Annotated in this window: 52 protein-coding genes (2 of these 52 cut by a window edge); 30 read left to right on the forward strand and 22 right to left on the reverse strand. The window is 52.1% G+C overall.

Features of this window, described 5'->3' with window-relative positions; translation table 11 throughout:
- A protein-coding gene (locus tag ACFQ1T_RS13060) for a diguanylate cyclase (protein ID WP_379077495.1) crosses the window boundary here: on the reverse strand, positions 1-297 show its 5' end (the start). The gene continues 732 nt to the left of window position 1, outside the view; only the first 297 of its 1,029 coding nucleotides appear in the window; it begins with the start codon at positions 295-297; its stop codon lies off the left edge, out of view.
- A 179-nt stretch (positions 298-476) separates the two neighbouring features.
- On the opposite strand from ACFQ1T_RS13060, the gene ACFQ1T_RS13065 reads away from it, so the two are divergent.
- The 6 genes from ACFQ1T_RS13065 to ACFQ1T_RS13090 all read left to right on the forward strand — a co-directional run bounded on the left by ACFQ1T_RS13065 (position 477) and on the right by ACFQ1T_RS13090 (position 6,097).
- Positions 477-707: a DUF3820 family protein gene (locus ACFQ1T_RS13065; protein WP_194747164.1), complete on the forward strand. Its 231-nt coding sequence runs from the start codon at positions 477-479 to the stop codon at positions 705-707.
- Entirely contained in the window at positions 694-1,470 is a 777-nt protein-coding gene (locus ACFQ1T_RS13070) for a DUF2927 domain-containing protein (RefSeq protein WP_379077499.1), read from the forward strand. Before ACFQ1T_RS13065 ends, ACFQ1T_RS13070 begins: the two co-directional genes overlap by 14 nt.
- Before the next feature lie 97 nt (positions 1,471-1,567).
- On the forward strand, positions 1,568-2,866 hold the full coding sequence (pepP, locus tag ACFQ1T_RS13075) for a Xaa-Pro aminopeptidase (protein ID WP_379077502.1): 1,299 nt from the start codon (positions 1,568-1,570) through the stop codon (positions 2,864-2,866).
- 89 nt (positions 2,867-2,955) lie between these two features.
- Complete coding sequence (locus ACFQ1T_RS13080) at positions 2,956-4,125, forward strand: FAD-dependent monooxygenase (protein ID WP_379077505.1); 1,170 nt, start codon at positions 2,956-2,958, stop codon at positions 4,123-4,125.
- Entirely contained in the window at positions 4,115-5,323 is a 1,209-nt protein-coding gene (locus tag ACFQ1T_RS13085; protein WP_194747160.1) for an FAD-dependent monooxygenase, read from the forward strand. Before ACFQ1T_RS13080 ends, ACFQ1T_RS13085 begins: the two co-directional genes overlap by 11 nt.
- 93 nt (positions 5,324-5,416) lie before the next feature.
- Positions 5,417-6,097 carry a DsbC family protein gene (locus tag ACFQ1T_RS13090; protein WP_379077697.1) on the forward strand — a complete coding sequence of 227 codons (681 nt, stop codon included), beginning with the start codon at positions 5,417-5,419 and terminating at the stop codon, positions 6,095-6,097.
- Positions 6,098-6,193: 96 nt separating this feature from the next.
- Here the strand turns inward: ACFQ1T_RS13090 and ACFQ1T_RS13095 are convergent, their stop codons facing one another.
- Both ACFQ1T_RS13095 and pilB read right to left on the reverse strand, forming a co-directional pair.
- On the reverse strand, positions 6,194-7,417 hold the full coding sequence (locus tag ACFQ1T_RS13095; RefSeq protein WP_194747158.1) for a type II secretion system F family protein: 1,224 nt from the start codon (positions 7,415-7,417) through the stop codon (positions 6,194-6,196).
- Positions 7,418-7,450: 33 nt separating this feature from the next.
- Positions 7,451-9,172: a type IV-A pilus assembly ATPase PilB gene (gene pilB, locus ACFQ1T_RS13100; protein ID WP_313983824.1), complete on the reverse strand. Its 1,722-nt coding sequence runs from the start codon at positions 9,170-9,172 to the stop codon at positions 7,451-7,453.
- Positions 9,173-9,519: 347 nt separating this feature from the next.
- On the opposite strand from pilB, the gene ACFQ1T_RS13105 reads away from it, so the two are divergent.
- A complete protein-coding gene (locus ACFQ1T_RS13105; protein ID WP_013441419.1) occupies positions 9,520-9,723 on the forward strand; it encodes a cold-shock protein in 204 nt (67 codons plus the stop codon).
- 78 nt (positions 9,724-9,801) lie between these two features.
- Here ACFQ1T_RS13105 and icd read toward each other — a convergent pair whose 3' ends face one another.
- A complete protein-coding gene (gene icd, locus ACFQ1T_RS13110) occupies positions 9,802-11,040 on the reverse strand; it encodes an NADP-dependent isocitrate dehydrogenase (protein WP_379077511.1) in 1,239 nt (412 codons plus the stop codon).
- 10 nt (positions 11,041-11,050) lie between these two features.
- On the opposite strand from icd, the gene ACFQ1T_RS13115 reads away from it, so the two are divergent.
- Complete coding sequence (locus tag ACFQ1T_RS13115) at positions 11,051-11,602, forward strand: pseudouridine synthase (RefSeq protein ID WP_194747155.1); 552 nt, start codon at positions 11,051-11,053, stop codon at positions 11,600-11,602.
- Positions 11,599-12,303: a type 1 glutamine amidotransferase gene (locus ACFQ1T_RS13120; RefSeq protein ID WP_194747154.1), complete on the forward strand. Its 705-nt coding sequence runs from the start codon at positions 11,599-11,601 to the stop codon at positions 12,301-12,303. The genes ACFQ1T_RS13115 and ACFQ1T_RS13120 overlap by 4 nt, the downstream gene beginning before the upstream one ends.
- A 21-nt stretch (positions 12,304-12,324) precedes the next feature.
- Here the strand turns inward: ACFQ1T_RS13120 and ACFQ1T_RS13125 are convergent, their stop codons facing one another.
- Complete coding sequence (locus ACFQ1T_RS13125; RefSeq protein WP_379077515.1) at positions 12,325-13,200, reverse strand: lysophospholipid acyltransferase family protein; 876 nt, start codon at positions 13,198-13,200, stop codon at positions 12,325-12,327.
- Between the two features lie 116 nt (positions 13,201-13,316).
- On the opposite strand from ACFQ1T_RS13125, the gene ACFQ1T_RS13130 reads away from it, so the two are divergent.
- The 9 genes from ACFQ1T_RS13130 (at position 13,317) to rfaP (ending at position 24,630) form a co-directional block, all read left to right on the forward strand.
- Positions 13,317-14,102 carry a lipopolysaccharide kinase InaA family protein gene (locus ACFQ1T_RS13130; protein ID WP_379077518.1) on the forward strand — a complete coding sequence of 262 codons (786 nt, stop codon included), beginning with the start codon at positions 13,317-13,319 and terminating at the stop codon, positions 14,100-14,102.
- Between the two features lie 6 nt (positions 14,103-14,108).
- Positions 14,109-15,074, forward strand: coding sequence for a glycosyltransferase family 9 protein (locus ACFQ1T_RS13135; protein WP_379077521.1), 966 nt, complete (start codon positions 14,109-14,111; stop codon positions 15,072-15,074).
- Positions 15,071-16,519, forward strand: coding sequence for a lipopolysaccharide kinase InaA family protein (locus ACFQ1T_RS13140; protein ID WP_379077524.1), 1,449 nt, complete (start codon positions 15,071-15,073; stop codon positions 16,517-16,519). The genes ACFQ1T_RS13135 and ACFQ1T_RS13140 overlap by 4 nt, the downstream gene beginning before the upstream one ends.
- 37 nt (positions 16,520-16,556) lie before the next feature.
- On the forward strand, positions 16,557-18,278 hold the full coding sequence (locus ACFQ1T_RS13145) for a carbamoyltransferase family protein (protein WP_379077527.1): 1,722 nt from the start codon (positions 16,557-16,559) through the stop codon (positions 18,276-18,278).
- 255 nt (positions 18,279-18,533) lie between these two features.
- Entirely contained in the window at positions 18,534-20,348 is a 1,815-nt protein-coding gene (gene edd / locus ACFQ1T_RS13150; RefSeq protein WP_194747148.1) for a phosphogluconate dehydratase, read from the forward strand.
- Positions 20,349-20,503: 155 nt separating this feature from the next.
- Complete coding sequence (gene eda / locus ACFQ1T_RS13155; protein WP_194747147.1) at positions 20,504-21,133, forward strand: bifunctional 4-hydroxy-2-oxoglutarate aldolase/2-dehydro-3-deoxy-phosphogluconate aldolase; 630 nt, start codon at positions 20,504-20,506, stop codon at positions 21,131-21,133.
- A 78-nt stretch (positions 21,134-21,211) separates the two neighbouring features.
- On the forward strand, positions 21,212-21,898 hold the full coding sequence (locus tag ACFQ1T_RS13160) for an HAD family hydrolase (RefSeq protein ID WP_379077531.1): 687 nt from the start codon (positions 21,212-21,214) through the stop codon (positions 21,896-21,898).
- 33 nt (positions 21,899-21,931) lie between these two features.
- Positions 21,932-23,809, forward strand: a complete 1,878-nt coding sequence (locus ACFQ1T_RS13165; RefSeq protein ID WP_379077534.1) for a sulfatase-like hydrolase/transferase — start codon at positions 21,932-21,934, stop codon at positions 23,807-23,809.
- A complete protein-coding gene (gene rfaP, locus ACFQ1T_RS13170; protein ID WP_379077537.1) occupies positions 23,806-24,630 on the forward strand; it encodes a lipopolysaccharide core heptose(I) kinase RfaP in 825 nt (274 codons plus the stop codon). The genes ACFQ1T_RS13165 and rfaP overlap by 4 nt, the downstream gene beginning before the upstream one ends.
- Positions 24,631-24,659: 29 nt before the next feature.
- Here rfaP and ACFQ1T_RS13175 read toward each other — a convergent pair whose 3' ends face one another.
- From ACFQ1T_RS13175 to hrcA, 12 genes are all read right to left on the reverse strand, one after another.
- Positions 24,660-25,322: a CMP-N-acetylneuraminic acid synthetase gene (locus tag ACFQ1T_RS13175; protein WP_194747143.1), complete on the reverse strand. Its 663-nt coding sequence runs from the start codon at positions 25,320-25,322 to the stop codon at positions 24,660-24,662.
- 8 nt (positions 25,323-25,330) lie between these two features.
- A complete protein-coding gene (locus ACFQ1T_RS13180) occupies positions 25,331-26,281 on the reverse strand; it encodes a hypothetical protein (RefSeq protein ID WP_379077541.1) in 951 nt (316 codons plus the stop codon).
- Positions 26,282-26,291: 10 nt separating this feature from the next.
- On the reverse strand, positions 26,292-27,422 hold the full coding sequence (locus ACFQ1T_RS13185; protein WP_275356938.1) for a hypothetical protein: 1,131 nt from the start codon (positions 27,420-27,422) through the stop codon (positions 26,292-26,294).
- 52 nt (positions 27,423-27,474) lie between these two features.
- The gene (locus ACFQ1T_RS13190) at positions 27,475-29,010 is read right to left on the reverse strand and encodes a hypothetical protein (protein WP_379077544.1); all 1,536 of its coding nucleotides are present in this window, start codon (positions 29,008-29,010) and stop codon (positions 27,475-27,477) included.
- Positions 29,007-30,038, reverse strand: a complete 1,032-nt coding sequence (waaF, locus tag ACFQ1T_RS13195; protein ID WP_379077547.1) for a lipopolysaccharide heptosyltransferase II — start codon at positions 30,036-30,038, stop codon at positions 29,007-29,009. The genes ACFQ1T_RS13190 and waaF overlap by 4 nt, the downstream gene beginning before the upstream one ends.
- Entirely contained in the window at positions 30,035-31,492 is a 1,458-nt protein-coding gene (gene hldE, locus ACFQ1T_RS13200; RefSeq protein ID WP_379077550.1) for a bifunctional D-glycero-beta-D-manno-heptose-7-phosphate kinase/D-glycero-beta-D-manno-heptose 1-phosphate adenylyltransferase HldE, read from the reverse strand. Before hldE ends, waaF begins: the two co-directional genes overlap by 4 nt.
- Before the next feature lie 5 nt (positions 31,493-31,497).
- Positions 31,498-32,058, reverse strand: coding sequence for a D-sedoheptulose 7-phosphate isomerase (locus ACFQ1T_RS13205; protein ID WP_313983882.1), 561 nt, complete (start codon positions 32,056-32,058; stop codon positions 31,498-31,500).
- A 35-nt stretch (positions 32,059-32,093) separates the two neighbouring features.
- Complete coding sequence (rfaD, locus tag ACFQ1T_RS13210; RefSeq protein WP_313983884.1) at positions 32,094-33,083, reverse strand: ADP-glyceromanno-heptose 6-epimerase; 990 nt, start codon at positions 33,081-33,083, stop codon at positions 32,094-32,096.
- A gap of 366 nt (positions 33,084-33,449) precedes the next feature.
- Positions 33,450-34,556, reverse strand: a complete 1,107-nt coding sequence (hemH, locus tag ACFQ1T_RS13215) for a ferrochelatase (RefSeq protein ID WP_379077554.1) — start codon at positions 34,554-34,556, stop codon at positions 33,450-33,452.
- A gap of 134 nt (positions 34,557-34,690) precedes the next feature.
- Positions 34,691-34,924 (reverse strand): glycine zipper 2TM domain-containing protein, encoded by a 234-nt coding sequence (locus tag ACFQ1T_RS13220; protein WP_275356932.1) that lies wholly within the window; start codon positions 34,922-34,924, stop codon positions 34,691-34,693.
- Positions 34,925-35,124: 200 nt separating this feature from the next.
- The gene (locus ACFQ1T_RS13225; protein WP_194747133.1) at positions 35,125-35,607 is read right to left on the reverse strand and encodes an FxDxF family PEP-CTERM protein; all 483 of its coding nucleotides are present in this window, start codon (positions 35,605-35,607) and stop codon (positions 35,125-35,127) included.
- Positions 35,608-35,767: 160 nt separating this feature from the next.
- Positions 35,768-36,796 (reverse strand): heat-inducible transcriptional repressor HrcA, encoded by a 1,029-nt coding sequence (hrcA, locus tag ACFQ1T_RS13230; protein ID WP_194747132.1) that lies wholly within the window; start codon positions 36,794-36,796, stop codon positions 35,768-35,770.
- An 87-nt stretch (positions 36,797-36,883) separates the two neighbouring features.
- Between hrcA and ACFQ1T_RS13235 the strand changes: the two genes are divergently transcribed.
- Complete coding sequence (locus ACFQ1T_RS13235) at positions 36,884-37,753, forward strand: NAD(+) kinase (protein ID WP_379077559.1); 870 nt, start codon at positions 36,884-36,886, stop codon at positions 37,751-37,753.
- A gap of 19 nt (positions 37,754-37,772) precedes the next feature.
- Positions 37,773-39,431 (forward strand): DNA repair protein RecN, encoded by a 1,659-nt coding sequence (gene recN, locus ACFQ1T_RS13240; RefSeq protein ID WP_379077562.1) that lies wholly within the window; start codon positions 37,773-37,775, stop codon positions 39,429-39,431.
- On the opposite strand, the gene ACFQ1T_RS13245 is transcribed toward recN, so the two are convergent.
- Together ACFQ1T_RS13245 and fur are read right to left on the reverse strand one after the other, a co-directional pair.
- The gene (locus ACFQ1T_RS13245) at positions 39,379-39,915 is read right to left on the reverse strand and encodes a DNA-deoxyinosine glycosylase (protein WP_379077565.1); all 537 of its coding nucleotides are present in this window, start codon (positions 39,913-39,915) and stop codon (positions 39,379-39,381) included. The genes recN and ACFQ1T_RS13245 overlap by 53 nt on opposite strands.
- A gap of 92 nt (positions 39,916-40,007) precedes the next feature.
- Complete coding sequence (gene fur / locus ACFQ1T_RS13250) at positions 40,008-40,430, reverse strand: ferric iron uptake transcriptional regulator (RefSeq protein WP_194747128.1); 423 nt, start codon at positions 40,428-40,430, stop codon at positions 40,008-40,010.
- A 172-nt stretch (positions 40,431-40,602) separates the two neighbouring features.
- Between fur and ACFQ1T_RS13255 the strand changes: the two genes are divergently transcribed.
- The 6 genes from ACFQ1T_RS13255 (at position 40,603) to ACFQ1T_RS13280 (ending at position 49,463) form a co-directional block, all read left to right on the forward strand.
- The gene (locus ACFQ1T_RS13255) at positions 40,603-42,939 is read left to right on the forward strand and encodes a L,D-transpeptidase Cds6 family protein (protein ID WP_379077570.1); all 2,337 of its coding nucleotides are present in this window, start codon (positions 40,603-40,605) and stop codon (positions 42,937-42,939) included.
- A 45-nt stretch (positions 42,940-42,984) separates the two neighbouring features.
- On the forward strand, positions 42,985-43,791 hold the full coding sequence (dapB, locus tag ACFQ1T_RS13260) for a 4-hydroxy-tetrahydrodipicolinate reductase (protein WP_379077573.1): 807 nt from the start codon (positions 42,985-42,987) through the stop codon (positions 43,789-43,791).
- A gap of 228 nt (positions 43,792-44,019) precedes the next feature.
- Positions 44,020-45,159, forward strand: a complete 1,140-nt coding sequence (carA, locus tag ACFQ1T_RS13265) for a glutamine-hydrolyzing carbamoyl-phosphate synthase small subunit (RefSeq protein WP_194747125.1) — start codon at positions 44,020-44,022, stop codon at positions 45,157-45,159.
- Positions 45,159-48,374, forward strand: a complete 3,216-nt coding sequence (gene carB, locus ACFQ1T_RS13270) for a carbamoyl-phosphate synthase large subunit (protein WP_194747124.1) — start codon at positions 45,159-45,161, stop codon at positions 48,372-48,374. The genes carA and carB overlap by 1 nt, the downstream gene beginning before the upstream one ends.
- Before the next feature lie 92 nt (positions 48,375-48,466).
- Positions 48,467-48,949, forward strand: coding sequence for a transcription elongation factor GreA (greA, locus tag ACFQ1T_RS13275; RefSeq protein WP_194747123.1), 483 nt, complete (start codon positions 48,467-48,469; stop codon positions 48,947-48,949).
- A gap of 58 nt (positions 48,950-49,007) precedes the next feature.
- Positions 49,008-49,463 carry a DUF4149 domain-containing protein gene (locus tag ACFQ1T_RS13280; RefSeq protein ID WP_379077578.1) on the forward strand — a complete coding sequence of 152 codons (456 nt, stop codon included), beginning with the start codon at positions 49,008-49,010 and terminating at the stop codon, positions 49,461-49,463.
- 63 nt (positions 49,464-49,526) lie between these two features.
- Here the strand turns inward: ACFQ1T_RS13280 and yhbY are convergent, their stop codons facing one another.
- Entirely contained in the window at positions 49,527-49,835 is a 309-nt protein-coding gene (gene yhbY / locus ACFQ1T_RS13285; protein ID WP_194747121.1) for a ribosome assembly RNA-binding protein YhbY, read from the reverse strand.
- Positions 49,836-49,890: 55 nt separating this feature from the next.
- Here yhbY and rlmE point away from each other — a divergent pair, with 55 nt between their 5' ends.
- The 4 genes from rlmE to glmM all read left to right on the forward strand — a co-directional run bounded on the left by rlmE (position 49,891) and on the right by glmM (position 54,904).
- Positions 49,891-50,511 carry a 23S rRNA (uridine(2552)-2'-O)-methyltransferase RlmE gene (gene rlmE, locus ACFQ1T_RS13290; protein ID WP_194747120.1) on the forward strand — a complete coding sequence of 207 codons (621 nt, stop codon included), beginning with the start codon at positions 49,891-49,893 and terminating at the stop codon, positions 50,509-50,511.
- Between the two features lie 147 nt (positions 50,512-50,658).
- A complete protein-coding gene (gene ftsH, locus ACFQ1T_RS13295; protein WP_194747119.1) occupies positions 50,659-52,563 on the forward strand; it encodes an ATP-dependent zinc metalloprotease FtsH in 1,905 nt (634 codons plus the stop codon).
- Positions 52,564-52,678: 115 nt separating this feature from the next.
- Positions 52,679-53,503 carry a dihydropteroate synthase gene (gene folP, locus ACFQ1T_RS13300; protein ID WP_379077583.1) on the forward strand — a complete coding sequence of 275 codons (825 nt, stop codon included), beginning with the start codon at positions 52,679-52,681 and terminating at the stop codon, positions 53,501-53,503.
- A gap of 48 nt (positions 53,504-53,551) precedes the next feature.
- Positions 53,552-54,904 carry a phosphoglucosamine mutase gene (gene glmM / locus ACFQ1T_RS13305; protein ID WP_194747117.1) on the forward strand — a complete coding sequence of 451 codons (1,353 nt, stop codon included), beginning with the start codon at positions 53,552-53,554 and terminating at the stop codon, positions 54,902-54,904.
- A 212-nt stretch (positions 54,905-55,116) separates the two neighbouring features.
- Here glmM and ACFQ1T_RS13310 read toward each other — a convergent pair whose 3' ends face one another.
- Both ACFQ1T_RS13310 and ACFQ1T_RS13315 read right to left on the reverse strand, forming a co-directional pair.
- On the reverse strand, positions 55,117-55,980 hold the full coding sequence (locus ACFQ1T_RS13310) for a mechanosensitive ion channel family protein (RefSeq protein WP_379077586.1): 864 nt from the start codon (positions 55,978-55,980) through the stop codon (positions 55,117-55,119).
- A gap of 38 nt (positions 55,981-56,018) precedes the next feature.
- Positions 56,019-57,510, reverse strand: the 3' portion of a protein-coding gene (locus ACFQ1T_RS13315; RefSeq protein ID WP_194747115.1) for an alpha-amylase family protein. It continues 458 nt past the right edge of the window; 1,492 of the gene's 1,950 nt are visible here — the last part of the coding sequence; the start codon falls outside the window, past its right edge; it ends in the stop codon at positions 56,019-56,021.

A 57,510-nucleotide genomic window follows, 5' to 3' on the forward strand; every position in this document is an offset into this window, starting at 1 on the left:
GCTGCGCATTTCGGTGACGACTTGGCTGAAACGTTCTACCAGTTTTTTTGCATGATCGGTATCAATGCCGGCAATATGCTTGTTAAAGACATGGGCCGTGCTTTTTTCATTCAGTTTTTTTTCTTTTTCAATCAGTGCGTTGACCTCATCAATCAGGCGCGCGTGTTCGCCGGACGAGTATTCATACCAGACCGCATAGCTGACTGGATGAAAGGCGGCATCCTGCATCGACATATGGTGGATGGCTTGCCGCAGGTGCTCTGCACTTTTTTCTTTGGTGACTTCGTATTGCATCATGGTTTTCCGCGATGTTCAGTTCAACACTAGGTATTCTTTATTTGTGATTAGGGCATACTGGATAACATATCGGCAGCTGCACAGAATTCTTGAGGCCAGGCCCTTTGCCTGCGAGGGCCGACAGTTTTTTTAGTAGAATAGCCACGATGATTCCAAGTTGATCCCGCATCAAGTAGCCCATGAAAAACGAAGATTTATTACAACTGGTCAGCGTCAAAATGCCTTATGGCAAGTATCAGGGACGCTTGATTGCCGATTTGCCCGGCCACTATTTAAACTGGTTTGCCCGTGAAGGCTTTCCACGCGGTGAGTTGGGGCGGTTGCTGCAATTGATGCAAGAGATCGACCACAATGGTTTGTCGCCATTACTCAACCCCTTACGCGAAACGCACAGGCATGACGATATTTAAAGGGATTGTTTTGCTGATTGCGCTATTGTCTGTGCAGGCCACCAAAGCCGAAGAGGCTTGGCAGTCGCCGGCGTACCTGCAGCTTGCCTTTGCTGAAGTCGCATTACACAACGAATACCGGCCAGGGGAGTTTGGGGTTCGCAAGTGGTTAAAGCCGGTCAAGGTATGGTTGGTTCACCATGCCGACGAACAGGAAAAGCATACAACACTGACGCGCTACCACCTTCAGCATCTGGCGCAAATTACCGGGCATGCTGTGGGTTTTGCCAGCAGTACGGCTGACGCCAATATGATTGTGATTTTTAGCGAGGCGGCACAATGGCAGCAGGATTTGAGAGCGGTGAGTGGCAATCCAAACATGCAGCCGCCTGACGATGCGGTCTGTATGTTTGGGTCTACCACCGATGCCGGGCAGGCGCTCAAGCGAGCCTGGGTGGTGATTCCCGTGGATCATGCGCAAGCGCACCGGTCACTGGTCTCGTGCATCGTCGAAGAAATCACCCAGGCCATGGGCTTGCCCAATGATTCCGAGCGCGTGTTTCCTTCGGTTTTTAACGATAAAACGCCCGAGGCCTTGCTGACGGGTCTAGATGCCTTGTTGCTCAAAATGCTGTATTTACCCGCCATCAAGCCCGGCATGCATGCCGCCCAGGTGCGACCCATCCTGGCACGTCAACTGCAACAATGGCAACAAGATGGCACCATAGAACAAGCTGAGCAATCGGTCAGGCGATCACCACTGTATGAGATGATGGGATTTTGATTGTGGGTGCCTGGCAGGCAGGGGGGAACCAATCCAGCAATCGCCGACCAAATACGCTACAATGCCCAACCATCCAGGATTTGCTTTGAGTGTTTCCATGCAAGAGTTTTCTCGCCGCCGCCAGCAGTTGATCAACCACATGCAGGCCGGTATTGCGATCATTCCTACCGCGCCCGAAGTGACACGCAACCGCGACAGTCACTATCCCTATCGCTTTGACAGCTATTTTTATTACCTGACCGGCTTTAAAGAGCCGGAAGCGGTGTTGGTGCTGATGGCCGGACCTCAGCCCAAAAGTATTTTGTTTTGCCGTGACAAAGACCTGGATCGCGAAATCTGGGATGGTTTTCGCTATGGCCCTGAAGCTGCCAAAACAGTGTTTGGCTTTGATGAGGCTTACTCGATCACGCAGCTGGACACCGAACTACCCAAACTGATGGCGAATCAGCCTGCCTTACATTTCAGCCTGGGCGCAGACAGCGCCTGGGACAGCAAAGTCACTGCTTGGTTGAATGCGGTCAAAGCACAAACCCGCTCTGGCATGCAAGCACCCGCCCAACTGCTTGATGTGCGTCAAGCGCTGGATGCCATGCGTCTGCTTAAATCGCCCGAGGAGATGGACGTCATGCGCCGGTCAGCACAGATTGCTGCCACCGCGCATAACCGTGCCATGCAGCACACCCGTCCCGGGCAATGGGAGTATGAGGTCGAAGCGGAGTTTTTACACACGTTTTATCGCCATGGTGCGCAAGCGCCTGCTTATACCAGCATTGTGGCCGGTGGCGCCAATGCCTGCACCCTGCATTACAACTTTAACAATGCCCAGCTTAAAGACGGGGATTTGCTGTTGATTGATGCTGGCTGTGAACTGGATGGTTATGCCTCGGACATCACGCGCACCTTCCCGGTCAATGGCCGCTTCAGTGGCCCACAAAAGGACTTGTATGAATTAGTGCTGGCAGCCCAGGCAGCCGCCTTGGGTAAAGTGAATACGCAGCAGCACTGGAATGCGCCGCATGAAGCTGCGCTCGAAGTGTTGGTGGATGGCTTCATTCACTATGGCTTGTGTCAGGGCAGCCGCGACGCGGTGCTCGAAACTGGTAGCTACCGCCAGTTTTACATGCACCGCACCGGGCACTGGCTGGGCCTGGATGTGCACGATGCCGGCGAGTACAAAACAGCCGACGGTGCGTGGGTCATGCTACAGCCTGGCCATGTGTTGACCGTAGAGCCAGGGTGCTATGTGCGTCCTGCAGACAATGTGCCGCCACATTTCTGGAATATCGGTATCCGTATCGAGGATGATGTGCTGGTCACCGAGCATGGCCATGAAGTGTTGACGGCCGCTGCGGTCAAAACCGTCGCTGATATCGAAACGCTGATGGCGCAACGCTGATCTTTTGCAACGGACGTCGGCTAGGTCTAAAAGACTGTTCTAAAAAATGTATTTTTTGAGTGTATTTTTGTCATACAAATGGATGCAGCGTGCAATTGATTGAACATCCCGTCGTGATTGGTGGCGGCCCGGTCGGGTTGGTGCTGGCCTTGTCTTTGCAGCAGGCTGGTGTGCCGGTCACCGTGCTTGAAGCGCAGGCGCCAGGCGCCATGTACGGCGATGGCCGCGCCTTGGCCTTGTCTTTTGGCACGCGCCAGGTGCTGGAGCAATTGCAAGTATGGTCCATGTTGGCCGATGCGGTCACTGCCATTGAAACCATTCATGTGTCACAGCAAAAAGGTTTGGGCCGCACCGTGCTCAAAGCACAAGAGCATCAGCTACCGGCGCTGGGCTATGTGGTGTCTTATGGCGTGTTGATGCGGGCGCTGGATGCGCGCCTGGCGCAATTGACCACTGGCATTAAGCTGCATTACGAAGCCCCGGTGACGGACTTGCAGGTGCATGCCAGTGCCGCCGATATTGTATATACGGCAGCGGATGGGCAACGGCACTCACTGTCTACGCCGTTAGCGGTGGTGGCCGATGGCGGCCGGAGTCTGGAGGCTATTCCGGGCTTGCAGCGCGACACCAAGCATTATGGACATGATGCACTGGTAGGCCTGGTGCAAACTGAACTGCCACACCGGCAGGTTGCCTACGAGCGCTTTACGCCACGTGGCCCGATGGCGCTGCTACCGAATGGCGACCAGTTTTCACTGGTGTGGACGGGCGAGCAGGCGTATATAGACGAGATTGCTGCGCTTGATGATGCCGCCTTTTTGCACGCCCTGCATGCTGCCTTTGGTGACCGCGTCGGCCGCTTTCTGCATGCTGGAAAACGCTTCAGGTTCCCGCTTAAATTAAGCAAACTGGAACAAACGTTTGCGGCGCATTGCGTGGTCATCGGCAATGCGGCGCAAACCATGCATCCAGTCGCCGGCCAGGGCTTTAATGTCGGCATCCGTGATGCGGTGGCGCTGGCCGAGAATGTGGCGTCTACGGCATCGCATGAGTGGGGCGCTGACCACCGCTTGCTCGCCTACCAGGCGTCCAGACAGCGTGATACCGGGCGTGGCTTGCAGTTTACCGATTTTCTGGTCAATGTATTTTCAAATGATTTGATCGGGGTGGGCGTGTTGCGTGGCGCGGGGCTGGGGATGCTCAGCATGTTGCCGATGGCCCGGCGTTTTCTGGTGGAAAAAATGAGTTATGGACGCTGAAAAGCACTTGATGCAGACAGACGTAGTGATTGTCGGTGCTGGGTTGGTGGGGCTGACCGCTGCCATCGCCTTGTCCCGTCTGGGCAAGCAGGTGGTCCTGACGGATGCCAAGCCACCGTTTGAGCTGCCAGCAGGCTGGGCCGACGATCAGTTAGACTGGGACAGCCGGATCTATGCGCTGACCAATCAAACCATGGACTGGTTAGCTGAGATTGGCGTCTGGCAGCATGTGCCTGCGCAGCGCGTGAACCCGGTCAACGCCATGCATTTATGGTCACCGACGCAGCATCATGTCCTGCCCAGCCTGAGCCTGACAGCCAAGGAAGCGCATCTGGCCCAAATGGGCTGCATTGTCGAGAGTCAGGCCTTGATGCAGGCGTGCTGGACTGTGTTGGCAGACGCCGACGTAACGGTCATCACCGACGCACCGGCGCAATCCTTGCAACAATTTGGTCATCAAATCCGTGTAGCATTGCCGCAGCAAACGATAGAAGCACAATTATTGATAGGCGCAGACGGCGCGAGTTCATGGGTGCGCTCGCAGTGTGGCGTCGGCGTGGAGCAAGTGGACTTTGCGCAGACGGCGCTGGTCACCAATTATGTTGCCACACAAGCGCATCAACACGTGGCAAGGCAGTGGTTTGGTGCCCATGAAACGCTGGCCTTGCTGCCGATGCCTGAGCAGCAGGTGTCATTGGTCTGGGCCTTACCCCACGCCGAGGCCGCCCGCATGCAGGCGCTGTCTGCCGGTGAGCTGGCAGTCGCAGTTGAACACCGCTGTGGTCAGGTCTTGGGCCCACTGACGCCTAATGGTGCTGTGGTGGCGTTTCCCCTCAGGCAGAATACAGCTGAAACCATGGCGTTGCCCAATATCCTGTTGCTCGGTGATGCCGCACACCAGGTGCATCCTATGGCCGGGCAGGGGGTCAATTTGGGCTTCGAAGATGTGCAAGCCTTATGTGCGGAAGTCGCACGCTTGCCGGGCATTAAGCCCTTGGGGGATGTTAACGTGCTGCGGCATGTCATGCGTGGCCGTCAACGCGATATCCGAAGCATGCATGCCCTGACGCGAGGACTGGATTTTCTGTTTGCGCGTCCACAGGCACTGTGGACGCATGCCGCCTTGCTTGGCTTACGCGGCGTTGAAAACAGTGCTATGCTGAAACGTTTTTTAATTCGCACCGCGACGCAAGCGTAGCGCCCGGTGCACGTTCGAGAAAGAGTTGGTATGAAAAAATACAACGCAACGGCTGTCATCAAGGCCTTGGGGGCCCTCTGTCTGCTGTGGTCTATGGGCAGCGTGGCAGATGAAGCCAGTCTGAAGAAACAGATCGAGAGTGCCTATCCAAAATTCAAGGTGGATAGCGTGACCAAAACCCCTTACGCCGGATTGTACGAAGTGTACATGGGTGGCCAGATCATCTATACCGATGATAAATTCAGTTTTTTGATAGCTGAAGGCCGCCTGGTAGATCCGAAAACCAAAAAAGACCTGACCGGTGAGCGTATGGATGAGCTCACTAAAATTGATTTTAATACGCTGCCTCTGGATCAGGCCATCAAGGTGGTCAAAGGCAATGGCAGTCGCAAGCTGGTGGTGTTCTCGGATGTGGATTGCCCATTCTGCAAGCGTCTTGAGCAAAAAGAGCTCACCAACATTAACGATGTCACCATTTACACCTTTTTGTATCCGATTGAACAGCTGCACCCGGATGCGGCCAACAAATCGCGTAGCATCTGGTGTGCCAGCAACCGTGTAAAAGCCTGGCAAGACTGGATCATGAACAACAAGCTGCCGACCACTACTGCCAAGTGCGATGTGCCGCTGGAAAAAGTCGGCGAACTGGCGCATAAAGTCGGGGTCAACAGCACGCCGACCATGTTCTTTGAAAACGGTAAACGCATGCTGGGTGCGCAGCCTTATGATGAGATTGAAAAGTCCTTGCAGGCTGCTAGCAAAAAAGCCATGTAAGCACGGTGTATATTCATTTGCGTTAAAAACAAACAAGGGGCGTAAAGCCCCTTGTTTTTTACCCGGTTGTTTTATCACGCAGGCGCGTGTATTTGCCTAGCCGCCACCACTGACCACTTTACCCATTTTGAAGATGGGCATGTACATGGCCACCACCAGCCCGCCAATCAGCACGCCGAGCACCACCATGATCACCGGTTCCATCAGACTGGAAATTGCCGCGACCGCATCATCGACTTCGCCCTCATAAAAATCGGCCACTTTGGTCAGCATGCTGTCCAATGAGCCAGACTCTTCACCAATCGCGGTCATCTGGATCACCATATTCGGGAAGACATTGGTGTTTTGCATGGCTACGGTGAGACTGGTCCCGGTACTGACCTCGCTTTGAATTTTTTTGGTGGCATCAAAATACACTTGATTGCCAGAGGCCCCTGCCACAGAGTCCAGCGCTTCTACCAGCGGCACGCCAGCGGCGAACATGGTTGAGAGCGTACGCGCAAAGCGGGCAATGGTAGCTTTGCGGATGAGTTCACCAAAAATAGGCAGGCGTAGCATTAGCCGATCCATGGTCGCCTGTAGTTTTGCCGAGCGTTTCCAGGTATAGAAAAAGAACCACAGGCCGCCACCCAGACTACCAAAAATGGCCCACCACCATTTTACAAAAAAGTCTGACAGGTTAATCACTACCACTGTCGGGCCAGGCAAGTCTGCACCAAAGCTGCTGAACAGCTCTTTGAACGAGGGCACCACAAAAATCATGATGACGGCGGTAATGACAAACGCCACCACGATAATCGAGGTCGGGTATACCAGCGCTGATTTGATCTTGCTTTTGATGGCGAGGATTTTTTCCTTGTAGGTTGCCAGGCGTTCCAATAAGGCATCCAGAATCCCGGCTTGCTCGCCAGCGCCCACCAGATTGCAAAATAACTGGTCAAAATGCAGCGGGTATTTACGGAAGGCCGCGCTCAGGCTGCTGCCTGTTTCAACATCGGCCTTGATGTCGCCCAACAATTTGGAGACCGCAGGGTTGTGGTGGCCCTTGCCGACAATGTCAAACGCCTGCAGCAAAGGCACGCCGGCTTTCATCATGGTCGCCAGCTGGCGGGTGAACAGCGTGACATCTTTTTCTGACACCTTGCCTTTGGTCGCCAGCGAACTTTGCTTTTTCACTTTGCTGACACTGATGCCCTGGCGGCGTAAGGTCGCATTGACGACGGCCTCGCCGTTGGCGCGCATCTCGCCCTTGACCAGCTTGCCTTTGCGGTCTTTACCTTCCCACAAATATACAGATTGTTTGATATTGCCAGTCGCCATAATGTCTTCTTAAAAAGTGAATGCCTACCCGTGTTACTCGTTGGTGACTGCTTCGACTTCCTCAATCGAGGTGAGTCCCTGTTTAACCTTGAGCAAGCCAGACTCGCGCAGATCTTTCACACCTTCGCGTTTGGCCTGCGCGGCAATGTCCATGGCGTTGCCATGAGACATGATGATGCGCGCGATTTCCTCGGTGATCGGCATCACCTGATAAATCCCCACCCGTCCCTTGTAGCCATTGTTACAATGTTCGCAGCCCCCTGGTTTGGCACCGTATAACTGCCAGCTGCCATCCAGATCAGCTTCAGTAAAGCCCACTTTCAATAGTGCTTCCTTGGGGACATTCAGCGGCACTTTGCAATGCTTGCACAACCGTCTTGCCAGGCGCTGTGCAGTAATTAACGTCACGGCAGAGGCAATATTGAAGGGGGCGACTCCCATATTTAATAAACGGGAGAGGGTAGTGGGCGCATCGTTGGTATGCAGGGTGGACAGCACCATATGCCCGGTCGATGCGGCCTTGATGGCCATATCTGCAGTTTCCAGGTCGCGGATCTCACCAATCATGATGATGTCCGGGTCCTGACGCAAAAAGGATTTAAGGGCTGCAGCGAAGGTCAGCCCCTGTTTGTCATTGACGTTGACCTGATTAATGCCCGCCAGCGGAATTTCGGCCGGATCTTCTGCGGTAGAGATATTGACGCCTGGGTCATTGAGCAAATTCAGGCAGGTGTACAGCGAGACGGTTTTACCCGAACCGGTGGGCCCGGTGACCAGTACCAGACCGTATGGGCGGTGAATGGCCTTGAGTAGCGCCTCCTGTTGTGGTGCCTCGTAGCCCAGTGCCTCAATGCCCAGCGTGGCACTGGAGGGATCCAGAATCCGCATGACAATTTTTTCGCCATGGATCAGTGGCAAAGTGCTGACACGGAAATCAATTGCGCGTGTTTTCGACAGGATCAGCTTCATGCGGCCATCCTGCGGAATTCTTTTTTCCGAGATGTCCAGATTAGAAATCACCTTGATGCGTGAAGCCAGCTTTTCCTTGATGGCCAGCGGGGGCTGCGACATATCCCTTAACACGCCATCGACGCGAAAGCGGATACGGTAAAATTTTTCATAAGGCTCAAAGTGCAAGTCAGACGCGCCCATATTAATGGCGTCCATCAAGATTTTTTGCAGGAACTTGACCACAGGGGCATCATCGACTTCCTGCATGATATCCGCTTCTGGCTCTTCGCTGCTTTCCTCCAGGCCAAGATCAAAATCATCCCCGCTGGCATTGAGTGCAGACATGCTGGTGTCTTTGGATTCGACAATTTTATCTATCCATTTGCCCAGTTTGTCATCTTCCACCACAATCGGGAACAAGGTTGCACCCATTTGAAACTGGATGGTGTCCAGCGCATGCAGATTGGTCGGGTCAGACAGGGCAATATAGGCCACATTGCCCTTTTGTTGCAGCAGCAGCACGCGATGCGACTGCATCAGTTTGATATCAATGCCTTTGTCAGGCAGCAGATTCTGTTCAAGCGCATCCAGGTCAAAAAAAGGAAAACCAAACGCTTGTGAGGCAGAGAGCGCGATTTCTTTGGGTGAGATTTTCTTTTGTGCCAGCGTCGCGGCGAGGAAGCTGGCTTTTTGGCTCTGACATTTTTCTTGCAGGGTGGCCGCTTCTTCTTCACTCATCAGCGAAGATTGCACCAGCATGCGGGCCATGCCGCCCAGTTTTTTTGTGCTTTCCAGTGTGGCCATAGCGTTCTGAGTCTGTTTCCAAAATCCTTAAATACGCCGTTTAATCGACTGATATAACAATACTTTCTACCTCAGTATATGGGGTCCAGGCGGGATTCAAATCGCAGAAAAGACGCGTTCTGATGCAGCTTTTGTGCAAATTTTAGGGAGTTTTCTTGACTTAACTCAAAAGATACAAAAATAGTCTTGACTTTTAAATTATGCTCACTTATAAATCCTTAAGGCGTTTGGGTTCAGGTTTTTTGTGGCCGTCTTTAAGTAAAGCAAAGCTTGTTTATTGCGACTGGAGTACTTGAGACAAACTTTTGGGGGCGCCTCCCTGTTAAGTAAAAAAGTAAGGAAGTAAAATGGCAACAGGTACCGTAAAGTGGTTTAACGACTCTAAGGGCTTTGGATTCATTACTCCGGATGATGGTGGTGACGATTTGTTCGCGCACTTCTCCGCAATCGTTGAATCTGGTTACAAAAGCTTGAAAGAAGGTCAGCGCGTATCCTTTGATGTGACTGAAGGTCCAAAAGGGAAGCAGGCCTCCAATATACAAAAAGCATAATTTTTGTTTTAGGGGTAAAAAATACAAAACGGCTCGCCATAGCGAGCCGTTTTTTTATGCTGGGCCTTGCGTGTCTGCTTACGCCATCTGTTTGATAATCTCGTCACCAAACTCAGCGGTGCCCACTTGCGTCGCGCCTTCCATCTGGCTGCTGAAGTCGCCGGTCACGCGTTTGCTGGCGATGGCCTTGGCCACACCGTGCAACACCAGGTCCGCAGCTTCCACCCAGCCCATGTGGCGTAGCATCATTTCGGCTGACAAGATCAGGGAGCTGGGGTTGGCCAGGTTTTTACCGGCGATTTTAGGCGCGGTACCATGTGTAGCTTCAAACATGGCAACGGTGTCGCTCAAGTTCGCGCCTGGGGCAATGCCAATGCCGCCGACTTGTGCTGCCAGCGCATCACTCATGTAGTCACCGTTCAGGTTCAGTGCAGCGACAACATCGTAATCTTCAGGATGCAACAGAATCTCTTGCAGGAAGGCGTCGGCGATACAGTCCTTGATGACGATGCCGTTCGGCAGTTTGCACCATGGGCCACCATCAATCAGTTCTGCGCCAAACTCTTCTTTGGCCAGCTGGTAGCCCCAGTCACGGAAGCCACCTTCGGTGAACTTCATGATGTTGCCCTTGTGGGTGATCGTGACTGATTTGCGGTTGTTATCAATCGCGTATTGAATGGCTTTGCGGATCAGGCGCTTGCTGCCATCGATGGAGACTGGCTTGATGCCGATGGAAGAGGCTTCAGGGAAGCGGATTTTCTTGCGTACACCCATGTCGCTCAGGAAGTTGATGACTTTTTTCACTTCCTCCGTGCCAGCTGCCCATTCGATGCCAGCATAAATGTCTTCAGTGTTTTCACGGAAAATCACCATGTCGGTTTTTTCAGGGTGTTTGACCGGACTAGGCACGCCTGTGAAATACTGGATAGGGCGCAGACACACGTACAAGTCTAGCTCTTGGCGCAAAGTCACATTGAGTGAACGGATGCCGCCACCAACCGGAGTCGTCAGCGGCCCTTTGATTGAAATCACATAGTCTTTGAGTGCGGCCATGGTTTCGTCAGACAACCAGGTGTCTTTGTCATACAGCGTGGTGGATTTTTCACCGGCATAGACTTCCATCCATGAAATTCTGCGTTTGCCGCCATAGGCTTTTTCAACCGCAGTATCCACAACTTTGATCATGGGGGGCGTGATGTCAACGCCGATGCCATCGCCCTCGATAAACGGGATAATAGGTTGGTCAGGAACATTTAGGGTATTATCAGCATTGACGGTGATTTTGCTGCCAGTGGCGGGCACCTTGATTTTAGACATAGCACTTTCCATGTTATTACTGTTTAACAAACCCTTTAACGTCGTATGCCAGTTTACTGCGCATGAAAAACACCCGACGCTCAAGGACTATATTCCGATTCCCAACGTTTATGCCGCCGGGCGGTTAGATACCGATTCTGAGGGATTGCTTATTCTAACCGATGATGGCGCATTACAACATCGTTTGAGCCATCCCAAGCACAAACAGGTCAAAACCTATTGGGCGCAAGTGGAAGGCGCTCCTACACAAGCAGATTTGATGCCATTGCTGCGCGGCGTCGATTTGGGCGATTTTGTCACGCAGCCGGCGCAGGTCAGAATCATCGATGAACCTGACCATTTATGGCAGCGTGACCCGCCTATTCGGGCGCGCAAACAGATCCCGACCACCTGGCTGGAGATTAAAATCAGTGAGGGCAAAAACCGCCAGGTACGGCGGATGACCGCGCACGTCGGCTTTCCGACCCTGCGCCTGATCCGTTATGCGATTGGGCCTTACACATTGGACGGAATCTTGCTTGGGCAATATCAGGAAGTCAGTTATAAGAAGGTAATGTCATGAAACAGGTGGTGGTATTCAGGCACGCTTGCTGCGAGGGTGCTGGTTATTTGGGCACTTTTTTAGCGCAGCATGCCATTCCTTGGTGCGAGGTGCGCATTGATAAAGGCGAGCCCGTGCCTGACTCAGTCGAGGCATATAGTGGCATTGTGTTGATGGGCGGCCCCATGAGTGTCAACGATGACCTGCCCTGGATTCCGCCTTTACTCCAATTGATTCGCCAGGCAGTAGAAAAAGATGTCCCTTTGCTTGGGCACTGCCTGGGAGGGCAGTTAATCAGCAAGGCGTTGGGCGGTGTGGTGAGTAAAAACCCGGTCAAAGAAATAGGCTGGGGACAAGTGCAGGTGGCAGACGATCCTGCCGCACGAGACTGGTTTGGTGACTTGCAAGTGTTTAACAGCTTTCACTGGCATGGCGAAACGTTTTCGGTGCCGCAAGGGGCAACGCATGTGTTATCCAGCCCGTATTGCGTCAACCAGGCTTATGTCATGGGCAAACATATCGGTTTGCAATGCCATATTGAAATGACACCCGACATGGTCAAAATGTGGACGGAGCAATGGAAAAACGATATTGCCACCTCGGCCGCCAGCCCAGCGGTCCAGTCTGCAGAGACCATGCTGGCAAAAGTGAGCGAGGATTGCGACGTCTTGCACGCGGTCGCCGACAAGGTGTATAGCCGCTGGATTCAGGGCCTGGTCTAGCGCCATCTTCGCATGGGCGAGTTAGTGCTTGTCCTCCATTCCGCTCTGTTTAAGCTGCAGTTTTTGCATGGCATAACGCCTTTGTTTGTAACGGTTGTATTGCCACAGGTATTGCACCGGGCATTGGGATACCTGCCGCTCAATCGCCTGGTTCAGCAGTGCGGGCGTCTGTATGTCTTCGACCTTGGACAGATGGATATGAAAGCCTTCGCCAGCAGGCAGGCGTTCACCAAACGCCATAATGACCGTTGCGCCTGATTTCACGGCCAGTTTGCTGGCTAGCCCCATGGTATAAGCCGGTTTGCCAAAAAAATCGGCCCATTCGCCTTCACCATTTCGCGGAATCTGGTCAGGTAAAATGCCAATCGCTTCCCCACGTTTGAGCGCTTGCAGCAGTTTTTTGACCCCCGCGGCGTTGGCTGGCGCCAATGCAACCTGGCCTTTTTGCCTGCCTTCTTGTAGCAGGCCTTCCAGCCAGGTCAGTTTGGGGGGGCGATAGAGCACGGTGATCGGGTGTTGGCTACCATAATAAATAGAAGTGATCTCAAAGCAACCCAGATGTGGTGTGAGAAAAATCAGGCCTTTACCCGCACGTTGTGCTGCTTCAACCAAGTGCCAGCCAGTCGTCGCTTTTACCAGTGGCAGCAAGCCGGATTGTGGGGCGCCCCAGATAAATAGGGATTCCATCAGGGATTTACCGGCTTCTATCCGGCTATCTTTGGCCAGTTGCTGAACTGCTGCCTTGTCTTTGCACAGGCCACTTTGGTGAATATTCTCAATAGCGATGCCGGTACTTTTTTGATCAAGATGCCAGCTTAATCGACCAATCACTGCGCCCAGACGGTGGACGCAGCCTAAGGGTAACTTTGAAAGCCATTTGCAAAAAAACACCAACATCAAAAAATCTGCCTCGTGGAAAATCGCACTCAGGGTGCATTCTGTTAAAATCCACCCCCTAATCCTGCCATATTAACAAATCGTCGTTTGCTAACCCGTCTATTCGCTGATTAATTTTGAAAATAAGTGAGATTCAACCCGAAGAGGGCCGTGTCCGCGATGCCCTGATTGCGCAGCGCATGGACCACTTTGATGCCTGGTGGCAACTGGTGATTGCCTGGCTGGAGCCACCCAATCTGGAAAGAGGCGGTTGGAGTGGGGTCGGGCGCTGGCAATTGCCATGTGCTGATCATCAACTGGTTGAACTGTATGTGAAACGCCAGCAGAACCATACCCGCTTTAGCTGGCGCTGTCCCTGGCGTGGCTTGCCGACCTTTATGGTTGAATATGACATGCTCAAGTACTTACGGGCGCAGGGGGTGAGGGTGCCCGAAGTGGTTTATGCGGGCGTGCGCGATGTGCCAGCGGGCCGTCAGGCCATCCTGGCCACGCAGGCACTGCAAGGCTATGAGGAGCTTACTCCGTATTGCACGGCTGCCAATATGACTGCCAATCCGCCGTTGCTGATCGCTGTCGCACAGGCGTTAAAAACATTGCACGCTGCGGGCATACAGCATCGGGCGCTATACCCCAAGCACCTGTTTGTCCGCGCGCTGCCTGAGCACGAAACGTCTGGCGCTTATGAGATTGCATTCATTGATCTCGAAAAAGCCAAGCATATGTGGCTGCCAGCCTGGCAACGCTTGCGGGATTTGCGGCAATTCATGAGCCGTTTGCAGGATTGGCCGGACAGCCTGTTGTATCAGCTGTATCAAGCCTATGCAAGCGAGCATGGCCAGTGTTACCAACGCTGCGGCTGGTGGTGGCTGCGCTGGGGATTGAAGCGTTTAAACAAGAGATAATGAAACATGGTTAATTCACTGTTAATACTGACATCGAGTAGCACGGGCAATAATATCTTCTGTACGCCGGCTATCCGGTTTTTGCGTAAGCATCTGCCACAGGCACGCATTGATGTGGTCGCGCTGAATGCCCTGAGCGCACAGGTGTTTGAACACAACCCGGCCATCAACAAGCTGTGGGTGACCAGTAGTCTCCGCCGCGTCAATAAGCTCGCGCAAGACTATGACGCGGTACTGGCGTTTAATAAAAATGCGCTCAAAAAGCTGCCTTTTAATGATCCGCGCCTGCAATTGGCGACCATCGATAAAACCGATGTGCATTATGCCGAACAGCTGCTAGGCTTTTGTCAGCAATGGTTGAGCCAGCAGCTACAGCGCCAGATTGAAATCACCGATGAAGACCGTTGCTATGCGATTTACAGCGCGCCTGGTCAGGTGAGCTTGTTGTCACGCTTTGAGGTGCAGCCTGCAGACACCGTGATCAATATTCACCTGGGCTGTGGCACCACGCTATTGCATGGCTGGAAGTTTTTTTACGCCAGGCGTGCCGATGATAAAAAACTGTGGTCGATTGATGCCTATATTGAATTGGGACAATTGCTGGTCCAAGCCATCCCGGGCGTACGGCTGGTGATTACTGGCACCAGCAATGAAGCCTTTCTGGCAAAGAAATTTGTCAAGGCGGTGCCTAACAGTATTAACCTTGCAGGCAAAACCACGGTGGCAGACTTGCGCCAGCTGATGGAGCGCTCCAATCTGTTTATCTCACATGATTGTGGTGTATTTCACGTCGCGGCTGCCGCCCAAGTGCCGATGCTGGGACTGTTTGGCCCGACCAATCACTTGTTGACCGGGCCTTATCCGCAACGCGCCAACCGGCAATTGATTAAAAAAGACAGCATGGCGGACATACGCCCGCAAGAAGTATTGCAGCAGGCGCTCTTGCTGCTGGGACGACCTGCGCAAGCATGACCCTGCGCCAGTTAACCTCGCCGGGCCCCATCCGCCTTGAATTTACCATGGACGCCCAGCCGCCCTTGCAACTGGACACGCTGGTCCGCGTGCTCAAGGAGCGGCGCTGGGTGTTGCGGGGGACTTGGGATGGCCAGGCGATCTATGCCAAGCTGTTTGCGGGCAAAGAAGCGTCACGTTACGCCACGCGGGATGCGGACGGCGTGCGCCGCATGCTGGCTGCGGGCATCCGTACGCCAGCCTTGTTATGGCAAGGCACGCTGCATGACGGCACCCAGCTGCTAGCCGCATTGATTTATGCTGCTGTTCCCAATGCGGTCAATGCCGCAGAGGCTTATTCGGTAGAGCCTGCAGAGGGCAGATATGCTTTGTTGGCGCTGCTGGTAGAGGCTTTGGCAGCACAGCATGTCGCAGGATTGTGCCAAACCGATTTGCATTTAAAGAATTTTTTATTGGCAGAAGGCGTGGTCTGGGCCATTGATGGTGATGGGATCCGTCAGCGAACACTGAGCCGCAAACAGGCGCACCTGCAACTCGCTGAGTTGATTTCGAAGTTGCAGGTACTGGATCAGATGCAGTGGACGCAACGGCTACTGGATGTCTATTTGCATGCACGCGGCTGGCCGCGCAGCCTCACCGCTGCACAAGTATTGGCCTGGGGGCAACAGATGAAGACGCGTGAGGTGGAACACTATGTCACGCGTAAAATTTTCCGAACCTGTAGCGATGTGACCTGGCAACAGACGGCTCAAAGTGTGCAGGCGGTCAGTACCGCTGGCGGATTGCATCCCACGGACTTGCCTGCGCTGGAAGTGGCCATGCATGTGGGGCAGACCCTGAAGGCGGGCAACACCTGCACCGTAGGACATACCCAGTTGCAAGATCAGCCTGTCGTGATCAAGCGCTATAACATTAAAAATGCTTGGCATGCCTTGAGCCGGGCCTGGCGGCCCAGCCGGGCGGCCGCCTCGTGGCAAAATGCACACCGCCTGCAATACTACGGCATGCTGACCCCGCAACCCATGTTGATGTACGAACGCCGTTACTGCGGGCTGCGTGGCCGCGCGTATTTTGTCTCTGCATTTAGCCCTTGGCCCGATGTGCTGACCTTTTTTCAGCAGTCTCGCGATCCTGCGCTTGAGGCGCAGGTGGTGGAGCAATTGGTCATGCTTTGTTATCAGTGGTATCTGCTCAAAATATCGCATGGCGACCTCAAAGGCAGCAATTTGCAGGTCACCGATCAAGGCCAGATCGTGGTGATTGATCTCGACAGCATGCGCCAGCATCACTGTGCGCAAATGGCCTTGCGCGCACATGCACGCGACCTGCGGCGGCTGCTGCAAAATTGGAAACCGGATAGTTCACTGTATAATGCGCTGGTGGATAGATTTAAAACGGTTTATCCAGACCATACGCCACTCACCCTGGCGGGCATTTCCATTTAATCCATTCGATTGATTTGATCGTTACGCGAGTTTCTGCATGATTGTGTTAGGTTTATCCGGTGCCTTGGGGCATGATGCTTCGGCTGCCATTCTGGTAGATGGCAAAATTGTCTCTGCGGCAGAAGAAGAGCGCTTTATCCGCGACAAGCACGCCAAAAATCACTGGCCTTACGAAGCGGCCAAGTTTTGCCTGAAACAGGCGGGCATTTCCCCTGAACAAGTCGATATCGTGGCTTTCCCTTATGGTGAAATTCCGCTGACTTCGGCTGCGCGCTGGCATTACGCTAGGCGCTACTGGTACGCACCAGACCGTGCACTGGACGCCATTTTTAATGGCAACCGCCGTTTCCGTCGCAACCGCGACAAATCACTCAAATTGATGGAAGAGCTTGGGTTGAGCAAAGCCAAATATGTGCCGGTTGAACACCATCTGGCGCATGCTTCCAGTGCTTATCATCTGAGTGGCTTCAAGGAAAAAACCGCCATTGTCGGCATTGACGGCAAAGGGGAATATGCCACCACGTTTTTTGGCTATGGGGAACATGGCAAGATTCACAAAATCAAGGAATTCTATGACCCGGATTCACTGGGTGGCCTGTATGGCGCGATCACCGAGTTTCTTGGATTTGAGATGCTTGATGGTGAATTTAAAGTCATGGGTATGGCGCCGTATGGCGACCCGAACAAATATGATTTGAGCCGCCTGGCCAAGTTTGAAAACGGTGAGCTCATCATCAACACCGAATACGTCAACGTGGTCGGTTTGCGCCGTTACAAAGAAAATGGCAAAGGCTACTACTTCACGCCCAAACTGATTGAATGGCTAGGCCCCAAGCGTGAGGGCGACGAGATTGACGACCCGTATATTCATTACGCTGCCAGTGTACAGAAGCTGCTGGAAGACCTGGCTTTGCAGATGATTGAATATTATCTGGGTGATATTCTGCGCGAGACCGGCAAGATTGTGATGGCAGGCGGCGTTGCGCTCAACGTCAAGCTGAATCAGCGCATTATCGCCTTGCCACACGTGAAAGAATTATTTGTACAGCCTGCTTCTGGCGATAACGGTACCAGTCTGGGCGCGGCCACTTACGCTGCACATCTGGCGGGCGAAAGTATCCATAAAATGGAACACGCTTACCTCGGGCCTTCTTACACCAATGAAGAATGTATTGCCGCCTGTGAAGCGCATCCGTCCAAGCCTGTTTTTACCCGTGTAGAAGATGGCCCACGTAAAGCGGCAGAATTACTGGCCGCGGGGAATCCACTCGCCTGGTTCCAGGGGCGCATGGAGTTTGGCCCGCGTGCCCTGGGTTGCCGCAGTATCCTGGGTGACCCCAGCTTTCCTGGCGTGGCGGACCGCATCAATGCCCAGATCAAATACCGTGAGCGCTGGCGGCCATTCTGCCCCAGCATGCTGGACCGCGTGGCGGAGGATATTCTGCAAACCGACCATCCGGCGCCTTACATGACCTTCACCTTTGATGTGAACCCGGCCTGGAAAAACCGCATTCCGGAAGTGGTCCATGAGGACGGCACGGCACGTGCGCAGGTTGTGACCAAAGCCACCAATCCACGCTACTACGCGCTGATTGAGCATCTGGAGCAACTGCGTGGTAATGGCGTGGTGCTCAATACCTCGCTTAACCGACGCGGCGAACCGATGATTTGTAGCCCGACCGATGCCCTGAATATGTTTTATGGCTGTGATCTGGAATATCTGATGCTGGAAGATATTCTGGTGACCAAATCTGCTTGATGTCTGACTACATTCCATGAGTGTCAATGCACTACGCGAAAAAGAGGAATATTGTTTTAAGTCATTGAATCCTCTGAAAAAATGTTGGATTCGGGTAATTCAATTTGACGTAGTGCAGCAGTTTGGAGATAATCGGGGGTAGGGAGCCTGTTTGGATTCATATATCTTCACCCTATACTGTGACGCAATAGCAAGTTCAAAGCAGTTCACCAGGATAGTTCATCAGGTAGTTAAAACACAGTTGAGCGATAGTCAATGAAACAATCTCACATTGAAGTAACAGAACGCATCATCGAGCGTAGCCGTCCGACCCGCAAGGCGTATTTGCAGCGCATTGATGATTACCTGAACCGTGAAAAAGGCCCGGACCGCTTGGGCTGTGCCAACGTGGCACACGCGTTTGCGGCCATGCCACAAAACGACAAATTCAAGATTTACGCCGAGAAGCCGACACACGTCGGTATCGTCACTGCTTACAACGAAATGTTGTCCGCCCATCAGCCGTATGTGAACTATCCGGATATTATTCGTGATGAAGCACGCAAGCATGGCGCAACCGTGCAGGTGGCCGGTGGCGTGCCTGCCATGTGTGATGGGATTACCCAGGGCGAGCCTGGCATGGAGCTGAGCCTGTTCAGCCGCGATACCATTGCCATGAGTACGGCCATTGCCTTGTCTCATGACGTGTTTGATGCAGCATTACTGCTGGGCGTCTGTGACAAGATCGTGCCCGGCCTGTTGATCGGCGCCTTGCATTTTGGGCATTTGCCATGTGTATTTGTGCCAGCGGGCCCGATGAGCACTGGCATTGATAACACCTCGAAATCCAAAGTGCGTGAAAAATATGCACAAGGCTTGTGTGACCGTGATGAGTTGCTGGCCAGCGAATCTGCGGCTTACCACGGTGCCGGCACCTGTACCTTCTACGGTACGGCCAACAGTAACCAGATGTTGCTGGAAGCCATGGGCTTGCACGTGCCAGGGGCGGCTTTTATCCACCCGCATGATGGCATGCGTGAAGACTTGACGCGTGAAGCGGTGCGTCTGGTAGTGCAAAACGCTAAAAAAGATAAATTCGTGCCGATTGGCCGTCTGGTAGATGAGCATGTGATCGTGAACGCGATGGTGGCTTTGCTGGCTACTGGCGGTTCCACCAACCATTTGATTCACTGGGTAGCGGTTGCGCGTGCTGCGGGCATTATCATTGACTGGACAGATTTCCATTATCTGGCTAAAGGGACGCCACTGCTGGCCAGTGTTTATCCAAACGGTAAGGCAGATGTCAACGAATTCCAAGCAGCTGGTGGGCCAGGTTTTGTGATCCGCGAACTGATCGAAGGCGGTTATATGTATCCGGATGTCTACACCGTGAGTGGCGGCGGCATGCGCGATTACGGTAAAAAGCCGGAAAAAGAAGCGGACAAGCTGGTGTGGAAAGACTACCCGGCCGAAAGTGGTGATGAAACCATCGTGCGCACAGCCTCGCATCCGTTTAACGAGTCCGGTGGCCTGCGTCTGCTCAAGGGTAACCTTGGCCGCAGCGTCATCAAGATTTCTGCCGTCCCTGAAGACCGTCACATCATCGAGGCGCCAGCCATTGTCTTTGATGCGCAAGAAGAATTGCTGGCCGCGTTTGACCGCGGTGAGCTGGAGCGTGACTTCATTGCTGTCGTGCGCTTCCAGGGCCCTAAAGCCAACGGCATGCCAGAGTTGCATAAATTGACACCACCACTTGCTGTGTTGCAAAACAAGGGCTTCCGGGTGGCGATTGTAACGGACGGCCGCATGAGTGGTGCTTCAGGCAAGATTCCTGCTGCAATTCACTTGAGTCCCGAAGCCAGCGCGGGTGGTCCGATTGCCAAAATCCGCAATGGTGACATCATCCGCCTCAATGGTACCGTCGGTCAGTTGAATGTGCTGGTTGATGAAGACACCTGGGCTGAGCGCGAGGCTGAAGAGCTGAGCGATGCCAAACGGCATTACAACGCCCATGGCTTGGGCCGTGAGTTGTTTGGTGGCATGCGCAGGAATGTGCTGTCTGCAGAAGAAGGCGCCGTTACCTGGTTGTAAATGCACATTGCGTCGCAATACGTCGTTGCAGTTTGCTTGCCGTACTATTCGTACTGTCTACGCGCCTGCGCCTAGTCTTGCTTAGCAATCTTCATTTACATAAAGCAAACGATTAAAAAAACAATTTTTTTATTTATTAGGTCAATATTCAAAACATGAGCACATTAGAGTTAGCAAATCATGGCCCGGTGATTCCGGTGATTGTCATTAACAAAGTGGAAGATGCGGTGCCGATGGCCGAAGCGTTGCTGGAAGGCGGCATTAAGGTGCTGGAAGTCACATTGCGTTCCCCGGTTGCACTGCAAGCCATGGAAGAAATTGCCAAGCATGTGCCTGACGCGATCTTGGGTTCCGGGACCGTACGTAACCTGAAAGATGCGAAAAACTCCAAGGATGTGGGTTGCCAGTTTGCGGTCAGCCCAGGCTACACCAGCGAGTTAGGTAAATATGCCCGTGAAATCGGCTTGCCACTGTTGCCAGGCGTGTCTACCGGCTCAGAAATCATGATGGCGAATGCCGATGATTACTACTTCCTGAAATTGTTCCCAGCGGTGGCGGTGGGGGGCATTAACCTGCTCAAAGGCTTTGCTGGCCCATTTGCCGACGTGAAATTCTGCCCGACCGGTGGTGTCAGCGTTGAAAGCGCCCCACAATTCCTGGCATTGCCTAACGTGGTTGTGTGCGGTGGTACCTGGTTGACGCCTGCCGATGCCGTAGCCAATAAGGACTGGGCACAGATCACCAAGCTGGCGAAAGAGGCTTCTGCGATCGTGGCGGCCAAATAAGTATAGCGTTAGACAAATCGTCTATAATGAAGGCTTGTAGTGATACAAGCCTTTTTTATTTGCCAAGCCCACTCCGTTATGCCCCAAAGACCAGACCTCTCCCTGTATAAAACCATTGTGCTCGATTGCGATGGCGTTGTCCTCAATAGCAACCAGACCAAAGTGGATGCCTATTACAACACCGCCAAGCGGATGGGGGGGACGGAGGCGCAGGCGAAGGCTTTTGTTGACTATCATATCCAGTTGGGCAGCATCCCGCGCAATGACAAAATCCGTTATTACATCACCGAGATTATCAAACAGCCTTTAACGCCTGAGCGTTTTCAGGCCTTTATGGATACGTTTACCGAGATTCTGGATGAAACCCTGATGCAGTGTGAGGTGGCGCCTGCACTGATGGATTTGAAAAAAGAAACCGCAAACGCCAAGTGGATGCTGCTGTCTGGCGGAGATCAAGCAGAATTGCGGCAAATTTTCCCTCGCCGTGGCCTGGATACGCTGTTTGAACTGGGCATTTATGGTGGACCGACTAAAAAGAATGAGCACCTGGCCAGCATGATTGCCGATGGGACCATCCAGTTCCCGGCCTTGTTTATTGGCGATAGCCGCTTTGATCATCAGGCTTCGACTGGCGCCGGGCTGGATTTCATTTTTGTCGCAGACTGGACCGATATGCCGGACTGGCAAGCCTACTGCCAGACGCATGGGGTGACCGTTTGTCATCAGCTTGAATTGTCGCCTGTAACGGCTTTCTGTGCGCCCTAACCGTCGCCTGACTGCTTAAAGATGAATGCCGCCATGAAGAAAATTTCACCACTCAAACTGTTTTTAGGCCTGACTACACTGCACATGCTGGCCACCTGCTGGGGATTTTTCAGCATTGGTGCGCAAGCCACTACGGGCGCAGCCTTCTGGTTTCATGTCTGTGCCTGGCTGTTTTACAGTTTTGCCTATGCCGTCGTGACCCTGATCCCGGCCTGGCTGCAATCACTGCTGGCACGCACCATCAATCGATATACCGCACTATTGGCGCTCACGTTTTCCGTAATAGGCATTTTACTGGTCAGATCGGATTTAATGATTTATGACCTGTATAACTTTCATTTCAACGGCTTTATCTGGAATCTTGTTACCACCAAGGGCGGCCTGGCCTCGCTGGGGACCAGCGACGAGACCTATGTGGCGATCGGCGTATCGGTCGCGATTGTCATCCTGATTCAGCAGTTCGCCTGGTGGTTGAGTACGCGCATGCAGTCATTCAAGCCCGCGTTATTGCTGACACGGCCTTTGTACCTGGTTGTGCTGCTGGCCTTTGTCGCGCAAGCTGTCCTGTATGGCATCAGTGATGTCAAAAATAACGGGGCGATTCTTGATTCGGCGACAGTCTATCCCTTCTATAAACGGATTACCTTCCGCAGCTGGGCAGAAAAAATGGGCGTGCAAACGGTGCGTCATAGCAGTAATCACCTCAATGTGGATACTTCCAGAATTCAGTATCCTTTATCGGCGGTGACGTTTAGCGCCGTCCAACAGCCGCCGAATATTGTCATTCTGGTGGCAGAGTCTCTGCGCTGGGATCGTTTAACGCCTGAGATCATGCCTCATGTCTGGCAATTTGCGCAGCAAGGCTTGTATTTTAAAAACCACTATTCTAGTGGCAACGGTACGCGTGAAGGCCTGTTCGGCATGTTTTATGGGCTATATGGCTCTTACTGGTCCAGCTTTTTACATGCACAACAGCCGCCCTTACTCATGCAGCGGGTGCAGGCCTTGAACTACCAACTCGACCTGCGTACCAGCGCACTGTTTTCTTATCCCGAGTTTAATAAAACCTTATTCGCCAGCGTACCGCTTGCACAGCTGCACGAGGCGGAGGAGAAGTTAACCCCCTGGCAGCGTGACCAACAAAATGCCTCTGAGCAAATCGCCTTTTTGCGTGCGCGGGACAAACAGCGGCCATTTATGAGCTTTTTCTTCTTTGAGTCTACGCATGCGCGTTATGACTTCCCGGAGCAAGCCGTGATTGCCTCCCCGTATTTGAAGGATGTGAATTACTGGGGCATGAGCCGCGAGTCGCTCAAGCCCAAGATCGGCGAGTTCAAAAACCGCTATACCAATGCTGCCCATTGGGTAGATCAACAGATGGGGCGGGTGCTCGATGAACTGCGTGCGCAGGGCGCATTAGACAATACCATTGTCATCATCACTGGCGATCATGGAGAAGAGTTTCTGGAAAAGGGCTTCTGGGGGCATAACTCAAGTTTTGTTGAGGAGCAGACACATACGCCCATGGTGGTGTGGATGCCGCAGCACGCGCATGCCGAAATTGAGCGTATGACCAGCCATTTGGATATTTCACCAACGTTATTACAGGCCCTGGGTGCGCCTGAGGATAGCAGCAGCTATTCGCTTGGCCTGTCTTTGCTGACCACGCAGTCACGCCCATTTGTTGTGGTCAGTGACTGGCACTCTATTGGCGTGCAAACAACGGATATGAAGTACCGTATTCCATATTTGCATCATGGCGTGGATCATTTTGTGCCGACCGGGCCGCACGATGAATCGTTATCTGCCAGCACGCAAGACAGCCTCATGGCCAAATATCAACCATTGTTATTGCAGGCGATTCAGAATTGCAGCCGCTTTTTGGCCTTGCACAAAGACAAGGCGTCATGAGTACCACGGTGCAATTTAAAGCAGAAAATCCGCTGCCTGCCGAGATTCGGCAACGGCCGGATGTGTTTGATTTTTTTATGCAGTTGCCAGGCAAAAGTTTCCGCAAGGTTGCCGAACGCGAGACCTTGCGGATTGCGCTGGCCGGCCAGCATTTTTTTATTAAACGGCATTTTGGTGTGGGGTGGGGCGAGTTGTTCAAAAACTGGCTCAGCTTTAAACGCCCGGTGGTGAATGCGCAGAATGAGGTGGCGGCCATCGCCGCCTTGCAGCGCTTGCATATTCCCACCACGCCTTATGTGGGGCATGGCATCCAGGGCTGGTTGCCCGCCACTCAGCGCTCATTTGTGATTACCGAGGATTTGGGTGAGATTGTCACGCTGGAGGATTTGGCGCTACAGTGGCAAATCACACCGCCCACCCTGCGGTTCAAGCGTGCGCTGATCCGCAGGGTGGCGGAGATTGCACGTCAGATGCATGCGTATCCGCTCTACCATCGTGACTTTTATATCTGCCACTTCTGCTTTAAAGCGGCTGAATTGACGCTAATGCCGCCACGATTGCATGTGCTGGATTTGCATAGAGCAGAAATCCGCGCACAGCCTTCGCAACGTATGCAAATGAAAGATCTGGCTGCGCTGTATTTTTCAGCCATGGATGTTCAATTGACCCGCGGAGATCTGCTCACATTTCTTCGGCATTATGTTGGTGACGACCGTCAGTTACTGCGTGGGGATCCGGCATTTTACCGTGCCATTGCGCAGCGTGCCGACAAGCTTTACGCCAAGTACCAGCGCAAACGCCGCGCTGGCGTGGCCATGTAAGCGCGGCGTGAGAGATTTGGCGGGGTGAATTAAATCGTACCGTGTAGCTTGGTGTAAATCATGCCTGCCAGCTCGAAGTCCTCATGGTAATCAATATCGACCACCATATGGTTGGTTTCAAACAAGTAGGGATTGACGCCGATATGGTAGTGAAAGCGGTTGACCGTCTCGCGTTTGAGAATAAACAGGCTCCACAACACCGAATATAACTTGGGCAAGTCTTGCGAGACCTTGTGCCAGTAACCAAACCCATAGTTGACCGGATTGCCCTTGCCATCCAGCAAATGCCCTTTGAACGGCTTGACAGCAACCAGCGAATCATAATCGTTGCGGACATCTTTCCAGACCGCCAAAGCTTCCTTGAACTGATTAAACAAGGGCGAGGTGACCTGAATCCACATAATGTCATCGTCACCAGGCAGCGGGTCGGTTAGCGCTTTGACCAGGTCAGGCTGATAAATTTTGTTGCCGGTCAGGGAGGCATCGCGCTGCATAAAGTGAAAGCCATACTTGTCACACAACGGTTTGACCAGTTCCACACTTTCTGATGACACATAGACATTTTCTGGCGCTTCAAAGGTCAGAATTTGCTTGGCCTTGATGTCGAACAGCGAATCGTCCTGATAAAAAGGGCGAATATTTTTATGCGGAATACGCGTGGAGCAGGTTTGCAGCGGGATAATAATTTTCATAACTTAAATCATTTCTTGACGGATGCCGTCTCGGTAATTTGTTGCAAAGCCTCGGCAAACGACATTTTTGGAATAATCTCGGCAGGCAAGGCGCTCTGTAGCGACAGATTATATAGCTTAACCCCTGTTTTTTCACTGGCCAGACGCGCCAGCTCAAAGCAGCCGCGAATATGCGGTTCGTAATAGCGCAGAAAATCTGGTGAAGGATTGTGCTGGTCGGCATAAAAATGGGCTTTACCGGTGCCACCCAAATCCATACCCAGAATATAAATCGCCTCATAGCCTAGGGCAAACGCCAGTTGTACTGCCCAGGTGGCCACCGTTTTCCCGGCAAACACGCCTTGTTTTAAATTGTGGCTAAAGCCAATTGAGCGGCAGAAGGGCAATAAATCCGGGGCCAGCAGAATCTCAGGCGATTGCGTAAAAGCCTGCAAGTATTGCTCGGCGCTGCCTCTGGCCACCCCATATTTGCGACTCACCGATTCAATCAGGTAGAGATTGCCTTGCTTCAGCAGTTCTGGCGCACGCTCAGCAATAATACTCAGCCCTTCAAAGTTGAAGAAACAGCGCGCGCCCGAACGCACAGATTCGACGACACAATCCCACTGGCGCTCAAATACGCGGTGATCCACAATCACGCAGTCGGTCGGATGGAGCTTGGCCGCGCTAAATTTTTTAATTGCGCAATTGAGGCTGATGGTCGGATACGAGGCGATTTTCTGCAGATCAATCTCGGCCAGCGAAGGGCCGGAAGCGACGATCCAGCATGGTCCCCGTTGTTGTTGGCTCAGCGTATGCGCAAAAGGGATGGTGGCTATTGGCTGCTTTTTCCAGAGGACGGTGCAGCTGTGCTCCCCGCGCTGCAGGTCAAAGTCCGGGTGGCAGTTGTATTGATGCTTGAAGGCGTCACCCAATTGCCAGCGCCGGTAACCCATGCGCAATTTATCTAGGAATCTCATGTGTGCGTAATCACTTCTGGTCCAGCCACTGCCTGAAGTTTGAAAACCCATGAATCAGGATGATGTACAAGGCGATCATGCTCAGCGAGAAGTTTCTGAACTCATCCTTGGTGGTGAAGTTCAGGAACAGCAGCAGGTTAGGAATAAAAATCCCCAATGTATACCGTTTGAGCATGTCATCCATTTGTTGCCAGCCAGCGCGTATCCAGTAGGCCAGCCATGGAAACAGCAAGACGTGCTGCAACGTGGGCGAGAACAATCCCAGTGTATAAAAATCACTCAATTTGAAGTAATTGACCGGATTGAGCCAGAATTTTGCGTTATCAAGCAAGTGAAAATGTAGGGCTGAATCCGTGTTCCCGGTATAGGGTGCGATGATCCATTGCCGGATCAGGAAGCAGGCAATGAATTGTAGTGCAAAATAAGCCACGCGCTTTTGCATGGGATAGTCTTTGGCATGTAAGAAGAAAAAACCGAATGCGGCAACGAAGGCGGTTTCTTTGTTAAATGCCGTGAGCATGAGCAAGATGGACGCCAGAAACTTGCGGTCAGTCAGAAAGTAATAAGTGCTGACCGTGATACCAAGCAGTTCAAAGAAATCATAAAAATAGCCGCCACGCTTGAAGGTCAGCGGATAGATCAGGCTAAACAGCACCACGGCAAGGATAGAGGCCGAGTAGTTGTCAGAAAAGTGCAGAAAAATCTTGCGCAGGTAAATCAGCGTCAGCAGAAAACTGAGCAAAGTCAGGCCATACATCAGGTGGTAGTCCAGCGCCACGCGAGGCGTCCATTCCTCGGCAGGTACATCGTGAAAGAAATGGTTTTTCAGTTTGTCGGACGAGATGATGCGCTCAAACAGCTTTTCTTGTTTCTTTTCCGGAATCTGCTGTACGGCCAGGTCAGCCAGACGCGGGACCGTTGAGCGGTAAACATAGGGCTGGTAAGCCGTGCCATCAATCACCCCTACTAGCGACGCATAGCGGGAGTCGTCGCGGAAACCCCATTTAATGAAAAAGCTGTTGCAGACGTTTGCGGTACACGCCACCAGAATCACCCAAAGAATGCTTAAGCGCAGTAAATGTTTGAACGGTGGTTGCCAGAGGTTAAGAATGGGAAATTTTTGGGTCAGCGAATGAATCATGAGGAGGCCTGAACGAATAGTGAATTATTTTTATGAATTTTAACGTATTGCATCAGGGTATCACGGCCTGTTTGCTAAAAATCATGACTTTAGATTTACCGCGCCAACCGTAAAAGGTTTTGACCAGCTTGAAATTGGCTTTTTGCAAGGTTTGCACAGCGAGCTGTTCATAAGCCACATCCACTGCATCCTTGCTGATAGTGATCATATAGTAGTCATACTTCGAGATCGCCTGCTGCTTGACCAGCTCGGGAAACAGTGTATGACCCAGTACTCTATCCTGATATGGTTGGTGGGCATAAAACCGCGCATTTTCGGTGTCATAAAATACCGGTTGCTGTTGTGGGTTGATGGTCTGGATGTAGTCCACCGCCTGCCGATCAAGATCAATCGGATTTCTATCCCACAAGGAATAGGCGAGCATGGTAACCAGCAAGCAGGCAACCCCTCTGGTACTGAGCTTGGGCCAGCGGCTTTGCCATTCAGTCATGGCAAACGCGGCAAGGAAAATAAACACGATGCCACTGGCAATGACATAGCGGCTGGAGAGGACAAACACATTCAACAAGATCACCAGGCTGACGACAAAGCTGACGCTGAGTGTTGTCAGCGCCAGATGCCGGGCGGGTGCCGGTAAGCGCGACCACCAGCTCTGTTTGGGCCAGCAGATGGCAATTAATGCTGGCAGGCCGGCCGTTTTTAATGTTTTGCTGATGGCAATCAGGATCAAGGTCACCCAGAGGCTGAACAGGCCGTATTCATCCAGATCTTCACCTAATACCTGCTGGTTGATAATGGCGGCTTTTTGTTGAATAAAATCAATGCGTTCCCCAAACAGGCGCGTGACCTGAGTGACGATTTCTTGCAACCTGCCCAATTGATCCAGTCGCAATACGCCAGCGAGTAAGGCGATACCTAACATCAATGCCGTGAGCAGGCTGAGGCTATTGGCGCGCAGCCAAAGCTTTATTCGCGCTGAGGCGCTTAAGCCGGTATAGGCAAGCGCGCAGAAGGGCAGGGCGAGCAAATAAACCGCCGCTTCAATCCGGAATAAGGTGGCGATGACCATGGCGGCCTGAAACGCCAGCAGGTCCTGCCAGCGTTGCGTTTTAAGGCTGCGTAGCCAATATACCAGGCCCCAGGTATAGGCCGCCCAAAAGCCCTCGTCGCGCAGCAACATGCCTAATACACTGCCGACCATATATTGCGTGGAGAACAGCAGGCCATGCCCCCAGTGCAGCGTGCGCAACTTGGCGCCCGCTTCTAGCAGCAATTGTTGAAAGCCTGCGACAAACAGCACAAAGCACACTATATTCAAGCCGATGGCCGCGCTGTGTATCTCCAGACCCGTACTGCGGTGTATCAGTGCGAGCAGGCTTGGGTAGAACGGCCACGAGAACAGGCGATACGCCTGCTGCCATTGCCCGGCAGCAAGAAGTCTGGCCTGCTCAAAATACAACAGTGAGTCGTTGTTTACCCAGCCGTGCTGGTTATACATAATTTTGCTGACGATCAGAAAGGCGGCCAGCAAATACAAGGTTAACCACTGGGCTTGCGTGATTTTTTGCAGGTAAGAAAAGCGTTTCATGACGCAAACTCCACGCGCGTGAGTGCGAGTGTGGGTAAGACTTGTTCAGGGGACAATTGTCGCAAACAATTCAAATGACCGAGCGGACATACACGCTTGAAACACGGGCTACATGACAGCCCCAGATATTGGATCACTGCATCCGGGTGCATCGGTGGCGTATGTTTCGGGTCAGAGGAGCCATAAATCGCTACCAATGGCTTATCCAGTGCGGCAGCCACATGCATCAGCCCCGAGTCGTTACTGACCACGCGTTGGCACAACGACATCAGGTCAATTGCATCCCCCAGGCTGGTTTTGCCCGCCAGGTCCAGGCATCGCTGCTGCGTGAGCTGTTGGATGGAGGCCGTCACCGGGGCATCTTTATCGGAACCAAACAGCATCACTTGCCAGCCTGCATCTAGCGCATGATTGGCGACTTGCGCGTAATACTCGGCTGGCCAGCGTTTCGCTTCGCCATATTCGGCCCCTGGGCAGAGACCCAGCATCGGTTTGGAGGCATCGAGCTTGAAAGCGTGCAGTAATCGGTCAGCATTGGCTGCATCAGCGACCAATGCAGGTTGTGGCAAGGCGCTAGGGAGCACAGTTTGCGGGCTTAAGCCCAGCGTCATAAAGCGCTCGACAGTTTTTTTGAGACGGGTTTTATCCAGCGGGCGCATGTCATTGACCAAGCCGTAACGCATCTCTCCTTTAAAACCGGTCCGTAATGGAATGCCGGCAGCCCAGGGCAAAATGGCTGATTTCAGACTGTTGGTGAGTAAGATGGCTTGTGTGTAACCCTGAACCCTCAGGCCACGGCCAAAGCGCCAGCGCTCGCCTAAAGATAATTGCCCGTGTTTGAAGGGCAGGGCGATGGCTTGGGTGATTTCGGGCATGCGCGCCAGCAATGGCAGTGTCCACGAAGGTGCAGCTACATCAATCTGGCAAGCGGGACGGTCCGACTTGAGTTGCTTGAACAAGCTTTGCGCGAGAACCATGTCGCCTACCCACGACGGGCCGATGACCAGAATCTTGTCAGCACTACTCATGCATGCATTTTTTTAATCAGGTTGGTGGTACTTCGGCCTTCCACCAAGTCAATCAATGCAATTTCACCGCCCCAAGAGAGCACCTCTTTGCCGCCGACCACTTGGGCTGCGGTGTAGTCGCTGCCTTTGGCAATGACATCAGGTTGAACTGCCATGATCAGGTTCAAAGGCGTGTCTTCATCAAACAAAATGACCGCGTCCACAGACTCCAGGGCGGCCAGCACGCGCGCACGGTCATTTTCATTCACCACGGGTCGGGTCGGGCCTTTAAGTGCAGATACCGAACGATCGGTGTTGAGTCCCAGCACCAGTTTGTCGCCCCGCTTTTTGGCCGCTTCAAGGTAAGTGACATGGCCTGCATGCAATAAATCAAAGCAGCCATTGGTAAAAACGATTTTTTGGCCTTGCTGTTTCCAGCGGCTGACCTTTTGCTTGAGCTCTTCCAGTGCGCAGATTTTGTGCGCCTGTTCATTGCCTTGTGCTGTCATCAGCGCATCAAGTAATTCGGCCTTGGTAATTGGCACGGTGCCGACTTTGCCGACCACCACGCCAGCGGCAATATTGGCCAATGACAAGCTATCCAGTGCCGACAGCCCGTGCATCAGCCCGGCAGCCAGGGTGGCAATCACGGTATCCCCTGCGCCTGAGACATCAAATACTTGCTTGGCGGTGGCGTTCAGATGGTGGGTGCTGTCATCAATCAGCGTAATGCCCTCTTCGCCTCTGGTGACGGCTAGAAAATCCAGTTGCAAGCGTTGCTTGAGCGCCGTTGCTTTGGCGATTAGCGCCGGATCTTGCTGGCTGCTGTCGCAGGCTTCGGCGGTTTCTTTTTTATTCGGCGTGAGTGCAGTTGCCCCCCGATATTTGCTGTAATCGCGGCCTTTAGGATCTACCAATACCGGTATCTGCCGTGCGCGGCAACGCTGGATCACCTGCTGACAGACGGTTTCGGTGAGCAAGCCTTTGGCGTAGTCTGACAAAATCACCAGGGCAGGTTGCGCTGCCAGTGCAGTGTCAATATTGGCCAGAATTTCAGCTTGTTCGCTTTCGTTCAAATTCTGGGTATCTTCCTGATCCAGACGGAGCATTTGCTGATGTCCGCCCAGAATACGGGTTTTGGCAATGGTTGGACGATGCTGGCTGGTGAGCATGGCCTCGGTCGTAATCCCATGTGACTGCATGGCTTTGAGTAAGGTCTGGCCTTCACTATCATTGCCCATCAAGCCAATCATCTTGGTTGAGATACCCAATAATGCCAGGTTGGCTGCTACATTGGCGGCACCGCCTACGCGCTGTTGTTCGGATTTGATCAGCACAACCGGGACCGGTGCTTCAGGTGAAATGCGGTTGACCTCGCCGAGCAGGTAGCGGTCTAGCATCACGTCCCCAATCACCAGGGCATGGGCACCGTGTTCACCAAACTGCTGCACAACTTTACTGAATGCAGGATTCATCAGACTTAAGACTCCAGAATCTCGCACAAGCTGTGGCCGATAAAGATGTGCGCTTCCTGGATGCGTGCAGTCACGCTGGATGGCACCACAATGTTGTGCTTGCACAGGGCATTTAACTTGCCACCTTTGCCGCCAGTCATGCCTATGGTGGTGGCCCCAATTTCATTGGCGGTTTCAATGGCACGGACCACATTGGCGCTATTGCCGCTGGTTGTGAGGCCGATCAGCACATCCTCCGGACGACAGAGGGCTTCTACCTGACGGGCAAAAATATAGTCATAGCCATAATCGTTGCCTACTGAGGTCAGGATGGAGGTGTCTGTTGTCAGTGCAATTGAGGGCAGACCCTTGCGCTCTTTTTTAAAGCGGCCGACAATCTCTGCTGCAATATGCTGGCTATCTGCCGCACTGCCGCCATTGCCACACAGCAGAATCTTGCCCCCGCGCGCAATACAGTCACGCAGCAAGTTGCCCACGTCACTGATGAGTGGAAACAAGGGCTCCAGCGCTTGAAACATCGCCATATGGGCGGCGTGTTCGCCTTTGAGGTATTCAATATGGTTCATATCGCTCACAATCTATCGCTCAATTGTTGGATGACTTATGCGTAAGGGTCGTCTTGCATCAAATAGTTTTGCACATAGTCTTTGACGCCTTCCTCCAGCGAGGTAAACGGCTTTTTATATCCCGCATCGCGCAGCTTCTTCATCTCTGCTTGGGTAAAGTACTGATATTTGCCCTGCAGGTCTTGCGGCATATCAATATAAGTGATGTTGGGCTCTCGGCGCATACTGGTCATCACGTTGGTCGCCAGGTCTTTAAAGCTGCGTGCCTGACCGGTGCCTATGTTGTAAATCGCGCTAGCAACCGGTTTGTTTTTGAGGGCTGATTCCAGGAAAAAGCCCATCACATCCGCCACGTCTTTGACATAGACAAAGTCACGCAACTGCATGCCGTCCTCTATGCCTTCTTTGGTGCCTTTAAACAGGCGCATGGTCCCGGTCTCGCTAAACTGGTTAAACGTGTGATACGCCACGCTGGCCATGCGCTCTTTGTGATATTCATTCGGCCCGTAGACGTTAAAAAACTTGAATCCAGCCCAGGCGGGCGGGGTAGGTTGCTTTTGTGCGACTTGCTGCAACACCCACTGGTCAAAAAAGTGCTTGGAGTAGCCATAGCCGTTTAATGGCCGCAAGTTCTCAATGCTGGTATCGTCATAGCCTTGTTCACCACCGCCATACGTGGCCGCAGAGCTGGCGTAGAAAAACGGCACCTCATACTCGGCACACCAGGACCACAAGTCTTGCGAATAATGCATGTTATCCGCCACCAGCTTGTTAAAGTCACGCTCGGTGGTTGCGCTGATCGCCCCCATATGAATCACTGCCGTGATCTCATCATTCTCTTCGAGAAACTCAAACAGCTGGTCTTTATCCAGGTATTCGGCATAGTGTCTGTGTACCAGGTTTTGCCACTGGTTTTCATGCGTGATACGGTCAACAATCACCAGGTCTTGCCGACCCAGTTTGTTGTTTAAATGCCAGGCCATGATAGAACCAATCATGCCTGCACCACCGGTGATAATGATCATAGGGGAACGATAAAAACGTTAAAACGCGATTATAACGCGTAATTGGGGAGGGCTGGCAGTGGAATAGGCGAGCGCTGCAAGCAAGACCAATGCGAATGAACGCTGAAATGAGTTTTTATGCTTGGTGCAAAATGCAGGAGATAGATTTGCTATCTTTGTGCACGGTTCTCAGGCAGATAAATGCTGATACTAATTTTTTGACTCAACATCACGGCGCTCTCTCCACCAACACTGGCTATCTAGATAGCGAAGCTTTGGCCAGTGTTTTCATCCTTTTGACGTGCAGCCAAGTTAGATGCTGGAAAATGACATGTCAGTCATGAGGGCTTTTAAATGTTTAAAAAATGTGATGTTCGAGCCGCAGCGTTATTTTTCAGCGCCCATTGCCAAAGCGTGTTGTTTACTCGCTTGTGCTTCAGCTGCTGCTTTTGCTGAGTCAAACTCATTACTCACCCAACCCTGCAAATGCTCTAGTGCTATATCACGCATGGCTTCAATCCATACGGCTTCACTATTGAGTGCAGGGATATAGTGATATTCGCCTCCACCGACCGACTGGAACAAGTGTTTGCCTTCCATGGCAATTTCTTCCAGGGTTTCCAGGCAGTCACTGCTAAAGCCGGGACAAACGACATCTATCCGTTTGAGTTGTTGTTTACCCAACGCGTCTAGCGTGTTGGCGAGGTAAGGTTGCAACCATTCCTGACGGCCAAAGCGGGACTGGAAGGCGATTTGATATTGGTCTTTGCTTAAGCCTAAGGCCTCAGCTAGCAAGCGTCCGGTTTTGTGGCATTCGCAGTGGTATGGGTCACCTTTGAGTAGGTGGAATTTTGGCACGCCGTGAAAACTCATGACCAGTTTTTCCGGCTGGCCGTGTTGTTGCCAGTAGGCTTTAATATGGCTGGCCAAGGCTTGAATATACAGAGGGTGATCGTGGTAGTGCTTGATGGTGCGGATGGCGGGTACATTGCGCATTTTAAGCAGTACGCGCCATACCGCGTCTAGCGCCGCCGCAGTGCTGCTGGCCGCGTATTGCGGGTAGAGCGGGAATACTAAAATGCGGTCGCAGCCTTGCGCTTTGAGGGAGTCAATGGCGCTTTTCATACTGGGGTTGCCATAGGTCATGCCGAGTTCGACGGCAAACGGGCTGTTGATGTGTTTAGCCAGACTCTGTTGCAATAAGGTTTTCTGTTGCTGGGCATAAACCATGAGCGGTGAACCTTGGTCTGTCCACACGCTGGAATACTTTTCTGCCGATTTTTTCGGGCGAATCACCAAGATGATACAATGCAGAATCCAGCACCAGATAAAGCGCGGGATTTCGACCACGCGTCTATCCATCAAAAACTGCTGCAGGTAAGGCCGCAAGGCTTTCGCCGTGGGGGCGTCAGGCGTGCCCAGGTTAGCTAACAGGATACCCACTTTTGGTTGACTGCCGTGGGTGTAAGCAGGTTCTGGCTGGTAGTAAGTCATGAACGCATTTTAAGTGAAAAGTGCCTTTATGACTCACCTTGTTTTGAAAAGTGCCGACGTTTGTTGTTGCGATAGTTAATCTGGTCGCAAATCATGCGGCTGATTTGCGACCAGAATCTTTGTTTAGATCTAGGTTATTTCTTATGAATCTGGTTACCAATCACGCCACCAACCGCCGCACCACCGACCGTTCCGATGGAGCTGCCACCAGTTAAAACTGCGCCCGCGACTGCGCCTACACCCGCGCCAATGGCAGTGTTTTTACCACGCGTGCTCATAGAGCCACAGGCAGAAGTGCTCAGAGTCAGGACCAGCAGGGCAGTCCAAACCAGGGATTTCTGAAGTGAGACAGGGGATGGTTTTTTCATGATTTCCTCTCCAAAGGGATTAAACATGCGGGTATTTTAAGTAATTGAGCAGAGCGTAGGCAGTCAATCCAAGCTGATTAGTGTGTCAGAGGAATCTGACGGGTGAATATTTCTTATAAAAGAAAATCAAATTGTTGCGTAGACAAAATAGCCCTTGCCAGAGCATAACGTTGCTCTAACAAGGGAGGGCTGAATCATGTTTAAGCTTGTCTTCTGCGTTTCAATCCTAAGAGGCCTAATCCCGCCAATATCAGCGCTGCGGACTCAGGTTCTGGGACTGCGTTCGCTAAGGTAATGGTCCCTGCATAGCTGGCATTTGTACCTGTACTCTCTCCAACGACTTGCAGATAGTAGCTACCTTGTTGAATGCTATTTGTAAATCCAAAAGAAAGATTGGGGCCGGAATTGAATACCGTACCATTCATGACCAGATTTTTGTTTTCATCCAGTAAGTTAAATTCCTTGAACTGAAAGGTGGTTCCTGTACCAGAAATACTGGTGAGGACTTGTTGTAAGCCATCAGTGCTAAACGAAATGTAGTCATTGAAACTTGTATTGCCACTAAAAATATTGCTGAAAACATAACCGCCACCAGCTCGGGTCGCATCGTAGGTTGCAGCATACGTGGGATTAATGATTAAAGTACATAGGCACAGTGCAACGGATAAAGCGGATTTTTTCATAACAAACTCCTGAGTGATAAAAAACGAGCTTGTGTCGAGCGCTTTGCGCAACATAGACAAGCATGTAGATCAGGATTGTGAAAAAACAGCAGTAGAAGGTTTATCCGACCGTGGCTGATCTCGGTGTCGGAATTATTAGCCTGATATGGTCTGGCAATATTTAGTTTGAGAGTGCGCTAGATAATAGCTTGGCCGTGATATCGACAATCGGGATAATCCGCTCATAGGCCATTCGGGTCGGGCCGATCACGCCCAGCGTCCCCACGACCTGACCATCGACTTCATAGGGTGCAGTGACCAAGCTGCATTCATCCAGTGCCAGATAGCCACTTTCGCCACCGATAAAGATTTGTACACCATCGGCGCGTTGACTTTGATCAAGCAATTGCATCAGCGCCGTGCGGCGTTCAAAAATCTCAAACAGTTTGCGCAAGCTGCCGACGTTGGTTGAGAGCTCATTCACTTCTAGCAGTTTGCGTTCGCCCGCAATCACCACAGCCTCTTTTTCTGAAGGCTCTGGTTGGCTGGCAGCATCCAGCGCAGCAGACATGAGGTGATTGATGTCTGCCTGCATTTGTTGCAGCTCCTGCTTGAGCTTGATCTGTACTTCTTCCAGGGTGAGTCCCTGACAGTGGCTGTTGACATAATTGCTGGCGGTGGTGAGCTCACTGGCGCTAAAGGCGCGGTCGGTCAGGACAATCCGGTTTTGTACCTGGCCGTCATCGGTCACCAGAATCACGAGTATTTTTTTGTCATTGATATGTAAAAACTCAAGGTGTTTAAGCACGTTGCGGCTACGCTTGGGCGTCATGACCAAGCCTGCAAACTGGGTCAGTTGCGAGAGCATATCCGCCGCATTGTTAATGAGTGCTTGCGGGTCGGGCGAGGATAGCCCAGTTTTAAGCTGGGCGAGGGCGCGTTGATCAAGCGGCTGTACCGTCATCAGCGAGTCCACAAACAGGCGGTAGCCTTTTTTGGTGGGCACTCTGCCCGCAGAGGTGTGTGGACTAGCAATAAACCCCAATTGTTCGAGGTCGCTCATGACGTTACGTATTGTCGCAGGGCTGACATCCAGGCCGGAATGCTGGAGCAGGGTGCGGGAGCCTATGGGTTGCCCTTCACTGATGTAATGCTCTACCAAGGTTTTAAGCAAAATTTGCGCGCGTTTATCCACTTTAGACGATCTCATTAGAATGAGTTAGATTTTGCATCATTTGCGCCTGGGATAACAGCCCCTTTAGCTTTTCAGTTCAGGGCTTCTATGCTTTAATGCGGCATGCAATCTACATTCCGCTCAGTTGCCATTGTCGGCAAGTATATGGACACTGCTGCCTTGCAGCAAATGCAAAGTGATTTGACCCGCTTGGCACATCACTTGTTAGCCAAGGGGCTGCATGTCTGTGTGGAAGCCAATACCGCAGCCTATGTGGAACAAGAAGGTTTTGAGCAGGCCTCGCTGGAGCAGATAGGCAGCAAAGCCGATTTGGTAATTGTCATGGGCGGCGATGGAACCATGCTGAGCGTCGGCCGTGCTTTGCGTGAAACCGGCGTGCCCTTGATTGGCATTAATCGCGGGCGACTCGGCTTTTTGACTGACTTGCAAACGGACCAGATGCTGGATGAGATTGACGAGATTTTACAGGGTCATTTTCAGCTTGAGTCACGCATGTTACTGCATTCAGTGGTGACCAGAGCGGGCAGCCAGGTTTTGCCTGTGGTTGCCTTAAACGATGTGGTAATTAAAAGCGCCTTTCGCCTGATTGAGCTTGAGGTGCATGTGGATGGTCAGTTTGTGTCAAGACAGCGTTCGGATGGCCTGATTTTGACCACGCCGACCGGGACAACCGCATATGGTTTATCTGCCGGCGGGCCGATTATGCATCCCGATCTGGAGGCGATTTCGATCGTGCCTATCAGTCCGCACACGCTCAGTTATCGGCCGATCACCGTGCCTGCGGACAGTGTGATTGAAGTGATTGTGGTCAGCGCGGCAGACGCTCAGATGAGTTATGATGGCCAAGGCCAATTCCCTTTGGCCGCCGGAGACCATGTGCGTATTGCGCGCGCTGAGCAGTCGATTCGGCTCGTGCACCCTCAAGACTACTGCTATTTTGATATGTTACGCAACAAACTCAACTGGGGCTAATGCGCCCGTTTAACCATCTATGTTACAAGCCCTATCTATTCGAGATTTTGTCATTGTTGATGCGCTGGAACTGGAGTTCTCGGCAGGCTACACGGCACTCACCGGCGAGACAGGTGCAGGCAAATCGATTTTGATTGATGCGCTGTCGCTGAGTCTGGGCGCCAGGAACGAAGGCGATGTGACGCGCAAGGACTGTGACAAAGCCGAGATTTCCACCACGTTTGATATTTCGGGTAACCAGGCGGCTGCAGACTGGCTGCGTGCACAAGAAATGGCCGTTGATGACAGCTTGATTCTGCGGCGCGTGATTTATGCCGATGGCCGCAGCCGTGCCTTTATTAACGGTGTTTCTGCAACCGTCGGGCAGTTGCGTGAAATCGGGGAGACGCTGATTGATATCTACAGCCAGAATGCACATCACTCCTTGTTGAAAATGGCCACCCAGCGAGAAATTCTGGATGCCTATGCGCAGGCAGTGCCTTTGGCTAAAGACGTGGCTAAAAGTTATAAAGCTTGGTTTCAGTTGCATCAGCAACAGTCGGCATTCGAGAAAAATGCCAGTGAGTATGCAGACGAGTTGGCGCTGTTGCGTGACAGTACGCGGGAGTTATCACAGCTAGGCTTTGCGGCAGAAGAGTGGCTGGCCTTGCAGCAAGAGCACGTCAGGCTCAGTCATGGTGCCAGCCTGCTGACTGGCATGGAGGCGAGCTTGCAGATGATGAGTGAAGGCGAGGAGGTCAATGCGCTGGATTTGTTGTCGCAAGTGCAAGGCAAGCTCGCTGAATTGCAAGTCATCGATGCCGGATTGCAACCAATTGCAGAAACGGTCGATTCGGCGGTGATTCAGCTCGAAGAAGCGAGTCGGGCACTCAATCGGCATTTGCAAAAAAGTGAACTTGATCCCGAGCGTTTGGCTGAGGTGGAGTCACGTATTCAGACGATCCACACCGCGGCCCGCAAGTATCGGGTCAAGCCGGATGAGTTGCCAGCACTGTTGCAACAGCAGCAAAGCCGGATGGCTGAGCTGGAAACGTTTGCCGATGACGGAGCCTTGGCAAAACAGGTGCAGGCAGCGTGGCAGACTTATCAGCAACAAGCCGCCGCACTGTCTGCTATCAGACACCAGGCGGCGCAAGCCTTATCCGAGACCATCACCGGACAAATGCAGGCACTGTCACTCAAAGGGGGGCGTTTTGCGGTGAGTCTGACGCCGGGCGAACCGGCTGCCTATGGCCTTGAACAGGTGGAGTTTATGGTGGCCGGTCATGCCGGGGTCGAACCGCGGCCGCTCAATAAAGTCGCGTCAGGCGGCGAGTTGTCGCGTATCAGCCTGGCCTTGCAAGTGACCACCGCGTCATTAGGCACCGTACCCTGCATGATTTTTGATGAAGTGGATGTGGGCATTGGTGGCGGAGTGGCCGAAGTGGTGGGCCGTTTGTTGCGTGAACTGGGTCGACACAGGCAGGTGCTGGTCATCACCCACTTGGCGCAAGTGGCCTCGCAGGCGCAACAACATTTGCAAGTCAGCAAGTCTGAACAGCAAGGCGTGACCTTGAGCCGAATTCATGCACTCAATGCGCATGAACGGATTGAAGAAATCGCGCGTATGCTGGGCGGTTTGCAGATTACAGAGGCGACTCGCCAGCATGCGAAAGAAATGCTGGGTGTGACAGCCTGACTTGTAGCGTTTGCCATTGTGCAAGCTTTTGCGCAACACTCAGGCTGGCGTGTACCGGGCTTGTTGAAGGCAGGGTGATCTGCGGGATTGTGGTCTCTAAAACAACATGCTTTTTAAAGAGCTTTGCCGCTGCTTGACCATTAAAGGCAATACATTCTATGGTTGGAATGTGTTTGAGTAAGCCTGGAATATCATTTGCAATCACAGACTCGGCGACAATCGCACTATCCAGGCTGCCAGGTCGGCTGGCCGAGTGACACACATCCCATACCGCCAACTTGAGTGATTGCAGCTGGTCACAGCGTTGCGCATAAGCCGTTTGTTTTGGAATCCCGAATAATGTTTCCATGATGTGCCAGAACGCGTTTTGCGGGTGCGCATAATATTGATGTTGCCGCAGGGAGGTCACTCCAGGCAGAGAACCCAGAATCAGGATTCGGGCGCCGGCACTGGCGATAGGTGGAAAACCAGCAGCACTATGCATGTGAATCTGTGGACTTAACATGCCTCTGATCGAGGCTGACAATCAAGCGTATCCAGGTCGGTGTTAAGACCTGAATAGTTGATGGTTGAATATCAGGATTCGTTACAAGATGTTTTTGTACATGTCCCATAAATAGTTAAAGAGTGGTCTTGCATGCTAAAGCCATATTTTTCGGCGGCAGCTTTCTGTCTCTTTTCGATCTCTTCATCATAAAACTCTTCTACCCGGCCACATTTGATGCAGACAATATGATCATGGTGAGTGCCTTCATTCATTTCAAACACTGCTTTGCCACTCTCAAAGTGATGCCGTACCAGCAAGCCCGCCTGCTCAAATTGCGTTAAGACGCGGTAGACCGTTGCCAAGCCCACGTCTTCGCCGTTGGTGATCATGATCTTGTAGATATCCTCCGCGGACAGGTGGCGCTGCTCGCTGTTTTCAAATAGCTCCAGAATTTTTAAACGGGGCAGTGTTGCTTTCAGGCCTGCATTTTTGAGGTCTTTAGGATCATGCATAATTTTTGTCCGAGGGTTAAGTAGTATGGCGTACTTGATTCGCGAAACTACGTGGTATATTAATGTATGTAATGAATATACCGATTATAAAGTGAATCCAATGCGTAATTCTATCTTATTTGTGTTGGTTGTCGCATCTCTGGAGAGTGGGTGCGGCGCCAAGCTTCCATCAATGAAACCATTCAAGATGGACATCCAGCAGGGCAATGTGGTGACTTCAAAAATGTTAATGCAACTGCGGCCGGGTATGAACCGTTCGCAAGTCCGCTACATTATGGGGACACCGCTCATCGTAGATAGTTTCAGTGATAATCGCTGGGACTATTTTTACGAGTTACGCCAGCAAGGCCAAATTGTTGAAAAACGTCGGGTCATTCTGGATTTTGATAAGGACAGCCTGGTGGCTGTGCGTGGCGATGTGATTCCTTCGGCAGAGAACCCGGACATCAAAACCATTGTAGAAGCTCCGGTTAAAAAAGCTGAAGCGCCGAAAGAGGAGTCCTGGGCGGACAAGCTGAAATTCTGGGAGGGTGATGCTCAAGCGAAGGACGCTAAGCCAGCCAAAGCGGACTCAGTCAATAAAGCGGTAACTGCAACCCCTCCTGCACCAGCTCAACCAGCTGTCACTGCGCAGCAGATGGCCGATGAAGAAATTGTGCCGCATATCCCTGAGGGGGAATATAAGGCAGCCCCTGCGCCGCAAGAAATGGTGAAAGCGAATCCGGCAGAGGCGAGTACTCCGGCTTTGGCTGCCAGCACACAGGCCATGAATGAAAAAACCATGGCTGCCCAAATTGCAGACACCGTTGAGCCGCCGCCTGTCTTTGAACAGGATGCTGCGCCGCCTGTTGTGGTAGCACCTGCGGCTGAATCAAATACTGCAGCAAGCGCGGCTTCCACCGCGAGTGCTGCCTCAGCTGCAAATGCATCTGGCGTAAGTCCATCGGCCGCGGTCGCCGCGACGGCCGCTACCGTTGCTGTTGCTGAGGCTGCCCCTAAGTCAAAAAACAGCAAAAAATCAATCGCACCTAAACCGCAGACCAAGCCCTTGCCTGTTGCGCCGGTGGCTAAGCCAGCTTCACCATCGGCTACAGTCAACATGACTGAAGATGACGAGGTGATCCCTTATATTCCTGAGGGTGAATATGTCGCGCCTGTCATCCCAACCGAACAGGAAATGATCAAGGGCAATATGGCTGAAGCCAATCAGCCTGCGACGGATGCACAAGCGCATCAAGTGACTGAAAAAGGCGTTGCCCCAAAAGCAGAAGCAGCCAGCGAGCCAGCACCTACATTTATTGCGGAGCAGTTGCCAGAACCTGAACCCGAACCGGAGCTGCCGCCTCCACCTCCACCGTCAGTTTCAAAACCAGCTGTCAAAGAAGCGGTTGCGCAAGTGCCTACAGCTAAAGAGTCTGTGACGCCAAGCAGCCCTGCCGCCGCGCTTGCAGTGGCGCCTGTTGTTGCTGAGCCCGCTGCCTCTCCTCAGTCTGAAAGTCTGGCGGCTGCACCTGTCACGCCTGTATTACCACCAGAAGCTGTGCTTGCCAAGCCAGCCGAGCCTACTGTAGCGACCGTGGCAGAAAATGCTGCTGAGCCTTCTGCCGCTGTTGGTGATGCCGAGATTAATCAGGCAGTGGCCAATTGGGCGCAGGCCTGGCGTAGTAAGAATATTAAAACCTATCTGGCCGCCTACGCACCTGACTTTGTGCCAGAAAACTTGCCCAGTAAAGCGGCATGGGAGGCACAACGCAAGCAGCGCCTTTCTCCTAGCCAGGGCCCAATCACACTGGTCTTGAATAATATTGTGGTGCAGCGCGATGGTGCCTCTGCGGTGGTGCAGTTTGAACAAAAATATGCGGCCAAGGCTTACAAGGATGTGTTGAATAAGACGCTTGAAATGCGTTATGAGCCTAGCCAAAAACGCTGGTTAATTACGCGTGAGCGTACGGCAACGATTCCAGCCGTGGCTGCAGTAGCAGCAACGCCCAAGGTGATGTTGGCCGAAACGCCGACGGTTGCCCCTGCCATGGACCAGGCTGAAGTGGCAACACAACCTCCAGCCGCTACCCCTGAAGTCAGTGTAGAGGCGGCGGTGGATGCCTGGGCGCAGGCTTGGCGAAACAAAAATGTGAATGCTTATTTTGCTGCTTACTCGCCTGAGTTTGTGCCAGACGGGTTGCCTAGTCGCGGAGCTTGGGAGGCGCAACGTAAAAAACGCCTGTCTCCACAGCAAGGTAAAATCACGCTCGAAATCAGTGATGTGAGCGTGGCACGGGAAGGGGATAGTGCAGTGGTCACCTTCAATCAGAAGTATGCTTCTAAAGCCTATCGCGACGAAATGGTCAAACGTCTGCAACTCAAGCTGGATAACGCTAGCAAGCGCTGGTTGATCGTGCGTGAAAGTGCTGGCAATGGTGCAGAACTGCCAGCCACCAAGCAACAGGTGACGGCGCCAGAAGGTAGCGCAGAGCATCTGGATGGCGTGTTGGAGCAAATCGGTTTTTAATCCATTTGTCTAAAATAGTATATAAAACAGTAAGTTGAGCGAGTTATGTTGAAAGTAGTGATTGCAGGCGTGTCTGGCCGTATGGGGCATGCCCTGCTTGAAGGCGTTTTTTCTGATCCTGGCTTGCAACTGCATGCGGCCTTGGATCGTGCTGAAAGTGCCATGATTGGTCGAGATGCTGGTGAGCAGTTTGGCAAGTTGAGTGGCGTCAAGATTACTTCTGATGTTGAATCTGCATTGAAGGGGGCTGATGTGCTGGTGGACTTTACCCGTCCTGAAGCCAGTATGCAATATTTGCAAGCGTGTCAGCAGGCGCAGGTGAAGCTGGTGATTGGCACCACAGGGTTTAGCGAAACTGAGAAAGCTAGCATCGAAGCGGCTGCCAAAAATATCGGGATTGTGTTTGCGCCCAATATGAGCGTGGGTGTAACCTTGCTGATTAACTTGGTTGAACAAGCCGCGCGTGTATTGAACCAAGGCTACGATATCGAAGTCGTCGAAATGCACCATCGCCATAAAGTCGATGCGCCGTCCGGCACGGCACTGCGCTTGGGTGAAGCCGCAGCCAAAGGCATAGACAAGGCGCTGAAGGATTGTGCCGTGTATGCGCGTGAAGGTGTCACTGGTGAGCGTGAAGCGGGCACCATAGGCTTCGCAACCCTGCGCGGTGGCGATGTGGTGGGCGATCATACGGTGGTTCTGGCTGGAGTGGGTGAGCGTGTAGAGTTAACGCACAAGGCCTCCAGCCGGGCGACCTTTGCTCAGGGCGCGTTGCGCGCTGCCAAGTTTCTGGCACCCCAACAGGCCGGTTTGTTTGATATGCGAGATGTGCTTGGCTTTGACAAGAATTGATGGTTAAGCCGCTGATTTCACGCGGGCAATCATCATGCTTTAACATCCTCTGACAATACCTCGCCCTTGAGTGAGGCTTTAATCTAGGCTATAATGCCGCAATTCTGAACGGGAAGAGTCCAAAAAACTTTTCCCGTTTTGCACATCTACTCACCGCTGCATAGGGCCCTCGCAGGCATGTTGCGACCTTCAAAAGATGTGTTTCGATTCAAACTTAAGGAGCTAAAGGTGTCAAAAACAATTCCAGCGATTTTAGTGTTAGCAGATGGAACTGTTTTTAAGGGCATGAGCATTGGCGCTTCCGGTCATACAGTCGGTGAGGTGGTGTTCAATACTTCCATCACCGGTTATCAGGAAATTCTTACCGATCCTTCCTATACCGAACAAATTGTCACATTGACTTATCCGCATATTGGTAACTATGGTACCAATAGCGAAGATGTGGAATCTGGCAAAGTCTATGCTGCGGGTCTGATTATTCGTGACCTGCCCTTATTGGAAAGCAATTTCCGCAGTGAACAAAATCTTTCCGATTATCTCAAGACCAACAATGTAGTGGCGATTGCTGATATCGATACGCGCAAGTTGACCCGTATTTTGCGTGAGAAGGGTGCGCAAGCCGGCTGTATTATGGCGGGTGAGCATGTGGATGAGGCACAGGCATTGGCCCATGCACAGGGCTTCCCTGGGCTTGCCGGGATGGATCTGGCTAAAGTGGTGAGCTGTACACAAGCCTATGAGTTTACCGAGCAGGAATGGCAATTAGGCGCGGGCTTTAGCAAATCGGCTGAGCAACAGTTTCATGTAGTGGCATTTGACTATGGTGTGAAACGCAACATTCTGCGCATGCTGGTTTCACGTGGCTGTAAAGTCACCGTTTTGCCGGCCCAGGCAACTGCCGAACAAGCCTTGGCCTATCAGCCAGATGGCATTTTCCTGTCTAACGGACCTGGTGATCCTGAGCCATGTGATTACGCAATTAAAGCGATCAAAACCTTGGTGGATTCAGGCATTCCCACCTTTGGGATCTGTCTGGGCCACCAGTTGCTGGCATTGGCCAGTGGTGCAAAAACCCTGAAAATGAAATTTGGTCATCACGGTGCCAACCATCCGGTACAGGATGTGGAAAGCAAGCGTGTGTATATCACCAGCCAGAACCATGGTTTTGCGGCTGACCCGGCGACGCTGCCTGCCAATGTCAAAGTGACGCATGTGTCATTGTTTGATGGCAGCCTGCAAGGGATCGCGCGTACAGACAAGCCCGCCTTTAGCTTCCAGGGACACCCGGAAGCCAGCCCAGGCCCGCAAGAAATGAGCGTGTTGTTTGACCGCTTTATCCAGTTAATGCAAGAAAGAAAGTCCATCTAATGGCAAAAAGAACCGACATTAAAAGTATTCTGATTATCGGTGCAGGTCCGATTGTCATTGGTCAAGCCTGTGAGTTTGATTACTCTGGCGCACAAGCCTGTAAAGCCTTGCGTGAAGAGGGTTACCGGGTCATTTTGGTCAACTCCAATCCAGCCACCATCATGACTGACCCGGAAATGGCAGATGCGACTTACATCGAGCCCATTACCTGGCAAATCGTCGAAAAAATTATTGAAAAAGAGCGTCCTGATGCCTTGCTGCCAACCATGGGTGGGCAAACGGCATTGAACTGTGCCCTCGATCTGGACAAGCACGGCGTCTTGCAGAAATACAATGTGGAACTGATCGGCGCGACTAAAGAGGCGATTGATAAAGCCGAAGACCGTCAGAAGTTTAAAGAAGCCATGACCAAAATTGGCCTGGGTTCTGCACGTTCAGCGATTGCACACAGCCTCGAAGAAGCCTTGCAAGTGCAGGCCACTATTGGTTATCCGGCGATTATTCGCCCTTCGTTCACCATGGGCGGCAGTGGTGGTGGCATCGCCTACAATCGTGAAGAATTTATCGCCATTTGCGAGCGCGGCCTGGATGCCTCCCCAACCAACGAGTTGCTGATCGAAGAGTCGCTGCTGGGCTGGAAAGAATACGAGATGGAAGTGGTACGCGACAAAGCGGACAACTGCATCATTATCTGTTCGATTGAAAACCTGGATCCTATGGGCGTGCATACCGGTGACAGTATTACTGTTGCGCCAGCACAAACCCTGACCGATAAAGAATACCAGATCATGCGGAATGCCTCACTGGCCGTATTGCGTGAGATCGGGGTCGATACCGGTGGTTCCAACGTGCAGTTTGCCATCAACCCGAACGATGGCCGCATGATTGTGATTGAGATGAACCCGCGGGTGTCACGCTCATCTGCGTTGGCCTCCAAAGCAACAGGCTTTCCGATTGCCAAAGTCGCGGCCAAACTGGCGGTGGGTTTTACGCTGGATGAGTTGCGTAATGAAATCACCGGTGGTCAGACCCCGGCTTCATTTGAGCCATCGATTGACTACGTGGTCACTAAAGTGCCACGTTTTGCGTTTGAGAAATTTCCGCAGGCGGATAGCCGCTTGACGACCCAGATGAAATCTGTGGGTGAAGTCATGGCCATGGGTCGTAGCTTCCAGGAGTCTTTCCAGAAAGCGTTACGCGGTCTGGAAGTCGGTGTGGATGGTCTGGATTCGGTCACCGATGACAAAGACCGTATCGTCAAGGAAATGGGTGAGCCCGGTCCTGAGCGTATCTGGTACGTGGCGGACGCCTTCCGTTTGGGCATGAGTGTGGATGAAGTGTTTGATATCACCAAAATCGACCGCTGGTTCCTGGTGCAGATTGAAGAAATCATCAAACTCGAATTGTCATTGTCAGGCAAGTCGCTGGGGGATTTGACCAAAGAGACCCTGTTCCGCCTCAAACGTAAAGGCTTCTCTGACCGTCGACTGGCCAAGCTGTTGAGTACAGACCAGCATGCAGTGCGTGCTTTCCGTCAGGCGCTTAATGTGCGTCCGGTCTATAAGCGCGTAGATACCTGTGCGGCTGAGTTTGCCACCAACACGGCTTATATGTACTCGACCTATGAGGAAGAGTGCGAGTCCAATCCGTCGGACAAGAAAAAAATCATGGTGTTGGGCGGTGGTCCTAACCGCATTGGTCAGGGCATCGAGTTTGACTATTGCTGTGTGCACGCGGCGTTTGCCATGCGTGAAGATGGTTACGAAACCATTATGGTCAACTGTAACCCTGAAACCGTCTCTACCGATTACGACACCTCTGACCGTCTCTACTTTGAGCCGGTGACACTGGAAGACGTACTCGAAATCGTCAACATCGAAAAACCGGTGGGCGTGATTGTGCAGTATGGCGGCCAAACCCCGCTCAAGCTGGCGCGTGACCTCGAAAAAGCTGGCGTGCCTATCATTGGGACCACGCCAGATGCGATTGACCGTGCAGAAGACCGTGAACGCTTCCAGCAAATGCTGCATAGCCTGAACCTGAAGCAGCCGCCAAACCGCACAGCGCGTGCGCCAGAAGAGGCGATTCGCCTGGCGACTGAAATCGGCTACCCGTTAGTGGTGCGACCTTCTTATGTGCTGGGTGGCCGCGCGATGGAAATCGTGCATGAGCAAAGCCAGTTGGAGCGCTACATGCGTGAAGCGGTTAAGGTATCTAATGAGTCCCCAGTTCTGCTGGACCGCTTCCTGAACGATGCGATTGAAGTAGACGTGGATGCTTTGAGCGACGGTGAAGATGTGTTGATCGGCGGCATCATGCAGCACGTGGAACAAGCCGGTGTGCACTCTGGTGACTCTGCCTGCTCACTGCCGCCTTACAGCCTGAGCGACGACCTGCAAGATGAGTTGCGCAGACAAACCGTGCAAATGGCCAAAGCGCTGGGCGTGAAAGGCCTGATGAACGTACAGTTTGCCGTGCAGAACAGTGGGCAGGGCGATGTGGTATATGTGCTCGAAGTTAACCCGCGCGCATCCCGTACCGTGCCGTTTGTGTCCAAAGCCTGTGGCTTGCAGCTAGCCAAAATTGCGGCACGTTGCATGGCAGGTCAGACGCTGAAATCTCAAGGCGTGACCAAAGAAGTGATTCCGCCTTATTACTCGGTGAAAGAAGCTGTGTTCCCCTTCATCAAGTTTCCGGGCGTGGATACCATCCTGGGCCCAGAAATGAAATCGACCGGTGAAGTGATGGGCGTAGGGAACACCTTTGCCGAGGCTTTTGTGAAGTCACAATTGGGGGCCTCTGTGAAGATGCCTACTGGTGGTAGAGCTTTTATCAGCGTACGTAACGAAGATCACAAAAAAGTGATCGACATTGCACAGGACCTGGTTAAACTCGGTTTCACGCTAGTGGCGACCAAAGGCACAGCGCGTGCACTGGCCGAGCAAGGTCTGGAGGTGACACCGGTGAACAAGGTCGCTGAAGGTCGTCCGCATATTGTCGACATGATCAAGAACGATGAGATCAGTTTGATTGTCAATGTCACAGAAGACAAAAAGGCGATTACTGACTCGTATGAGATTCGCCGCAGCGCGCTTCAGAACAAGGTGACTTATTACACAACCCTGGCGGGTGCGCGTGCCGCTTGTATCGGCATGGCACAAAGCAAGGATATGGATGTCTACTCGGTGCAGGACTTGCACAAACGCCTTGGTTAACATACACTAGGCTTAGTTGATATTTAAATAAGCCACGCTCATTCGGGTGTGGTTTATTTTTTTTATACTCATTTTTTGAAGGTATTTTCATCATGGCAGTCAATCAGATTCCTGTCACCGTGAAAGGTGCAGAATTGCTCAAAGAAGAATTACAACGTTTGCGCGCGGTGGATAGACCCAATATTATCCAGGCGATCGCTGAAGCGCGGGCACAAGGCGACTTGTCTGAGAACGCAGAGTATGAGTCAGCCAAAGAACGGCAGAGCTTTATCGAAGGCCGTATTGCCGAGCTTGAGGCGAAATTGTCCAATCTGCAAATCATTGATCCAACCATGCTCAATGCAGAGGGCCGTGTGGTGTTTGGCGCGACCGTGAGATTTGAAGACCTGGATTCTGGCGATGCCAAAACCTACCAGATCGTGGGTGAGGACGAAGCGGATATCAAAAATGGCAAAATCTCGGTCAGTTCGCCAATTGCACGTGGCCTGATTGGCAAGTCTGAGGGTGAAGTCGTTGAAATCCAGTCTCCAGGCGGCGTGAAAGAGTACGAAATTATTGAGGTACTCTACGTTTAGTCCTTGCGATTGAATCATCTGGGATGCGTGAATAGTAGAAAATAGGAGCGTAGCAGCGATGGCCAAGCAATCAGGACTCACCGGATGGTTAAACCCGGTCTTACTTACGTTGTGGGTGGGGGCTTTGTGGATGACCGCCATCACCGCCAGTGTGCTGTTCAAAACCATTCCTGACCATATGCTGGCCGGAAACGTCGCAGGAAAGTTGTTTACCATTGTCAGCTACATTGGGCTTGTCAGCGGCTTGTTGTTGTTGATCCAGCGGCTGGCGAGTGACGGTTTTTCCGCATTCAAGCAAGGCCTGTTCTGGGTGATCCTCATCATGTGGATACTGGTCCTGATTGGCGAGTTTGGCATCCAGCCATTATTGGCTCAGCTCAAAGCCAGTGCTCTGCCAAACGATGTGATGCAAAGTGTGTTCGCCAGCCGCTTTAAAACCTGGCATGGTGTGGCGAGTATTGCTTACATGATTGAGTGTTTGTTAGGCGTCTGGTTGGTGGTCAAGTCGAACTGAGGCCAATAAAAAAACGCGCAAAGGAATGCGCGTTTTTTGTATCAGGCGTGTTTGTGAGCGTGATTACAGCTTGGGGATCACGATCTTCGCTGAGGCTTTCACGGTTTCGCTGGCGCGATAAAACACCAGTTGTTTGCCGATATGGTGCACGGCGATGGCGCCCGCTTTATCGGCGATCTCTTCGAATAATGATTTACGCAAATCGCGGTCATCGCCCGCCACTTGCACTTTGATAAGCTCGTGAGCATTGAGGCTAACCTCGATTTCCTTGAGTACCGCGTCTGTCAGGCCATTGTTGCCTATCATGACTACCGGATTTAAATTGTGTGCCAGACCACGTAAATAAGCGATTTGTTTGCTGTTTAATTGCATGCAAAATATTCCTTGAAAACAGACCGCATTTTAGCATGAAGCAGGAATTCCCCCTATGAAACCCTCCAAAACCAGTAAAGCCTGGATGCAAGAGCATCTCAATGACGAATTCGTCAAGCGTGCGCAAAAAGACGGCTACCGTGCCCGCGCTGCTTATAAGCTGCTCGAAATTGACGATAAAGATAAATTGATCAAGCCTGGCATGACCGTAGTGGACCTGGGGTCTACACCTGGCAGCTGGTCACAGGTCGCGGTCCAGCGCATCAAAGGCCAGGGCCGCGTGATTGCACTGGATATTCTGGAGATGCATCCGATTCCCGGTGTGGAATTTATTTGCGGTGATTTTCGCGAAGAAACGGTGCTGCAGCAATTGGAGGCCTCGCTGAATGGCAAGCTGGTCGATCTGGTGATTGCCGACATGGCGCCTAACATGAGCGGACTCAAAGATGTTGATCAGGCAGGGGCGACTTATTTGACGGAACTCGCCCTGGATTTTTGTCAGCATTGGTTGAAACCGGGCGGCAACTTTCTGGTCAAAGTCTTTATCGGCAGTGGCTTTGAGGAAATTGTGAAACAAATGCGAGGCCAGTTTGCCAAAGTCGTCACACGTAAACCTAAAGCCTCGCGTGATCGTAGCAGTGAAGTGTATCTGCTGGGCTTGCAGCGAAAAGCTTGAATTGCAATGCTTTTTTGCGTTTAGTTTGATCGCACAAGCAAAAAAATGGGTATACAATGCCATTGAAGGCTTGAAATTATGGGCTTTGCCTCCATTGTTTTCTTAGGGATTCTCCCTGCCTTTCGTTTTTAAAGTTAAGGAACCACTTTGAATAATCTACTGAAGAATATCGCGATTTGGGTAGCAATTGCCTTGTTGCTGATGACGGTATTTAATCAATTTAGCGGCACGGGCAGAAGCAGTGGCCAGGTGGTTTACTCTCAGTTCATGCAAGAGGTCAAGGATGGCCGCGTAGCCAAGGTGCAGATTGATGGTCGCTCCTTGCATGTGACTACCAACGAGGGCAAAAACTATGAGACATTCTCGCCTTCCGATCCATGGTTGGTATCAGACCTGCTTAAAAATAACGTTATCGTAGAAGCCAAACCAGAAGAGCATGAGTCCATGCTTATGAGCATTTTTGTCTCCTGGTTCCCCATGATCTTATTAATCGGTGTATGGATTTTCTTCATGCGCCAGATGCAAGGTGGAGGCAAGGGTGGTGGCCCATTCTCGTTCGGCAAGAGCAAGGCACGTCAACTGGATGAATCCAACAACAGCACCACATTTGCTGATGTTGCCGGTTGCGATGAAGCCAAAGAAGAAGTGGCTGAGTTGGTTGAATTCTTGAAGGATCCTAGCAAGTTTCAGAAACTGGGTGGCCGCATCCCGCGTGGCGTATTGATGGTAGGCCCGCCTGGGACCGGTAAGACATTGCTGGCCCGTGCGATTGCCGGTGAAGCCAAAGTCCCATTCTTCAGTATCTCTGGCTCTGACTTTGTGGAAATGTTTGTTGGCGTGGGTGCTGCGCGTGTGCGTGACATGTTTGAAACCGCCAAAAAGAACTCCCCTTGTATCGTATTTATTGATGAGATTGATGCGGTCGGTCGTCACCGCGGTGCCGGTACGGGTGGCGGTAACGATGAGCGCGAGCAAACGTTGAACCAGATGTTGGTTGAGATGGATGGTTTTGAGGCCAATTCCGGTGTGATCGTGATTGCAGCAACCAACCGTGCCGATGTTCTGGATAAAGCATTATTGCGTCCTGGCCGTTTTGACCGTCAGGTTATGGTCGGCTTGCCAGACATCAAAGGTCGTGAGCAAATCCTCAATGTTCATATGCGTAAAGTGCCCATTGATCCAGATGTTAGAGCGGATATTCTTGCCCGTGGTACACCAGGCTTTAGTGGTGCTGATCTGGCTAACCTGGTCAACGAAGCGGCGTTGTTCGCTGCACGTCGTAATAAACGCACGGTAGATATGCAAGATTTTGAGGATGCCAAAGACAAAATCTTCATGGGGCCAGAGCGCAAGTCTATGGTGATGCGTGAAGAGGAGCGTTTGAATACGGCCTATCATGAGTCCGGGCATGCGGTGGTTGCCAAGTTGCTGCCGAAAGCGGATCCTGTGCACAAGGTCACCATTATGCCGCGTGGCTGGGCGCTGGGCTTGACCTGGCAGTTGCCTGAGCATGACCGTATCAGCAATTACAAGGACAAAATGCTGGAAGATATCTCGATTCTGTTTGGTGGCCGGATTGCTGAAGAAATCTTCATGCACCAGATGTCTACCGGCGCTTCGAATGACTTTGAGCGTGCGACTAAAATGGCGCGTGACATGGTGACCAAGTTCGGGATGTCCGATTCGCTGGGGACCATGGTCTATGCAGGTAGCGAGCAGGATTCCTGGATGGGCAGTATGTCTTCACGGACCGTCTCAGAAGCCACGCAGCAAAAAGTCGATGCTGAAATTCGCCGTATCCTGGATGAGCAATATGCGATTGCGCGCAAATTGCTTGAAGATAACCGCGACAAAGTGGAGGCGATGACTAAAGCCTTGATGGAGTTCGAAACCATTGATGCTGATCAGGTCAATGACATTATGGCTGGTTTGCCAGTGCGTCCACCCAAGCAGAAAAATGGACCTACCATTAGTTCTGGTGGCAGTGGTTCAGGCACCATGGTAAACCCGGCACCACAACCAACGGCAAAAGGCGATGATACTGAGACCTAAAGCCTAACTAAAGATTGAGGTTCAGGTTGGCCACATGTTTGTGACAACCTGGCTTTCAGTTAAAATAACAAGGCTGGCTTTTGCCAGCCTTTGTTTTTTTGGAAATCAATGACCTATGCTCTTTCATTGTGGACGTTTTCGTCTCAATTTTGACCAGCCCCAAGTCATGGGTATCGTCAATGTTACGCCGGACTCCTTTTCCGATGGCGGTCAATTCCAGCAGGTGGATGCCGCGGTGCATCATGCGTTGACATTGATCGAACAAGGCGCCGCGGTGCTCGATATCGGTGGTGAGTCTACGCGGCCTAATGCGACACCTGTCTCCCTGACCGAAGAATTACAACGCGTGGTGCCGGTGATAGAGGCACTGGTCGCACGCGATATTCCCGTTCCGATCTCCATTGATACTTATAAGCCTGCCGTGATGCAGGCCGCGATTGCGGCTGGCGCCAGCATCGTCAATGATGTGAGAGGCTTGCAGGAACCTGGCGCGCTTGAGGTGGTTGCCAAGAGCGATGCCGGTGTTTGCATCATGCATATGCAAGGCATGCCGCAAACCATGCAGCTGGATCCTCATTATGAGGATGTGGTGGCTGAGGTGAAACTGTTTTTGCAGACCCAGCGTGATATGTGTCTGGCGGCAGGCATCGCCCAAGACCGCATTATGCTGGACCCAGGCTTTGGCTTTGGTAAAACGCGCGCGCACAATATTGCCCTGGCCAAGGCTTTGCCTGAATTTAGCGAACTGGGCTGCCCATTGCTGGTTGGCCTGTCGCGTAAATCGGTATTGGGACAAATGACGGGCAACGATGTCGACGCCAGATTGCACGCCAGTGTAGCTGCTGCCGTAATTAGTGCCATGCAAGGGGCACATCTGTTACGCGTGCACGATGTCAAGGCGACGGTTGAAGCACTCAAGGTGGTTGCTGCACTTAAATAGCCAGCTCAGCATGACCATACACAAGCATAACGATTAAAGGATACACACATGGGTAAGCAATATTTCGGTACAGATGGCATTCGCGGACGCGTCGGAGAGTCGGTGATTACGCCAGAGTTTGTCATGCGCTTGGGCTATGCAGCCGGACGTGTATTGGCCAGCCATGAACACTTGCCTGCGGGTAAACGCCCCACAGTATTGATAGGCAAAGATACGCGGATTTCTGGCTATATGCTGGAAGCGTCCCTGGAGGCCGGATTGTCTGCTGCTGGGGTGGATGTGCTGCTGACTGGCCCCATGCCGACACCTGCCGTGGCCTATCTAACGCGTGCCTTGCGTGCGCAGGCCGGCATTGTGATTTCTGCTTCACACAACCCTTACTATGATAACGGGATCAAGTTTTTCTCTGCGCAGGGCACCAAGTTGCCGGACGAGATCGAGTATGCGATTGAGGCCGCGCTGGCCCAGCCCATGCAGGTGATGGATTCCGCGCAACTGGGCAAAGCGAAGCGTGTCGATGACGCAGCGGGCCGCTATGTCGAATTCTGTAAAAGCACGTTTCCCAATCACCTTGATCTGCGTGGCCTCAAAATTGTGCTCGATTGTGCGCATGGCGCCACCTACCATGTCGCGCCGCCGGTGTTCCATGAGTTGGGGGCAGACGTCATCGCTATAGGCAATCATCCTGATGGCCTCAATATTAACGAGCAGGTGGGTTCCACTCACCCGCAAGCCCTGCAAAAAGCCGTGGTGGAACATCAGGCAGATTTAGGCATTGCCTTTGATGGCGATGGCGACCGTGTCATGATGGTCGATGGTGCAGGTAAGCTGCTGGATGGTGACCAGTTGCTTTATATTATTGCCATGGGCCTGTATGCCAAAGGCAAACTCAAGGGCGGCGTGGCCGGTACCCTCATGACAAATTTGGCCCTGGAACACGCCTTGCAAAAGCATCAGATTCCGTTTGGCCGTGCCAATGTCGGCGACCGCTATGTGTTGGAGCTGTTGCAGGAAAAAAACTGGAAACTGGGCGGGGAGAATTCTGGCCATATCCTCACGCTGGATAAACACTCGAGTGGTGATGCGATTATTGCGGCCCTGCAGGTGTTGCAGTCCTTGCGTGAAAGCGGCAAGTCCCTGCAACAGCTGGGTGCTGACCTGACGCTATATCCGCAGGTGTTGATTAATGTAACCACCAAACAAAAGCTGGACTTGAACCAGGCGGCCGTGCAAACAGCTGTGCAACAAGCTGAGGCTGCGCTTAATGGAGAAGGCAGGGTCTTGTTACGCGCTTCTGGCACTGAGCCCAAAATCCGCGTGATGGTCGAAGGGTTGAACCAGAGTTTGGTGCAAGCCCAGGCCGAGCATTTAGCACAAGTGATCCGTCAACTGACTAATTGAGCAAACAACATATAGACGAATTTTCTATTTTCACAAATGCCTCAGTTTGCTGGATGGGTCTGTGATATCTGAATTTATCAGCTACCTTCAGCCCTTCGGCTTACATATTTTTGTGGCCTAGTGTATCTGGCATTCTCTTGAGGTTGTTTTACCTGCGTTGTCAAAATATCACTTTGGCAGCCACAAGAAAGCGGAAGATTTCTCACTTTTTATCATGCGGCCTGTTTGCCTTGATAAACCGTAAGGTGTGGAAAGGGAATCTCAATACCTTCTGCATCAAAGGCATTCTTGATCCGTTTCAGGTACTCACGTTTGATGGTCCACTGCTGTAAAGGAAGTACCTTTAAACGACAGCGAATGACAACAGCAGAGTCTGCAAGATTGTCGACTCCAGCCATCTCCAGATTATCCAAAATAATAGGTTTAAATTCGTCGTCCATACATAAGTCTGCTCCAACTTGAAGCATGACTTGTATGACGCGTGCCACATTCTCTTTGTAAGCTACACCAATATCCATTACCGCATAAGCAAAATCCCGCGAGCGATTGGTTACCGTGCTGATCTGGCCATTGGGCACATAATGCACATTGCCTTCGTAATCGCGCATCTTCACATAACGCAGCGTAATTTCTTCCACCAAGCCAGCTTTGTCGGCAATTTCCACGACATCATCTTTGCGAATCTGGTTTTCGAGTAGCAGAAAAAAGCCATTAAAATAATCCTTGACCAAGCTCTGCGCGCCAAAGCCCACTGCCAAACCAACGACCCCGGCTGCCGCCAGTACTGGCGCAATCGAAATCCCAAGCTCATGCAGGATTTCAACCACGGTAATCGCCAGAATCACGGTGGTGACGATATACCGCAGCACCATGCTGAGCGTGTTGAGGCGTTTGATCTCTTCCAGGTTGTCTACTTGCCTGGAGTTGAGCTTATCTCTGAGTTTCACAATCAGGCTTTTGCTCAGCCGGTTGAGAAAATAAGCCACGCCAATAATGAAAAAAATACGCAGCAGGGTTTTTACCAGCGCCAGTATTTCCGCAGGTTGCTCTATTCCTAAGTATGTAAACCAAGACATGGTGTCAAACACTCCTTTCGATCAATAAAGTAAATGCACTAACTGGAGAGCCAATAAGCGGTCAGGGTCGGGATTTCTAGAGTCTCCTGCTCGGTGGAGATCGTTGAGCCACTGCATAAATCCGTCATCATCCTGGCTTTAAACAGGCCGCGTTGCTTAAACGGCTGCAGGTTGACCTGTTGCGCTTGTGTGGCAAAGTTGGCAATTACCACCACGTTGGCATGCATGCCAGAGGGTACATAGCGGTGGAAGGCGAACAGGTGCGGATTGTCTTGTGTAATCAGCGCGCGGTTGTTTAAATCGGCAAAGGCTGAAGTCTCCTTGCGGATCGCAATCAGTTGCTTAATCTGGCTGAAAATCCGTTGTTCGACGGTGCCTGGCTGATGACGGCGTGCCATCACCTCCCAGTCCAGTGTCGGTCTGTGTACCCAGCGGTTGTCGTGCATTTTGTTTTCATCTTGCAGATAACTGTCGTTATTGAGCGTACCAACCGCATCGCCATAGTAAATCAGCGGGATTCCGCCAAACGACAAAATCAGGTTATGCAACAAGACGATGGTTTTGATCGCATTTTCAATCGCCAGCGGATCCTGTGTTTGCAGGGCCATTTCCAGCCCGGCCAGTGAGGCCAGTGCGCCAGAAATACGGGCATCGCCGGTTTTTTTGTTGACGCCAAAGGCAAAGCCGCGTGCATTCGATTCAGGGTAATGTCCGGTGTAATAATCGACCAAAAAGCGGCGATGTGACACCGGTTCAAATCCGGCTTCGATAATGGCTTTATCACTAAAGCCCAGGCCAATATCATCATGGCAGCGCACATAATTGAGCCAGGTTGCGCGGTCCAGTTTTTCCGGCAAGTCCTCCACGCCCTTGGTCAGTAATACGGTACGTTTGGTGGCGACTGCATCCCAAAGCAGTGCCATAAATGTGGCGTTATAGGCAATTTCACATTCCTTGGCGTTGATGGCATCTTCACCAAAGTATTTGATAATTTCTGTTGGCGAAACTATCGCTTCGGCAATAAAGATCACGCCGGGGGCTGCAATCTGGCAACAATCCTTGAGCAATTGCAAAATCAGGTGGGCTTCGCGCTCGTTCTGGCAGCTGCTACCGATTTTTTTCCACAAAAACGCTACGGCATCCAGCCGTAGAATATCTACGCCCTTGTTTGCCCAAAACAGAATGATGTCCACCATCTCAATAAATACGGCAGGGTTGGTGTAGTTGAGGTCCCACTGGTAATGATTAAAGACCGTCATCACCCATTTGCCGGTGTCTGCGTTAAAGGTAAAACTGCCTGGGGCCTGTTCAGGAAACACTTCCGGCATGGCGCTTTCAAATAAGTCAGGCATCGTGCGGTCAGGATACATGAAGTAATAATCCTGATAGGTCTGGTTGCCTTGTTTGGCTTGTTGCGCCCAGGCATGCTCATCTGAGGTATGGTTGACCACCACATCCAGCGTTAGCAGGATTCCGCACTGCTGCATGGCGGCAATCAACTGTTCCAAATCTTCCATCGTGCCATGGCGC

Source organism: Methylophilus glucosoxydans (assembly GCF_042676145.1).
Taxonomy (GTDB): domain Bacteria; phylum Pseudomonadota; class Gammaproteobacteria; order Burkholderiales; family Methylophilaceae; genus Methylophilus; species Methylophilus glucosoxydans.

What these genes read in the sequence shown, in the direction of transcription:
- ACFQ1T_RS13205 (WP_313983882.1), bottom strand. Translation starts at nt 32,058, where the DNA reads ATGAACCATATTGAATACCTCAAAGGCGAACACGCCGCCCATATGGCG.
- ACFQ1T_RS13245 (WP_379077565.1), bottom strand. Translation starts at nt 39,915, where the DNA reads ATGCATAGTGCTGCTGGTTTTCCACCTATCGCCAGTGCCGGCGCCCGA.
- ACFQ1T_RS13135 (WP_379077521.1), top strand. Translation starts at nt 14,109, where the DNA reads ATGGTTAATTCACTGTTAATACTGACATCGAGTAGCACGGGCAATAAT.
- hrcA (WP_194747132.1), bottom strand. Translation starts at nt 36,796, where the DNA reads ATGAGATCGTCTAAAGTGGATAAACGCGCGCAAATTTTGCTTAAAACC.
- carB (WP_194747124.1), top strand. Translation starts at nt 45,159, where the DNA reads ATGGCAAAAAGAACCGACATTAAAAGTATTCTGATTATCGGTGCAGGT.
- ACFQ1T_RS13190 (WP_379077544.1), bottom strand. Translation starts at nt 29,010, where the DNA reads ATGAAACGCTTTTCTTACCTGCAAAAAATCACGCAAGCCCAGTGGTTA.
- pepP (WP_379077502.1), top strand. Translation starts at nt 1,568, where the DNA reads ATGCAAGAGTTTTCTCGCCGCCGCCAGCAGTTGATCAACCACATGCAG.
- glmM (WP_194747117.1), top strand. Translation starts at nt 53,552, where the DNA reads ATGGGTAAGCAATATTTCGGTACAGATGGCATTCGCGGACGCGTCGGA.
- ACFQ1T_RS13175 (WP_194747143.1), bottom strand. Translation starts at nt 25,322, where the DNA reads ATGAAAATTATTATCCCGCTGCAAACCTGCTCCACGCGTATTCCGCAT.
- recN (WP_379077562.1), top strand. Translation starts at nt 37,773, where the DNA reads ATGTTACAAGCCCTATCTATTCGAGATTTTGTCATTGTTGATGCGCTG.
- ACFQ1T_RS13105 (WP_013441419.1), top strand. Translation starts at nt 9,520, where the DNA reads ATGGCAACAGGTACCGTAAAGTGGTTTAACGACTCTAAGGGCTTTGGA.
- ACFQ1T_RS13140 (WP_379077524.1), top strand. Translation starts at nt 15,071, where the DNA reads ATGACCCTGCGCCAGTTAACCTCGCCGGGCCCCATCCGCCTTGAATTT.
- ACFQ1T_RS13095 (WP_194747158.1), bottom strand. Translation starts at nt 7,417, where the DNA reads ATGGCGACTGGCAATATCAAACAATCTGTATATTTGTGGGAAGGTAAA.
- ACFQ1T_RS13125 (WP_379077515.1), bottom strand. Translation starts at nt 13,200, where the DNA reads ATGTTGGTGTTTTTTTGCAAATGGCTTTCAAAGTTACCCTTAGGCTGC.
- ACFQ1T_RS13065 (WP_194747164.1), top strand. Translation starts at nt 477, where the DNA reads ATGAAAAACGAAGATTTATTACAACTGGTCAGCGTCAAAATGCCTTAT.
- ACFQ1T_RS13185 (WP_275356938.1), bottom strand. Translation starts at nt 27,422, where the DNA reads ATGATTCATTCGCTGACCCAAAAATTTCCCATTCTTAACCTCTGGCAA.
- ACFQ1T_RS13090 (WP_379077697.1), top strand. Translation starts at nt 5,417, where the DNA reads ATGGGCAGCGTGGCAGATGAAGCCAGTCTGAAGAAACAGATCGAGAGT.
- eda (WP_194747147.1), top strand. Translation starts at nt 20,504, where the DNA reads ATGAGCACATTAGAGTTAGCAAATCATGGCCCGGTGATTCCGGTGATT.
- edd (WP_194747148.1), top strand. Translation starts at nt 18,534, where the DNA reads ATGAAACAATCTCACATTGAAGTAACAGAACGCATCATCGAGCGTAGC.
- ACFQ1T_RS13235 (WP_379077559.1), top strand. Translation starts at nt 36,884, where the DNA reads ATGCAATCTACATTCCGCTCAGTTGCCATTGTCGGCAAGTATATGGAC.
- fur (WP_194747128.1), bottom strand. Translation starts at nt 40,430, where the DNA reads ATGCATGATCCTAAAGACCTCAAAAATGCAGGCCTGAAAGCAACACTG.
- rfaP (WP_379077537.1), top strand. Translation starts at nt 23,806, where the DNA reads ATGAGTACCACGGTGCAATTTAAAGCAGAAAATCCGCTGCCTGCCGAG.
- ACFQ1T_RS13070 (WP_379077499.1), top strand. Translation starts at nt 694, where the DNA reads ATGACGATATTTAAAGGGATTGTTTTGCTGATTGCGCTATTGTCTGTG.
- ACFQ1T_RS13255 (WP_379077570.1), top strand. Translation starts at nt 40,603, where the DNA reads ATGAAACCATTCAAGATGGACATCCAGCAGGGCAATGTGGTGACTTCA.
- ACFQ1T_RS13160 (WP_379077531.1), top strand. Translation starts at nt 21,212, where the DNA reads ATGCCCCAAAGACCAGACCTCTCCCTGTATAAAACCATTGTGCTCGAT.
- ACFQ1T_RS13310 (WP_379077586.1), bottom strand. Translation starts at nt 55,980, where the DNA reads ATGTCTTGGTTTACATACTTAGGAATAGAGCAACCTGCGGAAATACTG.
- folP (WP_379077583.1), top strand. Translation starts at nt 52,679, where the DNA reads ATGCTCTTTCATTGTGGACGTTTTCGTCTCAATTTTGACCAGCCCCAA.
- hemH (WP_379077554.1), bottom strand. Translation starts at nt 34,556, where the DNA reads ATGACTTACTACCAGCCAGAACCTGCTTACACCCACGGCAGTCAACCA.
- greA (WP_194747123.1), top strand. Translation starts at nt 48,467, where the DNA reads ATGGCAGTCAATCAGATTCCTGTCACCGTGAAAGGTGCAGAATTGCTC.
- ACFQ1T_RS13220 (WP_275356932.1), bottom strand. Translation starts at nt 34,924, where the DNA reads ATGAAAAAACCATCCCCTGTCTCACTTCAGAAATCCCTGGTTTGGACT.
- ACFQ1T_RS13120 (WP_194747154.1), top strand. Translation starts at nt 11,599, where the DNA reads ATGAAACAGGTGGTGGTATTCAGGCACGCTTGCTGCGAGGGTGCTGGT.
- ACFQ1T_RS13280 (WP_379077578.1), top strand. Translation starts at nt 49,008, where the DNA reads ATGGCCAAGCAATCAGGACTCACCGGATGGTTAAACCCGGTCTTACTT.
- ACFQ1T_RS13225 (WP_194747133.1), bottom strand. Translation starts at nt 35,607, where the DNA reads ATGAAAAAATCCGCTTTATCCGTTGCACTGTGCCTATGTACTTTAATC.
- hldE (WP_379077550.1), bottom strand. Translation starts at nt 31,492, where the DNA reads ATGAATCCTGCATTCAGTAAAGTTGTGCAGCAGTTTGGTGAACACGGT.
- yhbY (WP_194747121.1), bottom strand. Translation starts at nt 49,835, where the DNA reads ATGCAATTAAACAGCAAACAAATCGCTTATTTACGTGGTCTGGCACAC.
- dapB (WP_379077573.1), top strand. Translation starts at nt 42,985, where the DNA reads ATGTTGAAAGTAGTGATTGCAGGCGTGTCTGGCCGTATGGGGCATGCC.
- rlmE (WP_194747120.1), top strand. Translation starts at nt 49,891, where the DNA reads ATGAAACCCTCCAAAACCAGTAAAGCCTGGATGCAAGAGCATCTCAAT.
- ACFQ1T_RS13085 (WP_194747160.1), top strand. Translation starts at nt 4,115, where the DNA reads ATGGACGCTGAAAAGCACTTGATGCAGACAGACGTAGTGATTGTCGGT.
- icd (WP_379077511.1), bottom strand. Translation starts at nt 11,040, where the DNA reads ATGTCTAAAATCAAGGTGCCCGCCACTGGCAGCAAAATCACCGTCAAT.
- waaF (WP_379077547.1), bottom strand. Translation starts at nt 30,038, where the DNA reads ATGAGTAGTGCTGACAAGATTCTGGTCATCGGCCCGTCGTGGGTAGGC.
- ACFQ1T_RS13180 (WP_379077541.1), bottom strand. Translation starts at nt 26,281, where the DNA reads ATGAGATTCCTAGATAAATTGCGCATGGGTTACCGGCGCTGGCAATTG.
- ACFQ1T_RS13165 (WP_379077534.1), top strand. Translation starts at nt 21,932, where the DNA reads ATGAAGAAAATTTCACCACTCAAACTGTTTTTAGGCCTGACTACACTG.
- ACFQ1T_RS13145 (WP_379077527.1), top strand. Translation starts at nt 16,557, where the DNA reads ATGATTGTGTTAGGTTTATCCGGTGCCTTGGGGCATGATGCTTCGGCT.
- ACFQ1T_RS13115 (WP_194747155.1), top strand. Translation starts at nt 11,051, where the DNA reads ATGTTATTACTGTTTAACAAACCCTTTAACGTCGTATGCCAGTTTACT.
- rfaD (WP_313983884.1), bottom strand. Translation starts at nt 33,083, where the DNA reads ATGATCATTATCACCGGTGGTGCAGGCATGATTGGTTCTATCATGGCC.
- pilB (WP_313983824.1), bottom strand. Translation starts at nt 9,172, where the DNA reads ATGGCCACACTGGAAAGCACAAAAAAACTGGGCGGCATGGCCCGCATG.